Below are 54,354 nucleotides of genomic sequence, written 5' to 3'. Positions count from 1 at the left end.
GAACTTCTCTTCCCACACCGTGGCGCGGAACCGCCATGAGTCGTCCCGCAGCACGTTGCGCAGGACGAGCACCCCATCGTCGGCCAGGTGGTCGACGGCATAAGCCAGGACCTGGGCCTGGCGCTCCCTGGGCAGGTAGTGGAGGACATCAAGCAACGCCACGTGCCCGCGCATGGGTTGGGGCGTGGTGACGTCGGCATGGTGCAAGGCGAGTGCCTGACCCAGGCCGGCGCGACCGGCAGCCTCGCGGCCCATGGCGATCTTGCGCGCGTCGCTGTCCAGGCCGACGTAGCCGTCGAGTGCGCTGCACGCGTGCAGATAGTGCCCGAGCAGTCCCAGGCCGCAGCCGATATCGAGAAGCGGAAGGTGCCGGCCAGCGATCGCTGCGGCGCAGGCGCCATAGACCGGGTCGCTGGCGAGCTTCCCGTGGACGTAGAAACGGTCGCCGCGCGTGCTGAAGTGGGATGCGATGCGTTGCCGCGCGTGGCGGTTGAGGCTCATAAGGGGGCTACCGTCCGTGGAAAGGACCGGGCGTCTATGCGCCCGGTCCGCGAGTTTACTGCTGTTGCGTGGCACTGCCTTTGTTGACGTAGGCGTTGTATTCGGCAGCATCGATGCGGCCGTTGTGGTCCTTGTCCGCTTCGCTGAAGTGCGCGCGCATTTCTTTCAATGCGGGGTTGTCCTTCGGTATGTCGCTGCGCGTAATGCCCTTGCCGTCCTTGCTGAGATCGGAGAAGGCAGGCGCACCACTGCTCTGGCTGGAGGCATCGGGCGCCGATGTCGGCAGGCTCTGCTGGGGTTGCGGCGGCGCGGGTTGCGGCTGCGGTGTCGATGATTGCGCCAGCGAGGCGCCGCTGGCCAGGCAGCCAGCAAGGGCGAGCGAAACGATCAAGCGCGGATACTTCATAGTGTCCTCCGTCGGTCGTGATGTCGTGGGCCAGTGTAACGGCCCCTCGTCGTCGGGCTGTGAGCCCGATGTTGGCATTTTGCGCTGTGCTAGCCTCTGGCGCGACCTGCCTTTGAGGAATTTCTGATGCCGTTGCCCGCTGCGCTGCGCGAACTCGACCACACCCAGCGGCATACGGTCATCGCCAGCTTTCTCGGCTGGACCCTCGATGCGTTCGACTACTTCCTGCTCACCTTCGTGATCCTGGCCGTGGCGCACGAGTTCAACGTGCCCAAGACCGAGGTCACGTACGGCTTGTTCCTTACCCTGGCAGCGCGGCCGCTGGGTGCCCTGATCTTCGGCCGCCTTGCTGATCGCTACGGGCGCCGCCCCGTCCTGATGTTCGACATCGTGCTGTTTTCCATCCTCGAGGTCGCGTGTGCGTTCGCGCCGAGCCTTGCCGTGCTGCTCGGCCTGCGGTTCCTGTTCGGCATCGCCATGGGCGGGGAGTGGGGCATCGGTGCGTCGCTGGCCATGGAATCGATCCCGACGAAGTCGCGTGGGTTCGTCTCGGGCCTGCTGCAGAGTGGTTACCCCTGCGGCTTCTTCCTGGCGGCGCTGGTGAACTGGCTGCTGGTGGACCACATCGGCTGGCGTGGCCTTTTCATCGTCGGCGCGATGCCGGCCCTGCTTGTGCTCTACATCCGCCGCAAGGTCCCGGAATCCCCGGTGTGGGAGCAGCGCCAGAAGGAGCCGCGCCAGGGCGTCATGGAATCCATGCGTGGCCACTGGAAGCTCTTCATCTACCTGATGCTGCTGATGGCGGCGTTCAACATGTTCAGCCACGGGTCCCAGGACATGTACCCGACCTTCGTGCAGGAGACCCTGAAAATCCCGGCCGGCTCGAGCACGGCCTTCCTGCTTACCGCCTTGCTCAACCTGGGGGCGCTCGTGGGCGGCCTGACCTTCGGCTCGCTCTCGGAGAAGATCGGCCGGCGCAAGGCCATCATCATCGCCGCGCTGCTGGCGATCCCGGTGATTCCCCTGTGGACCTATGGCGGGTCTCTGCTCCTGCTGGGCGTCGGTGCCTTCTTCATCCAGGTGATGGTGCAGGGCGCCTGGGGCGTGGTGCCCACCCACCTCAACGAGCTCTCGCCGGATGCCGTTCGCGGCACTTTGCCCGGCTTCGCTTACCAGATGGGCAACCTGCTGGCGGCTATCACGGCCACGGCCCAGACCTGGCTGGCGGACTGGCGTGGCGGCGATTTCGCCTTCGCCATGTCGGCCTGGATCGCCACGGTCGCCATCCTCCTGGCGCTGCTGACCTGGCTCGGCCCCGAGGCCCGGGGCAGGGGCTTCGGCCGGGATAACGGCGCGGCGTGACGCCGGGCCCGCACCCCGGTAAAATGCCCCGTTTTCATCCGGTAGAAACCATCATGCAGGCTGGCAAGGACAAGGTCATCTCGTTCCACTACACCCTCAGCGTCGACGGCAACCAGGTCGAGACCTCGACCGACGGTGGCGAACCGCTGTGGATCCTGCTCGGCCACGGCCAGCTGATCCCGGGCATGGAAGCGGGCCTCGAAGGCAAGTCGGAAGGTGACAAGTTCGACCTGGTGATCACCCCGGACCAGGGCTACGGCGAGCGTCGCGAAGGCGCCACCCAGCGCGTGCCGAAGAAGTACTTCCCGAACCAGGGCAAGGGCCTCAAGGCCGGCGACACCACCATCCTCTCGCTGAAGGAAGGCGGCCAGCAGGCGGTCGTCGTGCAGAAGGTGGGTTCCAGCGTCGTCGATATCGACACCAACCACCCGATGGCCGGCAAGACCCTCACGTTCAACATCGACGTGCAGTCGGTGCGCGATGCCTCGGACGAAGAGAAGGCCCACGGCCACGCTCACCCGAACGGCGACGGCGCACACTGATTTTCCCGGTGTTGCACGCATAAAAAAGGCGGCCTGGTGGCCGCCTTTTTTTATGCCTTGCGCCTGGTGATCAGACGACGGCCTTGCCGTTCACGCTCACGTCCACGTCGATGTTGCCGCGGGTGGCGTGCGAGTACGGGCAGACGTCTTCGTGCGCGGTCTTGACGATTTCCTGGGCGGTCGCGTCATCGACGCCCGGCAGGCTGACGGCCAGCTTCACGTTGATCGCAAAGCCCGACCCCTGGCGCGGACCGATACCGACTTCGCTCTTCACCGAAGCGCCGTCGACCTTGACCTTCTTCTGGCCGGCGACGAAGCGCACGGCGCCCTCGAAGCATGCGGCGTAACCGGCAGCGAACAGCTGTTCCGGGTTGCTGCCGCCGCCATTGCCGCCCATTTCCTTCGGCAGGCGCAGCTGCAGGTCGATCAGGCCATCGTCGGTCTTGGCGTGGCCTTCGCGGCCGCCGGCGACTTCAGCGTGGGCGGTATAGAGGACCTTTTCGATTTTCGACACGTTGCTCATGAGGGCTTTCCTTTCTGGCTGACAGGGGAGGAAGCGCCGGGGATGTCCCGGGCCGTGAAGAGAGTAAAGCACGCAATTAAATAGCGCGCAATCTAATTCATGCGACGCGAAAGTCTATGTTGCCGTTCGTTCAGTTTAGAACGCGTCGACCATAGACGAAGTTTTCCTTCCAGTAAGCCCCATCGAGCTCATCCAGGCGGACCGTACCACCGGAGTTCGGAGCGTGGACGAAGCGGCCTTTGCCCACGTAGACACCAACATGGCTGACATGGCCGCGGCCGAAGAACACGAGGTCGCCGCTTTCCAGATCGGATTCACCAATCTTGGGCTTGTCGAGGTCGGCCATCTCGGACGAGGTGCGCGGCAGGCGCACGCCGGTCGAGGTCAGGTAGATGTAATTCACCAGGCCGCTGCAATCGAAGCCGCCCGCAGGGGTATTGCCACCCCACCGGTACGGCGTGCCCACCAGGCCAATGGCACGGAAAAGGACGTCGTTCGCCGCATCCGGCGGCGGGGCTGCCGCGGGCTTGGTCGACCAGTTGAGGTTCTTCGCCAACGGCACCGCGGAGGCGGGGTTGTTGCGCTGGGACGACGAGGAACGCTTATGTGGCGTGCTCCCGCAGGCGGCGAGCAGGGCCAGGGCGGCCGCCATCGTCACCCAGCCAAGGGCGCGCAGCGGGCGAAATGAGGGCGGAGCGGGATGCATCGGGCGTTTCCCCTGTCAGGATCGGCACGGGGAGGTTATCAAATCAACAAGTTGCGTGGAATACCTCTCACTTCGCACGAATTCATCCCCCGGACAGGCCGCCGGGCGCCGTTTGGCCCGTTAGACTCGTCCCATGGAAAGATCCCGAAGCGATGTGCTGATCATGGGGGGCGGCGTGATCGGCCTGGCGTGCGCGCTCTACCTGCTGAAGGCGGGGGCGAGCGTGCGGGTGCTCGAGCAGCACACGCCAGGCAGCGGCAGCTCCCATGGCAATTGCGGCACCATCACGCCCAGCCATGCCGGGCCACTGACCATGCCGGGCATGGTCGGCACGGCCCTGCGTTCCATGCTCCGCAAGGACGCGCCCCTATACGTGAACCCGATGCCCGATCCGGAACGGGCCCGCTGGCTATTGGGGTTCGCCCGACGTTGCACGTGGCGGGATTACCAGCAGGCGGGCGAGGCGCGTGGCGCCATCCTCGCGCGGTCGCGTGCATTGATCGGCGACCTCGTCGCCAGCGATGAGCTGGCTTGCGAGTTCGAAGATGTCGGCGAGCTCTATGTCTATCGCGACGAGCGCGCGCTGCAGCACGATCGCGCGCACGTCGAGTTGCTACGCCGCCTCGGTATGGACGTGCGCGTCCTGCTGGGCGATGACGTGCTGGCGCTGGAGCCTTCGTTGCGTGAGGGTGTCGTCGGCGGCTTGTTGCACCCGGGCGATGCGCGCCTGCGGCCTGATCTCTACGTGGCGGAGCTGGCGCGGCGCGTTCGCGAACTCGGCGGCGCCATCGAAACCGGTGCGCGCATCGATTCGTTCGTTACCGATGCCGGGCGCATCACCCACGTGCGCACGACCGGCGGCGTATTCAGCGGCGAGCGCATTGTCATGGCGCTCGGTGCGTGGTCGCCGTTGCTCGGGCGTTTGCTGGATATTCGCCTGCCGATGCAGCCTGGCAAAGGTTACTCATTGACCTGGGATCAGCCGCCGGTCAACGCGCCGACGCACTCGCTGGTGCTGCGCGAGGCGGCGGTGTGCGTCACGCCGTGGAGCTCGGGCTATCGGCTTGGCAGCACCATGGAGTTCTCGGGATTCAACGAGGGGCTGAACGAGGTACGCCTGGAAGCGCTGCGTCGTGGTGCGGCGGCTTACCTGCATGAGCCCGAAGGGCAGGGCGAGGTCACGCCCTGGTGGGGCTGGCGCCCGATGAGCGTGGATGAGGTGCCGATCATCGGGCCGAGCACGCGCTGGTCGAACCTGGTCTATGCGACCGCGCATGGCATGCTGGGTATCAGCATGTCGGCCGCCACCGGTGAACTCGTGGCCAACCTGCTCGCCGGGCCCGCACCCGCGCTCGACGCGGCGCCGTATTCGCCCGCGCGTTTCGGCCTCTAGCCGGTCTTTTTTCACACGCTTGCGCCAGGCCGATTTGTTACGGTGCGAGTTTTCCCCCCTTTCCCCTGGAGCCGCACATGTCCGATGAAGCCTTCGACCTGATCGTGATAGGTGGTGGCTCGGGCGGCCTGGCATCGGCGATACGCGCAGCCAAACACGGGGCGAAGGTGGCGCTGGTGGAACCGCGTGAACTGGGCGGCACCTGCGTGAACGTCGGTTGCGTGCCGAAGAAGGCGATGTGGTACGCCGCGCAGATGGCGGAGGCGCAATACATCGCCGCCGATTACGGATTCACCGACAAGCCGGGGCAACTCGACTGGCCCGGCTTCATTGATCGCCGCAACGCCTACATCGACCGGATCCACGGCAGCTACCAGCAGCAGCTCGACAAATGGAAGGTGACGCTGGTTCGCGAAACGGCGCGCTTCATCGAACCGCACCGCATTGCGGCCGGCGAGCGAACGCTGGCGGCGCCGCATGTGATCATCGCGACGGGTTCCTCGGCGAAGACCCTGGACAAGCCCGGCTTCGAACACAGCGTCACCTCGGATGGTTTCTTCGACCTGCGCGCCTGCCCGAAGCGCACGGCGATCATCGGTGGCGGCTACATCGCGGTGGAGCTGGCCGGCGTGTTGCGCGCCCTCGGTAGCGAGGTGGATCTCTACGTGCGTGATCGCCTGATGGGCAGCTTCGATGAAGAGATGGCCTACCAGCTTGGCGAAGAGATGACCAAGCACGGCATCAACATCAACTACACCTGCCAGATCGATGCGGCCCACAAGGTGGATGGCTTGCTGATGCTCGATTGCGACAAGGGCACGAAGCCCGGGCCGTACGACCTGCTTATCCAGGCGGTGGGCCGCCACGGCAACGCGGCGACACTGGGCCTCGATGCGATCGGGCTGGCGACGAATGGCGAAGGACAGATCGAGGTCGATGATTTCCAGGAAACCGGTATCCCCGGGGTCTACGCCGTGGGCGATATCACCCAGCGTCTCGCGCTGACGCCCGTCGCAGTAAACGCGGGGCGCAAGCTTGCCGATCGCCTGTTCGGTAATACCCCCGGTGCGAAACTGGATTACCAGAACATCCCCAGTGTCGTCTTTTCACACCCGCCGTTGGGCACCGTGGGCCTGAGTGAACAGCAGGCGCGCGAGGCCTATGGGGCTGACGTCCACCTCTACAAGCAAACCTTCGTACCGATGCAGCTGGCCCTGGCGCATCGCCCGATGTACGTGCGTTTCAAGCTGATCTGCGTCGGCGAGGATTCGCGCATCGTCGGCATGCAGATGCTGGGCCCCGGGGTGGACGAGATCCTCCAGGGCTTTGCGGTGGCGATCAAGATGGGGGCGACCAAGGCCGACCTGGACGCCACCATGGCCATCCACCCCACATCGGCCGAGGAAATGGTCACCATGGGTGATCGCGTCCCCGGCTGAGCGGTACACTCACGCCATGACCCCGTACTCCCTGCATCGCGGCAACGCGCCGCTCCTGATCAGCCTGCCGCATAACGGCAGCGTCATCCCCGATGAGATCGCCGCGCGCATGAAGCGGCCGGCACGCCGCTCGCCCGATACGGACTGGCACGTGGCCGAGTTGTACGATTTTGCGAAGGGCATGGGTGCCAGCATCATCCGCCCGGTGGTCTCGCGCTACGTCGTCGACCTGAACCGTCCGGCGGACGGCCATGCGCTGTATCCGGGCAAGAAGGAAACAGGGCTCGTTCCCACCATCATGTTCGACGGCCACGATATCTACCGTGGCGGCGCCGAGCCGGAAGGCAAGGAGGTCGCCGACCGGGTGAAGCACTGGTGGAAGCCGTACCACAAGGCCCTGGCCGATGAACTCGCGCGCCTGAAGGCACAGTTCGGCCACGTGGTGCTGTGGGATGGCCATTCCATTCGCAGCCACGTGCCCATGCTGTTCGACGGCCGGTTGCCTGATTTCAACCTCGGCACGGCCGATGGCATCAGCTGTGCGGGCGAACTGCAGGCAAAGGTGGCGGCGATTCTCGAGGCGCAGAGCGATTATTCGTTCGTGGTGAACGGGCGCTTCAAAGGCGGCTACATCACGCGCAATTACGGTCGTCCCGAAGAAGGCGTGAGCGCCATCCAGCTCGAGCTGTCGCAAATCACCTACATGGACGAAGACAGCTTCGAATACCTGCCGAAGCACGCCGCGCGCGTGCAGGTGCTGATCGGCGAGATGCTAAAGGCCTGCCTCGAAGGCACCCAGCAGCTCACGCCCTGATCAAGGCATCCGCCACGCCCCGTAGGAGCCCACCCTGTGGGCGACATCTTTCGCCTCACCGCCCAGGCCCTGTGGCGTTATCGCGAAAGGCGTCGCCCACAGGGTGGGCTCCTACGGTCATAGCGACGGTGACGGTCATGGCGACGGCCACGGTCATAGCGAAGGCGATGGTCAGGGTTGCGACGGCGACGGTAGTGCTGCCACGCATTTCAACTCAATCGCGATGGGCGTGGGTAGGGAGGTAATGCCCACCGTGGTACGGCACGCATCCACACCGGCAAACGCTTCGGCATAGAGCTTGTTATACGTCGCGAAGTCGCGCGCCATGTGCGTGAGGAAAACGGTGACGTCCACCAGATCCTCCCAGCGCGCACCGCTAGCTTCCAGTACGGCCCGCACATTGGCGAATACCTGCCGGCACTGGGCCTCGATGTCGTACGACAAGAGCATGCCGTGCGCATCCATCACATTGCCTGGCACAGCGTTGCTGCCGGGCACGCGTGGCCCGACGCCGGAAAGGAAAAGCAGGTTGCCCACGCGACGGGCGTGGGGATAGGCACCGACGGGCGCGGGCGCGCTTTCGGTGCGGACGGTGTCAGAGCCCGTGGTCGATGCAGACATTTCTGGCCTCCGTAAAGAAACGCATGGCATCGAAGCCACCTTCGCGACCCACGCCGGATTGCTTGCTGCCGCCGAACGGCGTGCGCAGGTCGCGCAGCATCCAGCAGTTGATCCAGACGATACCGAAATCGAGCTTCGCCGCCATGCGATGGGCTCGCGAAATATCGTGGGTCCACAGCGATGCGGCGAGGCCGTAAGGCGTGCCGTTGGCGATCGCGAGTGCTTCGTCTTCGGTGTCGAAGGGGATGAGCGTGACCACCGGGCCGAAGATTTCGTCCTGGTTGGTGGCCGAATCCACGGGCAGGCCTTCGATTACTGTAGGCGCTACAAACCACCCATCGGCACAGCGGCCATCGACGTGGACCTGTTCGCCGCCGACGAGTACCGTGCCACCTTCGGCGCGTGCCCGCGCGATGCAATCCATGACCTTGTCGAAATGCGGTTTGGAGACGAGGGCGCCGAGGTCGCTGCTGGCCTCGAGCGGATCGCCGACGCGCAAGGCACGCACGCGTTCCAGATAGGCGGCGCGGAAGCGTTCGTAGATGCCGCGCTGGACGAGCAGGCGTGAACCACACAGGCAGATCTCGCCCTGGTTGGCGAAGCCCGAGCGCACGATCGTCGCCATGGTCTTGTCGTTCAACTCGACATCGTCGAACACGATGGCCGGATTCTTGCCGCCCAGCTCGAGCGATACCTTCTTGAGGCGTGGCGCGGCGGCCGATGCGATCGCGATGCCCGTACGCGTGCTACCCGTGAAGGAGATGGCTTTCACGGCATCGTGGACGACGATCGCCTCGCCCACGGCGGGGCCGCTGCCGTGCACGATGTTGAAAATGCCATCGGGGAATCCGGCCTCCTGTACCAGGGTTCCCAGTAGCCATGCGGTGTGCGGCGTGACCTCAGAAGGCTTGGCCACCACGGCATTGCCGGCGGCGAGCGCGGGCGCGATTTTCCAGGTGAACAGGTAGAGCGGCAGGTTCCAGGGGCTGATGCAGCCCACCACGCCGAGCGGCAGGCGCAAGGTGTAGTTGATCGCACCATGCTCCATCGCGTGCGCTTCGCCAGCGAACTGCGTGGCCGCCGCGGCGAAGAAGCGCAGGTTGGCGATGGCGCGTGGGATATCCAGGCTGCGGGCTAGCGCCAGTGGCTTGCCGCTGTCGCGCGACTCGGCCGCGGCGAACTCATCGATGCGTGCTTCGATCAGGTCGGCCAGACGCGAGAGGCAACGGGCGCGCGCATCGGCAGGCGTCGTCGACCAGCGGAGCAGGGCGTGGGCTGCCGCATCGACGGCATCCGCGACATCCTCGGCCGAGGAATCCGGGCACTGCGCATACGCCTGGCCGGTCGCCGGGTCGGTTACCTCAAGGTAGCGCCCGCCTCTCGGTGCGCGGGGTTCGCCGTTGATCAGGTTGCTGAGCGTCAGCATGGGTGGCCGCCTTAGTTCAGGCTGCGCGTGCGGCCGCCATCCACCGCGAGGCTCACACCGTTGATATAGCCCGCTGCCGGGCTGGCCAGGAAGGCGATGACGCCACCGACTTCGGCCGGGTCGCCAAAACGCGCCGCAGGCACGCTCGCCAGCAGCCCGCGCTCGACTTCGTCACGGCCACGCCCGGCTTTCACGCTGGATTCGACCAGTGCGTCCAGCCGCGGCGTCCGGGTGTAACCCGGCAGCACGTTATTCACCGTGATGCCTTCATGGGCGACCTCGACCGACAGGGTCTTGGCCCAGCCGGCCATGGCCGCGCGCACGGTGTTGGAGACGCCCAGGTTCGGGATGGGCTCCTTCACCGAGGTGGAAATCACGTTGATGATCCGGCCGTAGCGCGCGGCGCGCATGCCTGGCAGGCAGGCCTGGCTCAGCACCTGGGCGCTGATGACATGCTGGCGGTAAGCGGTGAGGAACGCCTCGGTGTCGGCCGCGTGGATCGCGCCCGGCGGCGGGCCGCCGCTGTTGTTGAGCAGGATGTGGACCGCGTGGTCCTTCACCACCCCGTGCACGGCGGCGGCCAGGGCGTCGGTGTCGAGCATGTCGACGGCAAGGTAGTGGTGCTTCTGGCCAGCCTGGGTGGCCGGCAGTTCGGCGGCGAGCGCCTTCAGGGTATCCGCGGAGCGGGCGAGCAGGGTGACGCTGGCTCCCAGTTCGGCCAGTTCGAACGCCGTGGCCCGGCCTATCCCTTGGGAGGCGCCGCAGACCAGGGCGTGACGTCCGGTGAGGCGAAGATCCATGCGGCGCTCCTTGGTAGGTGGTGGGCGATCAGCCCTGTTTCATCGCCCACCACTGTATCGCCATCGCGGCAAACCAGCACGGCCAGGCCAGCCACGGCGTGCGTCGCCACCAGGCCTGCCAGCGGTTCAGGTCGTTGTCGTTGAACAGCGCCGGGGCGTCGGAACGCAGCACCCGGCGCATGCGCAGCCAGTTGGCCATGCCGTTCGGGCGGCCGGTATCGGCCTCGGTGATCGTTTTCCACTGATCGGGGTAGCGCTGCTTCAGCAGGCGGGTGAAACGCCACTGCGCTGCGAAATGCAGCAGGAAGAACACGACAGCCCCGATCAGGAGCAGGAGGTAGGCATAAACCGCGGTAACCATGGCGCTTAGCTGCCCTTTTCCTTCTTCTGCGCATCGTTCCTGAGCAGATCGGTGCTGACCACATCCTTCAGCGTGTTGATGACGCCGTTGCCGGGCGCCGCCTTGCCGCACACCGCATTCTTCAGTGCGCTGCGGTAGGTATCGTTCTCGATGCCCACGTACACCACGCCATCCGGGCCGTGCTGGATCTTGAAGTTACCCGCCGAGTTCATCTTGATCGGCGCCTCGGCCGAGAACGTGGTGGGCGACTGCTCCCAGTACGTCTGCGCCTTCTGCTGCTTGGCCGAGGAGTACACGACCAGATAGCGGGCGCGGTCGTCTTCCACCTTGAACTTACCGAAGGCGCCCGTCGTCTCGCTGGTCCAGCCGATGTATTCGCACAGCTGGATATCTTCAGCGTGTAGCGGCTGGAACGCGTCGTCCAGGATCACCACCGTCGGCGCGAACAGGTAGCTGGAGCTCAGCCAGCGGCCATTGAGTTCCGACTTGAGGGCGATCGTGTACGGCGTCTGCGCGCCCTGCGGCAGGCGGAAGGCCAGGAAATAGCTGCGATCGCCATTGAGGTTGGCGACCGGCGTGTCCTTGGTGAGCGCAAAGCGCTTCGGCTGCCACGGCAACATGTCCTGGTAGGACAGATCGGCGAAGCTGCCGCAGCACGGGTCGGCGCCATCGAGGGCCTTGCGGGCAAGGTCCACCGTGATCGACGGATTCTCCGGCGGGCGGAAGTTCGGCGGAACGATGGTCTTGCAGCCGCCCAGCACGGTGAGGGCGGTTGCCAGGGGGAGCAGGCGGTTAAGTATGCGGGGCATGATCGATTCGTTGGCTTAAAACTCGGCGCTCCCTGCCGCACGGGGATACGGAATGGCGTCGCGGATGTTGCCCAGGCCGCAGACGTACACCAGCAGGCGCTCGAAGCCCAGGCCGAAGCCGGCGTGGGGCACGGTGCCGTAGCGGCGCAGGTCGCGATACCAGTTGTACGTTTCCAGGTCGAGGCCGAACTTCTGCATGCGGGCATCGAGGTGGTCCAGGCGCTCTTCGCGCTGGGCACCACCGATGATCTCGCCAATGCCCGGGGCCAGCACGTCCATGGCGGCCACGGTCTTGCCGTCGTCGTTCAGGCGCATGTAGAAGGCCTTGATCTCTTCCGGGTAGTTCATGACGACCACGGGACGGCCCACATGTTCCTCGGCGAGGAAGCGTTCGTGCTCGGTCTGGAGATCCACACCCCAGGCCACCGGGTGTTCGAACTTCTTGCCGGACTTCTGCAGGATGGTGATGGCATCGGTGTAGTCGATGCGCTCAAAGGGCTTGGCGATGAAATCTTCGAGGCGTTTCACGGCGCCCGGCATCACGCGTTCGTCGAAGAAGGCCATATCGTCGGCGCGCTCATCGAGCACCGCCTTGAAGATGCCCTTCAGGAACACTTCGGCCAGGGTGGCGATATCGTTCAGGTCGGCGAAGGCCACTTCGGGCTCTACCATCCAGAACTCGGCCAGGTGGCGGGTGGTGTTGGAGTTTTCGGCGCGGAAGGTGGGGCCGAAGGTGTACACCTTGCTCATCGACAGGGCGTAGGCCTCGACATTGAGCTGGCCCGACACGGTGAGGAAGGCTTCGCGGCCGAAGAAATCCTTCTTCCAGTCGATGCCGCCCTTGTCGTCGCGGGGCAGGTTGGCCAGGTCCAGCGTGGACAGGCGGAACATGTCGCCGGCGCCTTCGGCGTCGGAGGTGGTGATGATCGGGGTGTTGATCCAGAAGAAGCCCTGCTCCGTGAGGATGCGGTGGATCGCCATCATCATGGTGTGGCGCACGCGTGTGACAGCGCCGAACAGGTTGGTGCGCGGGCGCAGGTGCGCCACTTCGCGCAGGAACTCCATGGAGTGCTGCTTGGGCTGGATCGGGTAGGTGAGCGGGTTCTCGACGAAACCGGTGACCTCGATCTTCGTGGCCTGGATCTCATAGGCCTGGCCCTTGCCCTGCGAGGGCACCAGCTTGCCGGTGGCGATGACGCCGGCGCCGGCCGAAAGGTTCTTCACGTCGGTCTCGTAGTTGGCGAGATCGGCCGTGGCCACCACCTGGATGGGGGCGAAGCAGGAGCCATCGCTCACATTAACGAAGGAAAGGCCGCCCTTGGATTCGCGCAGGGTACGTACCCAGCCGCGGACCGTGACTTCATGTTCCGCCGCGGCCGTGCCGCCAGCGAGGGCCTGCTTGACGCTTACCACCGTCATATCGATTGAAACTCCAGAAAGGGCGCCGCATATCGGGCGGATAGGAACATGACCCTGTATAATAAAGTAACGGTCGCGTGAACGGCACCGTCCCCCGGGTATACCACGGCAAGAAAGCGTTTTGATGAGCATCCAGATCACTCCCGCCGCCTCCGACCGCATGCGCGCCTTCCTGGCGAAAGCGCCTGACGCTGCGGGTGTGCGCTTTTCGGTCAAGCGCATGGGCTGCTCGGGCTTTGGCTATGTCGTGGACCTGGCCGGGGCCATTGCCCCCGAGGACCAGGTCCTCGATATCGATGGCATCCGCGTCGTGGTCGATCCCAAGAGCCTCCCCCTGGTGGACGGCACCCTGATCGATTTCCAGCGCCAGGGGCTGAATGCCTCGTTCGTGTTCCACAACCCCAACGCCACCGGGGAATGTGGGTGCGGCGAGTCGTTTACCGTCTCTTGAGGCCAGCCCCGGGGCGCGCACAAGCGCGCTCCTGCAGGGGTGTTTGCTCCCTCTGTTGACCTAACTCCCGGTTTCTCCTTAAAATGCGCGGCTACCTCTCCGTCCGGAGGGGTTTCTTGCCTCACCGGTACGCCCGGGAGGCTGCCATCCCCGTAAGGGGTGCATCCACAAGGAGCCACCATGCGTCATTATGAAGTTGTGTTCCTGGTCCACCCGGATCAGAGCGAACAGGTGCCCGCCATGATCGAGCGTTACAAGACGCTGATCGAAGGCGACAACGGCAAGATCCACCGTCTGGAAGATTGGGGCCGCCGCCAGCTGGCTTACCCGATCGAAAACCTCGCCAAGGCTCACTACGTGATGCTGAACATCGAGGTTTCCCAGAACGCGCTGAACGAGCTTGAGACGGGCTTCCGTTTCAACGACGCCGTCCTGCGTCATCTGGTCATCCGCCGTGACGAAGCCGACACCGAACAGTCGTTCATCCTGAAGAGCAAGGAAAAGGATGAGCAGAAGGGTTCGCGTCGCCGTGACGACGACAATGACGACCGTGGCGCTGGCGACAGCGACCGCGACAGCGACGATTAATCGGGGAATATAGCCATGTCCAAGTTCTTCCGCCGCCGTAAGTTCTGCCGTTTCACCGCTGAAGGCGTGAAAGAGATCGATTACAAGGATCTCAACACCCTCCGTCAGTACATCACCGAGAACGGCAAGATCGTCCCGAGCCGCATCACCGGCACGAAGGCCCGTTACCAGCGTCAGCTGGCGACCGCTATCAAGCGCGCCCGCTTCCTGTCGCTGCTGCCGTACACCGACAACCACGACGTCTGATCGTCCTGGCGCCTTGCTCCTTTAAAGAGCGGGGCGCCTGGTTCAGGCAAACATTTCGGACAACCGTCCTGGCTGCATGGGCCACACCCGTGCTAACGAAAAGGAACATCCCATGGAACTCATCCTCCTCGCGAAGGTGAAGAACCTCGGTAATCTCGGTGACAAGGTCGACGTCAAGCCGGGTTACGGTCGTAACTTCCTCCTCCCGACCGGCAAGGCCGTTCGCGCCAACGCCGATAACATCGCTGCGTTCGAAGCCCGCCGCGCTGAGTACGAAGCCAAGGCCAAGGACGAACTGTCCGGCGCCGAAGGCCGTGCCGCCAAGCTCGACGGCGTCGAAGTCACGATCGAAGTGAACGCTTCGCCGGAAGGCAAGCTGTTCGGCTCGGTCAGCACCCGCGACATCGCCGAAGCGCTGGTCGCCAAGGGCTATGACGTCGACAAGAGCGAAGTCATCCAGTCGGAAGGTCCGTTCCGCAACACCGGCGAGTTCGAGGTTGTCATCAACCTGCACGCCGATGTCACGCAGACGGTCAAGGTCAAGGTCGTCGGCGCGTAAGCTCCGCACTACCGTTGGTCTACGAAGCGGGCGCCCTTGTGGCGCCCGTTTTCGTTGGTGGCCTGGCCAACGCGATAACGCTCTGTAGGAGCGCGCTTGCGCGCGATCGCGCGCAAGCGCGCTCCTACATTTCTCATGTGTGTATCGGCGGTTCAAATCTCGGTTGTGCCGAGACAGCCATGTAAAACAACGTGTTGCATGGCACGCGTTGGCATCCCTGCACCCGCCTGCCTACATTCGACGGTCAGGCAGAACGGCAGGGTCGGTAGGTAATGAAGCAATGGTGGTGGCGGTCGTGCATGGGCATGGCCGGGAGTTCGATGGCAGGGATGTCGGCGTTTGCCGCCGAAGCACCCACGGAAAGCGCGCCGTATATCGAGACGCGCTACCGCTATAGCAACCTGCATTCCGATGGAAAGCCCAAGCGCGGCAACGCCAACACGGCGCGCCTTCAGTTGGGTTACCTGTGGGCGATCGGCGATGGCTGGAGCGCGTACGGCGAAGGCATCCGCACATGGTCGCTCTTCGGTCGCCAGTACGATGATGGCTCTGCGCGCATCACGCCGTATCCCGCCGAAGCCGATCCCATTTCCACGGGCATCACCAATGCCTGGGTGGATTACACCAAGGGCGATATCGCGGTGCGAGCTGGTCGCCAGTATGTGCGCCTCGATAACGGCCGCTTCTTCAGCAATAACCCCTGGAGGCAGAACCTGCAGTCATACGACGGTGCGCGTGTGGCCTGGAATGCGTGGCAGGGTGCCGAACTCAGTTACTACTGGCTGGGCCGGGTCAATCGCACGGTGGGTGCGGATTTCCATGATCGCGACCAGCGCCGCTGGAAGCTCAATGCCCACCTCCTGCATGCGGATCAGGCGCTCCCCGTGGGCAAGGTCACGGCGTATGGCTACTTCGTGCGTAATCACACGATGGCCAGCAACTCGGTGAAGACTCTGGGCCTTCGCTACACAGGAACGCAGGCGTTCGGAGAAGGCGGGCTATCGCTCAACTGGACGGCCGAGATGGCGCGCCAGTACGACTACGCCAATAACCCCGCCGATTTCAGCCTCGGCTACCACCTGTTCGATGCCACGTTCGGCTACAAGCCTCTGTCAGCGCGTGTCGGCGAGGAGAAGCTCGATGGCAACGGCCGCCAGGCGGTCAACGTCGCCTATGGCGCGGCCCGCGCCTTCAACGGCTGGGTGGTGGCTTTCCGCATTCCGCCCAGCGGTCTGCGCGAGCGCTATGTCGGCCTGCTGGGCAGCGTGGATGTAGGGCGCCCGGCCACCTGGCAGGTCACCTATCGGCATTTCCGCCCGGTGCAGGGCAGGGCGGCCATGCTGGGTGACGAGGTCGACGTCGGCCTGCTGGTGGATCTGGGCAAGGGCTTTTCGGTGGATATGCAGTACGGCGATTACCGGGCCCACCGCCACGGGGTCGACGAGCGGAAATTCTGGCTTATCGGCGAATATCGCTATGGCAAGGCGCCGAAATAGCCCGGCTTGCGGCTTTCCCACAAGTTATCCACAGACTTATCCTCTCAACGCGTGAGACCCCTGCGCGTATCATGCCCCCTACGGCAACCCGGGCCCGGGTCAGTGCCGCCTGCATGACGAGGTAATCCATGTCCTTCAATCCCGAGCGCGGTAACCGCGGTGAACGCGGTGAGCGCGGCGAACGTCGCCGCCGTGAGCCTTCCGCTATCGATGCCCTTCGCGTACCGCCTAATTCCATCGAGGCGGAACAGGCGGTGCTGGGTGGCCTGATGCTCTCGCCGGATTCGCTGGACAAGGTGGCCGACAAGCTCACCGACGAGGACTTTTACCGCAAGGATCACCGGATGATCTGGCGCGCCATCAATGAGCTGGCGGGCAAGGGCATGCCTTGCGACGCGATTACGCTCGGCGAGTGGTTCCAGTCGAATGATATGGACGAAATGATGGGCGGGCCCGCCTATCTGCTCGAGCTCGCGAATTCGACGCCAAGTGCGGCGAACATCGCGGCCTATGGCGATATCGTTCGCGAGAAGTCGGTGCTGCGCAAGCTGATCGATGCCGGTACGGCGATCACCGAAGACGGCTTCCGTCCCGAAGGCAAGAGCGTCCAGGAAGTGATGGAGCTGGCCGAGCAGCGCGTGTTCCGCATCGCGGAATCCGGTGCGCGCGGCAAGAAAGATATCGTTTCGATGCGCGAGGCCGTGAGCGATGCGTTCCGCCAGCTCACCGAGCGCTATGAGAATCGTGGCCAGCTCACCGGTTTGTCGACGGGCTTTACCGATCTCGATGAGCTCACCGCAGGCCTGCAGCCGTCCGACCTGATCATCGTCGCCGCGCGCCCCTCGATGGGTAAAACGGCGTTCGCGCTGAACCTGGCCGAAGCCGCGGCGATGCGCTCGAAGAAGGCGGTGGCGGTGTTCTCGATGGAAATGTCCGCGTCGCAGCTGGCGTTCCGTCTGATTTCTTCGCTGGGCCGCATCCATGCGCAGCATCTGCGCAACGGCGACCTCGCCGAAGAAGACTGGCCGCGTGTGACGTCGGCCATCACCATGCTTTCCGACGCCAAGATCTTCATCGACGACACGCCCGCCATGTCGCCGGTGGAAATGCGCTCGCGCTCGCGTCGCCTGCAGCGTGAACACGGCCTGGGCCTGATCGTGATCGACTACCTCCAGCTCATGCAGATCCCGGGTCACAGCGAAAACCGCGCCACGGAAATCTCGGAAATCTCGCGTGGCCTGAAGGCACTCGCGAAAGAACTGAACGTGCCCGTGATTGCGCTTTCCCAGCTCAACCGCTCGCTGGAACAGCGTGCCGACAAGCGCCCGATGATGTCCGACCTTCGCGAATCCGGCGCTATCGAGCAGGATGCCGACGTCATCATGTTCATCTACCGCGATGACTACTACAACAAGGAATCGCCGGATAAGGGCCTGGCCGAAATCATCATCGGCAAGCAGCGTAACGGCCCCACCGATACGGTGAAGCTGGCCTTCCTGGGCCACTACACCAAGTTCGAGAACTGGGCTCCGGATTCCTACGTAGGCACCTTCGACTGATCGGCGTACCCTCGTCGTATCGACGGGGGTGCGCATGGCCAGCGACCACTACGATGTACTGATCATCGGCGCCGGGCTCTCCGGCGTGGGTATGGCCTGCCGGCTCGCCATGGCTTGCCCGGGCAAGCGCGTGGGTATTCTCGAGCGACGCCAGGCCATGGGTGGCACCTGGGATCTCTTCCGCTACCCGGGCGTCCGCTCCGATTCCGATATGTTCACGTTCGGGTTCGGCTTCCGGCCGTGGAACGAGCTCAAAGTGCTGGCGGATGGCGAGGCGATCCTCCAGTACATCCGCGACACCGCGGCAGTCCATGGCATTGAGCGACTCATTCGATACGGCCTGCGTACGACGCACGCTTCGTGGTCGAGCGTGGCGGCGCGTTGGACGGTAACAGCGGTCGATGAGCTTGGGGGCGAACATACGTTTACGGCCGCGTTCCTCGTCGGCTGCACCGGCTACTACGCCTACGAGCAAGGCTATCTTCCTGAATTCCCCGGTATGGCGAATTTCCAGGGGCGCCTCGTCCATCCCCAGCAATGGCCGGTGGATCTCGCATGGGAAGGAAAGCAGATCGTTGTGATTGGCAGTGGGGCGACGGCTATCACCCTCGTGCCCGCGCTGGCTGCGAAGGCGGCGCATGTCACCATGCTCCAGCGGTCGCCGGGCTACGTGCTTTCGGTGCCGTCGCATGACGCGATTTCCGCGGTGCTGCTGCATATGTTGCCGGCGCGTTGGGTTTATCGATTGGCCCGACGCAGGAACATTGCCTTGCAACGTTTGCTCTACCGCGCCGCGCTGCGCTGGCCAAAGCGGATGCAGTCACTGTTGCTCGCGGATGTTCGCCGCCGACTCGCGGGTTCGGCCTCAATCACTGATTTCACCCCGTCGTATGATCCGTGGCGGCAGCGTCTCTGCGTGGTGCCTGATCAAGATCTCTTCGATACCCTTCGCGCGGGCAGGGCGTCGGTGCGGACCGATACCATCGCGACGTTTACGCCTACGGGTGTGCGGCTGGCCTCGGGCGCATCGATCGACGCCGATATCGTGATCTGCGCCACCGGCTTCGAACTTCAGGTGCTTGGCGGAATGTCCCTCGATGTGGACGGTGAAGTGCGGGAACCAGGCAAGTTAATGACGTACAAGGGGGTGCTGCTCGAAGGCATTCCGAACGTGGCCGTGTTGTTCGGCTACATCAATGCCTCATGGACCCTGAAGGTAGATCTCGCGGCGCAGTATGTGTGCCGCCTTGTCGCGTGGATGGATGCGCGGGGCACTCGCGTCGTCGTTCCGCGTGCCCCGCCGGGCGAAGCGACCGACGCCAGCATCATGGATGCGCTTCGTGCCGGCTACGTCTCGCGTGGCGCGGCGACATTGCCGCGCCAGGGTCGTAGCGGCCCCTGGCGCGTCAGCCACCGATACGAACAGGATTGCCGCGTTCTCCTGCGCGACCCGATCGACGATCCCTGCCTGACCACGCCCCCGCTGCCACAGATCCAACCTCCAACCAGCGCACCGCCCCTGTAGGAGCGCGCTTGCGCGCGATCCCCGCGAAGCGAGCAGCTACACCTTTCTCCGCAAATACGGCCCCACGCGTTTCTCAAGCAGCGCGATCAGTTCCGGCTGCATGTACTCATAGTCGTCTGCAATGTCGACACACACGACTTTCGCCGTGCCAAGCCCCGCACGAAAACCCCTCCGCAGTTTGGCCAGGTGCGCCTTCTCCATCACCACGATGAGCTCCGCCCAGCACACGTGCTCCATGGTGACCGGGCAATCCGCATCATGGTTTACACCGGCCGAGTCCGTCTCCACGCCCGGCCACGCTGCGAATACCTGTTCAGCCGTCGGGCTGCGCAGGCGGTTCTTGCCACAGAGGAAGAGGACACGGGTCATGGGCCTATCCTAGCCGAGGTGTGACGTACGGCCGTTGCATGGCCTCCCTTCCTGATCCAGTATCCGACGACGGCCCAGCCGGGCTGAGGGAGGAGGGGATTCATGCTGCGTCACGCATTGCTCGCACTGGCTCTGGTCGCGGCGTCGTCCGCCTGCCTTGCCACCAACACCGATCGTCAGGTGCTCCCCGAGCACCCCACGGCCGACCAGAAGGCTGATATCGAGCAGCGGCTGAACGACTGGCCTCTCCTGGCCCGATACGCCAAGGACAATGCGACGTACCCCCCGCTCAAGCCGGGCGAGAAACGTGTCGTCTTCATGGGGGATTCGATCACCGATGCCTGGGGCCGGCCGATTGGCGAGTTCTTTCCGGGAAAGGGTTACATCAACCGTGGCATCAGCGGGCAGACCACGCCGCAGATGCTGGTGCGCTTTCGTGCCGATGTGATCGCGCTCAAGCCGACGGTGGTGGTGATCCTCGCGGGCACGAATGATATCGCCGGCAACACCGGGCCATCCTCGTTGCAGATGATTGAGGACAACCTCATGTCGATGGCCGAGTTGGCTCGGGCTCATGGCATTCACGTGGTGATCGCGAGCCTGCTGCCGATCAGCAACTACAACGATCCGACCTCGAGCCACCGCCGCCCGCCCGCCGACATCCTCCAGCTCAATGCCTGGATTCGCGACTACACCAAACGCGAACATCTCGGCTTCGTCGACTACTTCGACGCTACGGTCGACAAGAGCGGCCAGCTCCGCGCCGACCTGAGCGACGACGGACTGCACCCGAACGCCGCCGGCTACAAACTCATGGCCCCGCTGGCACAGAAAGCCATCGACGTCGCGCTAACCACGCCGTTGTAGGGGCGTGCTTGCGCGCGATCCCCGTTCGAAGCAGCGGCCAACGCCTACAGAACACTTCGCGTTGTCAGCGATCACTGACAACGCAGAGTGGGTAATTCGCACGCGCTTTTAGGAGTTGTCCTAGATCCATCCCTGCGCACTGACCGATAGCATTTCCCGGTCTCGCGACAGCCTGTCCGTCCACGCGCCCGAAGCCCGGGCAGGTTTCTTCTTCCGGGCGCGCAAGGACAGGGACCCCTCATGGAACTCCTCAAAAAGCGTGTTGCCATCGTCGTGGCAGCCATGGGCACGACGTTCGCGCTCTCCGCGTGCAGTGCCACCAATCCGCTCGTTACCAAATCGCAGCGCGAGCACGAAGCGAAAGTGCAGGCCATTCCGAAGTGTGCCCGGAAGCTGGGCAGCATCTCGGTGATCGAACCCGATGGCGGTACGCACTGGTGGACGCAGCAGCAACTGCCGTCGCCGACCAAGCTCATCAAGGTGTTTGTCCAGAAGTCGGGTTGCTTCACGCTGGTCGATCGCAGCATGGGCATGGGCGCCGCGATGCGCGAGCGCGAGCTTGCCGCAGGCGGTGAACTTCGTGGTGGCTCCAACGTGGGCAAGGGTCAGGTCAAGGCAGCGGATTACGTGATGGTGCCCGACCTCGTATCGAGCAACCGCGATGCAGGCGGTGCGTCCCTGAGTGGCTTTGTGGGTGGCCTTATCGGCGGCACGGCAGGGCGGCTGGCCAGTGGTGTTTCGCTCAACTCCAAAACCGCCGATGTGGTGCTCACCGTGACTGACGTCCGCTCCTCCGAGCAGGTCGCGCTGGCCGAGGGCCACGGTGAGAAGAACGACCTCGGCTTTGGCGCGTCGGGTGGCCTGTGGGGCTCCGAGACGAGTGGCAAGGCGGCCGTGGGAGCCTATGCGAATACCGCCCAGGGGCAGGTCATCACCGCGGCTTACCTCGATGCGTACACCAAGCTCGTCGATGAGCTTGGCGGGCTGCCCGGTAACGCGTCTGCCGCAAACAGCCGTCAGTCCGGCACGGTCAACAAGCCGAGTACGCTGCGCGCGAGCGCCGACGCGAAGTCGAAGGCCGTGCGCAAGCTCGACCCCGGCATGGCGGTGTACCCCACGGGTGACAAGATGGGCGTGAACTGGGAGGTGGAGGACGAGCACGGCAACCGTGGCTGGTTGTCGTCGGAGAACTTCGACCTGGCTAAATAGCCGCTGTGGCAGGAGCACGCTTGCGCGCGGTAGGGGCTGGCGGCAAGCCCCATCGCGTGCAAGCGCGCTCCTACAGAAGCTTTTACGCCCTGGGTCGCCACACCCCTGCCACACGGTTGCCCGGTGGATGCGGCTAGACTGGGTGGTCTTCTCCGCTAGCGTGGCCCCTTTCGATCCATGAGCCGTACCACCGTCGCCACCATCCATCTCGGTGCCTTGCGCCATAACCTGGCTCGCGTCCGCGCGCTGGCCACCGGCGCGCGCGTCATGGCCGTGGTGAAGGCCGATGCCTATGGCCACGGCCTCGAGCGCGTGGCCCGGGCACTGGATGCGGAGGCCGAAGCCTTTGCCGTTGCCGCCATTGCCGATGGCCTGCGTTTGCGTGCGGCGGGGCACAAGCAGCGGATCGTCGTGCTTTCCGGCCCGGATACGCCGGCCGATATCGCGGAAATGCAGCGCCTGAAACTGGAGGCGTTGATCCACCATGACGCCCAACTGCCATGGCTGGCGAAAGCGGATCCGTCGCGCGGGCCGCTCACCGCATGGATCAAGGTCGATACCGGCATGCATCGACTGGGATTCGCTCCGGATCGTGCCCGTGAGGTGCACGCGCTACTGAAGGCCATGCCGGCGATAGCGCCTGAAGTCGGCCTCATGACTCATTTCGCGTCATCCGAAGAGTTCGAAGGGCACGACACCGCTGCCCAGATCCAGCGCTTCCGCGACGCCACTGCGGGCCTGGACGGCCCGCGCGCGCTTTCCAACTCCGCTGCCGTACTTGGCTGGCCCGATGCGCGCGGCGATTGGGTTCGCACCGGTGGCCTGCTGTATGGCCTGTCGGTCGTGGAAGGCCGTAGCGGCGCCGACTTCGGCTTCCACCCTGCGATGACGCTGGCGACCCGCCTGGTGGCGATCAATCACCTCGCGAAGGGCGAACGCGTCGGTTACAACGGCACCTACGCCTGCCCCGAAGACATGGCGGTGGGCGTCGCGGCGATCGGTTATGGCGACGGCTACCCGCGCAGTGCGGCGCAGGGCACGCCGGTGCTGGTCAATGGCAAGCTCGCGCCGCTGGTCGGCCGTGTCTCGATGGACCTGATCACGCTCGATCTGCGCGGCGTCCCGGATGCCCGTGTCGGCGACCGCGTCACCCTGTGGGGCGAAGGCCTGCCCGTGGAAACGGTGGCGGCCGCCGCGGGGACGATCTCGTACGACCTCACCTGTGGCATGACTCGTCGCGTACTCTTCGTGGAAGACGAGGGCTGACGCCCGGTATCGCCCCGTGCGACGCGGGTGCGTTATATAGCCCGCCTGCTTTTGAGGAATACCGAACACCATGGCCAAGGCCAAGACCGCCTACGTCTGCACCCAGTGCGGCGCCGAACACAGCAAATGGCAGGGCCAGTGCGCCGAATGCGGCGAATGGAACGTGCTCTCCGAATTCGTGGTCCAGCCGGCCAAGCCCAATGCCGTGGCCACCGCGGGTGCGCGGCGTGGCGGCTATGCCGGTGGGGCGGCAGGCGCGCCGCAGATCACACCGCTCACCGAAGTCCTGCTGACGGCCGAAGCGCGCACGAACACCGGCATCAGTGAGCTGGATCGCGTGCTAGGCGGTGGTCTCGTCGATGGGTCCGTGGTGCTGATCGGTGGCGACCCCGGCATCGGCAAATCCACGCTGCTGCTGCAAATGCTTGGGACGCTCGGCGTCACGCTGCCGAGCCTGTATGTCACGGGCGAAGAATCGCTGGCCCAGGTGGCTGGCCGTGCGCAGCGCTTGGACCTGCCGCTGGCGCCGCTGCATGCGCTCGCGGAGACCTGTATCGAGCGCATCCTGGAGCAGGCCGCCGCGGCGCGTCCGCGTGTCCTCGTCATCGATTCCATCCAGACGATCTGGACCGAGATGCTTACGGCGGCACCAGGCTCGGTGAGCCAGGTGCGCGAATCGGCCGCCAAGCTGACCCGCTTCGCCAAGGAAACCGGTACCTCCGTATTCCTCGTGGGTCACGTGACCAAGGAGGGCGGTATCGCTGGCCCGCGCGTGCTCGAGCACATGGTCGATGCCGTGCTGTATTTCGAAGGCGAATCCGGCAGTCGTTTCCGCGTACTGCGTGCTTTCAAGAACCGCTTCGGCGCGGTGAACGAGCTGGGCGTGTTCGCCATGTCGGAGAAGGGCCTGCGTGAAGTGCCCAACCCGTCGGCGATCTTCCTCTCCGCCCATGCCGGTCCGACCCCGGGCAGTGCGGTGATGGTCACGCGCGAAGGTACGCGCCCGCTGCTGGTGGAAGTGCAGGCGCTGGTCGATCAGTCGTCGCTGGGCAATCCGCGCCGCGTGGTGCTGGGCCTGGAGCAGAACCGTCTCGCCATGCTGCTGGCAGTACTGCACCGGCATGGCGGCGTGGCCGCTTACGATCAGGACGTCTTCGTCAACGTGGTGGGCGGTATTCGCGTGCAGGAAACCGCTTCCGACGTGCCGGTGCTGATGGCCGTGCTATCGAGCCTGCGTGATCGCCCGCTGCCCGAGAAGACCATCGCCTTCGGCGAAGTCGGCCTCTCCGGTGAGATCCGCCCCGTGCCGAATGGCGAAGAGCGCCTTAAGGAAGCGGCTACGCACGGTTTCCGGCGTGCCGTGGTTCCGGCGGCCAACGCGCCGAAGCGTGGCCGTGTCGGCGATATGGAAGTCATTCCCGTGGAACGCCTTTCGCAAGCGATCGACGCATCGCGGGAGTGAATCGCGCGCTTGCGCGCGATAAGCCAACGAAGCGGTGACGCCGTAACGTCAGGCCGTGCGATGCAGGATCAGCTCGAGCACCAGCTTGGTGCCGAAGAATGCCAGCAGCAGGATCGCCATGGCGGCGAGCGTCAGGTTCACCGCACGGATCCCGCGCCACCCGTAACGCCAGCGGCCCCACAGCAGCACACCGAACATCACCCAGGCCACGATCGACAGCACCGTCTTGTGGACGAGATGCTGGCTGAACAGATCACCCACGAACAGGGCGCCGGTGATCAGGGTGAGCGTCAGCAAGACGAAGCCCACGGCGATCAGGCGGAACAGCAGCACTTCGGTGAGCGTGAGCGGGGGCAGGGCGCGAACCCAGTGGCCGAAGCGGCTGCGCCGCAGGGCGCGTTCCTGGATGGCCAGCAGGATGGAAAGTGCCGCGGCCAGCGAGAGGAAGCCAAACGCGAACACCGCGATGGTTACGTGCATCTCGATCTGCCAGCTCATCGCCATGGGCGCGGTGCGCGGGGCGAGGAAGGCGTCGATGGCCAGGAATGCCGCCGAGAGCGGGAAGATAAGGATGCCCAGGCCCGCGACCGGCCGTGAGACGTTCACCGCCAGGGTAAGCGCCGAGGCGATCCATGCCACCAGGGAGAGGGCGGCGAAGAAGTGCAGGTCCAGCGTGCCGCGGTGCGCGCCGAGCAGGGCGCCGGCGTGCGTGGCAGCGGCCACCAGGGCGAGGGCCATGCCCCAGCGCGCCAACGGTTGCCCACCCGTGACCAGCGGCCGGGCGAGCACGCCGGCAGCAGACAGGTAGAAGAAGATAGCGACCAGCGAAAGGGTGACGATCATGGAGGCGCAGTGTGGCATAGGGGGCAGGGGAGCGGAATGCGACACAGTGGCATTTGTGGGCGGCCACGGGGGTGCCTTTCGGGTTGATGCCACGCGTCCTGCGACGGTGTCGCGAAAGATGTCGCCCACAGGGTGGGCTCCTACGGGGTGGTAAACGGCTATAATCGGGTGTTCACGTATCCCCCGACGGCTCCCGCCATGTTTGAATCGCTCAGCCAACGCCTCTCCGATACCGTTAACCGCCTGCGTGGTCGCGGCCGGCTGACCGAGGAAAACATCCGCGAGACCCTCCGCGAAGTGCGCATCGCCCTGCTCGAGGCCGATGTGGCCTTGCCGGTGGTGAAGGCGCTGGTCGAGCGCGTGAAGGTCCGTGCCGTCGGCCAGGACGTGCTGAAGAGCCTTTCTCCGGGCCAGGCTCTGGTCAAGGTCGTCAGCGACGAGCTCACCGCCGTCATGGGTGCCGCCAACAGCGAGCTGAACCTCGCCACCCAGCCGCCAGCCGTCGTGCTCATGGCGGGCCTCCAGGGCGCTGGTAAGACCACCACCGTCGGCAAGCTCGCCCGCTTCCTCAAGGAGCGGAAGAAGAAGCGCGTCATGGTGGTCAGCTGCGACGTGTACCGTCCGGCCGCTATCGAACAGCTGCGCACGCTGGCCTCGCAGGTCGACGTGTCCTTCTTCCCGTCCGAAGCCGGCCAGAACCCGGTCGATATCGCGAAGGCCGCCGTTGCCGCCGCCCGCCGCGAAGTCATCGACGTGCTGCTGGTGGATACCGCCGGCCGCCTGCACGTCGACGAAGCGATGATGGAGGAGATCAAGTCCCTCCACGGCGCCATCAACCCGATCGAAACCCTGTTCGTCGTCGATTCGATGACCGGCCAGGATGCGGCCAACGTCGCCAAGGCGTTCGCTGACGCGCTGCCGCTCACCGGCGTGGTGCTCACCAAGACCGACGGCGATGCCCGCGGCGGTGCGGCCCTGTCGGTGCGCTACATCACCGGTCGCCCCATCAAGTTCCTCGGCGCCGGTGAAAAGACCGATGCCCTCGAGCCGTTCCACCCGGATCGCGTCGCCCAGCGCATCCTCGGCATGGGCGACGTGCTGTCGCTCGTGGAAGAGGTAGAGCGCAAGGTCGACCACGAGAAAGCCCAGAAGCTGGCCGAGAAGGTCATGAAGGGCAAGCGCTTCGATCTCAACGATATGCGCGATCAGCTCGAACAGATGAACAACATGGGCGGGCTCGCCGGCCTCATGGACAAACTGCCGGGCGTCTCCGCCCTGCCTGAGAACGTGAAGTCGAAGGTCAACGACGGCGAACTGAAGAAGATGGTCGCCATCATTGGCTCGATGACGAAGAAGGAGCGCCGCCACCCGGATCTCCTGAACGGCTCGCGCAAGGCCCGCGTTGCACGCGGTTCCGGCACCCAGCCGGCGGATGTGAACCGCCTGCTGAAGCAATTCATGCAGATGGAAAAGATGATGTCCAAGCTGTCGAAGGGTGGCAGCAAGGGCCTCATGCGCCAGATGCGTGGCGCCCTGAAGGGCATGGGCGGCATGGGTGGGATGATGCCGCCGCGTTAAACCGGCCGTAAGGCCACGGAAGTGCCCGCAGGTACTTCCATTTCTGAAAACTTTGGCTAAAATGTCCGGCTTTACCGCGCCCGCTTCTCGCGCGCGCTTTGCCGGCATCCGGCACTCTGGAGCACGTAACTTATGGTTAAGATTCGTCTTTCGCGCGGTGGCGCCAAGGGCCGTCCGTTTTATCACATCGTTGTGACCGACCAGCGCAGCCCGCGCGATGGCCGTAACATCGAGCGTGTTGGCTACTACAACCCGGTCGCTTCGGGCGCTGACAAGCGTCTCGAGCTCGACGTCGCCAAGGTCAACGCCTGGGTGGCCAAGGGTGCGCAGCTGACCGATAAGGTCCGCGCCCTCGTCAAGGAAGCCGGCAAGCTGGCAGCTTGATGTCGACGGAGCCTGGCCGGCGCGTCCGCGTAGGGCGCATCGTTGGGCTCCATGGTGTGCAGGGCCAGGTCAAGCTTGAAAGCTGGACCGAGCCCCGCCTCCAGATCTTCCGGTACCAGCCCTGGCTGCTGACCGCGCCGGGCGTGGAACGGGAGATGAGCGGGATCCGCGGTAACGCGCAGGGCAAGGGCATCGTCGCCTCCCTGCCGGACATCACGGATCGTGACCAGGCGGCAACGCTGGTCGGTTGCGAGATCACGGTCTCGCGCGACTCGTTTCCGCCGCCCGCCCCGGGCGAGTTCTACTGGTTCGATCTCGAAAGCCTCGAGGTCGTCACCACGGAGAACGTTTCGCTCGGCCGGGTCAGCCACCTTTTTTCCACCGGCGCCAACGATGTCATGGTGGTCAAGGATGGTGAAAAGGAGCGTCTGGTCCCGTTCGTCCAGGGCCCCTACGTGCAGTCCGTCGATTTCGACGCCGGCCGCATCGTAGTGGACTGGGACCCCGAGTTCTGAGCAGCGGTACCTGAAGTCATGCGCATCGACGTGGTAACGCTGTTTCCCGATTTTGTCCGCCAGTCGGCCGGTATCGGGGTGGTAGGAAGGGCGCAGCAGCGCGAGCTGCTCCAGGTGGAAGCCTGGAACCCGCGTGATTTCGCCACCGATAATTACCGCACCGTGGATGGCCGCCCCTTTGGCGGTGGACCAGGCATGGTGATGCTGATCGAGCCCTTGCGAGCCACGCTCGCGGCGATTCGTGAGGCGGCACCGGAACCGGTGCACGTGATCTACCTCAGCCCGCAAGGCGCGCGGCTGACGCAGAAGCGGGTGGAAGCGCTGGCAAATATGCCGCGAATTGCCCTGATCTGCGGACGTTATGAAGGTGTGGACGAACGCTTTGTCCAGCACGAGGTCGACGAAGAGCTCTCAATCGGCGATTATGTGCTGTCTGGCGGTGAGCTCGGCGCAGCGGTGGTTATCGATGCGGTGGGTCGTCTTCAGGAAGGTGCATTGAACGATGCGCAGTCCCACCAGCAGGATTCGTTCTCGGACGGCTTGCTGGATTGCCCGCACTACACCCGTCCCGTGCAGCACGACGCATGGGGTGGCGTGCCGGAGGTGCTGCTGTCCGGCGACCACGCGGCTATTGCCCGTTGGCGTCGTAAGCAGTCGCTAGGTCGAACCTGGCTGCGCCGGCCGGATCTGCTAACGCAGCTGGTCCTGGATGATCAATCCCGGGCTTTGCTGGATGAATTCCGCCGTGAATATTCGCGGCCAAACGGTGCGGCCGGCGACGACCGCCGTAACAAATATTGACAGGTGTGTGCCATGAACAAACTTCTCCAACAGTTCGAAGCCGAGCAGATCACCCGCCAGCTGCCGGATTTCGGCCCTGGCGACACCGTGGTCGTTAACGTCAAGGTCAAGGAAGGCAACCGCGAGCGCGTCCAGGCGTTCGAAGGTATCTGCATTGCCAAGCGTAGCCGCGGCCTGCACTCCGCCTTCACCGTGCGCAAGATCTCGCACGGCACCGGCGTTGAGCGCGTGTTCCAGACCCACAGCGCCGCTATCGACTCGGTCGAAGTGAAGCGTAAGGGTAAGGTCCGCGGCGCCAAGCTGTACTTCCTGCGTGGTCTGGAAGGCAAGGCTGCTCGCATCAAGGAAGACGTGGCCGCCGCCGCCGCCGCCAAGGCTGCGAAGAAGGCTGCCGCTGCTGCCGCTGCCGAGTAATCGGTTGCAGCAAGCGTCAAGAAAAAGCCCGCGAGCGATCGCGGGCTTTTTTCGTTGTGCGTGTTGGGTTGTACGTGTTGGGTTTTCGCGAGAGGCGTCTTGTTGGGTCTTCGCGAAAGGCGTCGCCCACAGGGTGGGCTCCTACGGTAGGAGCCCACCCTGTGGGCGACGCCTTTCGCCTCAGACCGGCAGGTACTCTTCAGCCAACACCTTCGCCGGCTCCTGCAGGAAGTTGCCCTGCACGAAATCGACGCCGCAGGCGAAGAGCAGCGAGGTGCTCACAGCATCCTCCACCCATTCGGCGACGGTCTGCTTGCCAGTGGCGTGGCCTTCCTTGCAGATGTCGGAAATGCGCTTCTGGTTTTCCGGGTGCTGCGGCAGGTCGGTCATGAAGCTGCGGTCGATCTTCAGGAAGTCGGCCTCGACGTGGGTCAGCATCTGGAACGAGTTCAGGCCTGAGCCGAACTGCTCGATCGCAAACCGCCCGCCCGACTGGCGCCAGCCGGCCGAGAACTCCTGGGCCTTGCGCAGCATCGTCAGCACCTTCGATTCCGGCATGGCGATAACGAGCTGGCTGCGGCGCAGCTTGGCCGTTTCCAGGCGCCGCTTGAGCCACGGCAGCAGGTCGGGGTCTTCCAGCGACTGTGCGGTGATCTTCACGAAATAGGTGGTGGTCAGGCCATCGTTCTCGCGGTGGGCGAGGGCGTCGATAGCGTGGCCCAGCACCCAGCGGTCGATCGCCGGAAGCAGGCCGTTGCGTTCCGCCACGGGGAAGAAGTACGAGGGCAGCACATCGCCCTTCGGGCCGCGCATGCGGACCAGGATGTCGTAGAACTCGCCGGCGGCATCCTGCAGGCTGATGATCTGCTGGTGGTACAGGCGCAGGCCATCCTGCGCGAGCGCCTCGCGAACCAGGTCCAGCCAGTACTGCTCGCGCTCGGCATCGGCCTTTTCGCGCGCGGCCGGGTCGTGCAGCTCCACGCGATTACCGCCCTGGTTCTGGGCGTTGCGCAGCGCGGCCTGGGCCTGGTCGAGCACGGTTTCGGCGTTGGCGTTCTTTTCGGCGAGCAGGGTGCCGCCCACGGTCACGGTGACCGTCAGTGAGCGCGTGCCCGCGTCGATGATGGCTTCGGCGATGCTGGCGCGCAGGCGCTCGGTCAGCGCGGCGTGTTCCAGGTCGCCCCGCGGAGCGAGCACGATGCCGAAGGTGTGGTCGCCGAGTACGCCCGGGACGTCTTCCTCGTCGAGTGCTTCCTTGATGCGCACGGCAAGGTTCGCCAGCACCTGGTCGGCGTTGGCGATGCCAGCGCTGGCCACCAGTTCCTTCCAGTTGTCCGGCTCGATCAGCAGCACGGCCTGGCCAGCACGGCCCGCTGCGGCGGCGGCCACAGCCTCATCAATGTGCTCAAGCGTGCGCGCGCGATTGAACAGGCCGGTGACCGGATCCTGATAGAGCTGCGCCACCAGCGCGGGGTCCACCGTCTGCTGGCGGAACACGATCTGCAGGCAGGCCTCGCCTTCGAAGGTGGCCTGGGCGAATTCGACGGCCGCCTTGAACGTGGTGCCGTCGTCGCGACGGGCCAGGAGGTCCATCGGCGGTGGGGTCTTTTCGCCCTTTGACACCCCGCGCAGGGCGTTCTTGAAGTCGTCGGCGTGCGTGCCCGAGATCAGATCGAGGATCGGCAGGCCGATGATGTCGTCGTATTCGTTGAAGCCAAAGGCCTCTAGGTAAGCCTGGTTCACGCGGACATGCATGCCCTCGTGCACATAGGCGATCGCATCGCGCGACGAATCCAGCAGCGAGTCACAGCGGCGCTCGGTTTCGCGCAGGGCCGTCTCGAGACGGCGCACCTGGCGGCGCATGGAGAGCGACTGGAACTCGCGGCGGACCGTGGCGAGGATCTGGTCGTGGCGCTTGCGCAGGGCCACGCCGCGGGCACCGCCCGCGAGCAGGTCGGCCACCTGGTCGTCATCGAGGTGCTCCAGCACCGCGATCGCCGCAAGGTCGCGCCCGCTGGCGTCAAGCTGGCGCAGGACCTGGTTCGGATCGACCCCGGGCACCGTCGGATTCAGCAGCACGAGGTCCGGCGCCTGGTCGGCCAGGCAGGCCTGGATCTCGTCGGCCGTGGTGGCACGCGACGGGCGCACGGCGATGCCGCCATTGCGCAGCACATTGATCAATAGTTCCGCCTCTTCCACCGACGATTCGATGAAGAGGACGCGGATAACGTTGTCGTGTTTCATGCTTGTTCTTGGCTACCGCAGTTCCACCCCGGCACACCGGTTCCCCAGTGTGCACCCCCTGTCTCGCGGTCCTGCCGGATCTACGGCAGGATGGGCCCATACTAGCGCGCGAAATCGGCAATGGGACGCTTTGAGGGGTCGCCGGGCAATTCCCGAACCAGTTTTGGGACAAGGTACCCAGGTAAACGTGCCCGGAGTGTCTCCACCAGGGCCAGTGCTTGCTCATCGGCCACCTCGAAATGGGCGGCGCCGGTGACTTTGTCGAGCTGGTGCAGGTAGTAGGGCAGCACCCCCGCGGCAAACGATCGCTCGCAGAGGTCGGCCAGGGCATCGGCGTCATCGTTCACGCCGCGCAGCAGCACCGACTGGTTGAGCAGGGTGGCCCCGGCCTCGCGCAAGCGGGCGCAGGCGGCGTCCACGCTGGCATCGAACTCGTTGGCGTGGTTGGCGTGCAGCACCACCACCTTCTGCAAGGGCAGGGCGGCCAGCCACGCGGTGAACGCGTCATCCACGCGCTCGGGCAGCACCACGGGCAGGCGGGTGTGGATGCGCAGGCGGATCACGTGGGGCATGGCCGCCAGGCCGCGCGTCAGCTCCTCGAGCTTGTGGGTGGCCAGGGAAAGCGGATCCCCGCCAGAGAGGATGAGCTCGCGGATCGAGGTGTCGGCGGCCACGTGGGCCAGCGCCTCGCGCCATTGAGCGGCGGCGGCAATCTCTTCGCCGTAGGGGAAGTGCCGGCGGAAGCAGTACCGGCAGTTCACGGCGCACGAGCCGCTGGCGATCAGCAGGGCGCGGCCATCGTATTTGTGGAGCAGGCCATGGCCCGCCTTGGCGGCCATATCGCCCACGGCGTCCACGCTGAACCCCGGTGCCTCCACGTGCTCGGCCTGGCGGGGCAGCACCTGCAGGAGGAGGGGGTCGGACGGGTCGCCCTGGCGCATGCGCGCCACGAAGCCACGCGGCACCCTCAGCGGGAAGCCGGCGTCGTCGGGCGGCAGCAGGTCCGCGCGGTGGCCGAGGCCGACGGCCTGCAGGAGCTCGCTGGCATCGGTGATGGCATCTCGCCAGGCCTCGCGCCACCCCTGAACGGGCGTCGGTAGGCGGGGAGTGGGGCTTGCGGTTATCATGGTGGGCCTTGGGGCGGGCCACGAGGCCCGTAACAGACCCCTATTTTAGCCGCCCGGCGGGCGGATTCACCTCTGGAGCATGCAACACATGGCGAGCCTTGGCCTCAATGACGTCAAAACGGGCAAGAAGATCCTCCACAACGGCGATCCCTGGGTGATCACCGAGGCGGACTTCATCAAGCCGGGCAAGGGCCAGGCGTTCACCCGCATCCGTGTGCGTAACCTCAAGGACGGCCGCACCACCGAGCTGACCCTGAAGTCGAGCGATTCGTACGAAGAAGCCAACGCGACTGATACGGACGCCAGCTTCTCGTACATCGAAGGCACCGGCGACGACCGCGAGTGGATCTTCATGCACTCGGAGACCTTCGAGCAGTACCGCGCCAACCTGGCCGCCATGGGCGATGCCTGGAAGTGGCTGAAGGGCGACGAGCAGTGCGTCATCACCATCTTCAACGAAACCCAGATCATCGCGGTGCAGGCGCCGAAGTTCGTTGAGCTGAAGATCGTCGAAACCGATCCGGGCGTCCGTGGCGATACCTCGGGCGGCGGCGGCAAGCCGGCGACGCTCGAAACCGGCGCCGTGGTCCGCGTGCCGCTGTTCGTCAACCAGGATGAAATGATCAAGGTCGATACCCGCACCGGCGAGTACGACAGCCGCGTCAAGTAAGACGCACGATCGACGTACACCGACGGCACGGCCGCCCCCTGGGCGCCGTGCCGTTCGCTTATCAGGCGCAAGGAAACAGTCTCCATGAGCTCCAACGACATCCGCGATATCGACCTCCTCATCGAAGCCCGCTGGGTCGTCCCGGTGGAACCGCATGGCGTCGTACTCGACGACCACGCCGTTGCCATCGACAAGGGTGAGATCCTCGCCATCCTTCCCGCCGATGAAGCGCGCCAGCACTACGCGCCGCGCGAACGCGTGTCGCTCAGCGAACATGCCCTGATTCCCGGCCTGGTGAACTCGCACACGCACAACCCCATGACCCTGCTGCGCGGCCTGGCCGACGACCTGCCACTCATGGTCTGGTTGCAGGAGCACATCTGGCCGGCCGAAGGCCGCGTGATGGGTCCGGATTTCATTCGCGATGGCGTGGAACTCGCCGTGGCCGAGATGATCCGCGGCGGCACCACCTGCGCCAACGAAAACTATTTCTTCCCGGACGTCATCGCCGCCACTTATCGGCAGATGGGCTTCCGCGCGGTGATCGGCCTGCCGGTCATCGACTTCCCCACGCCGTGGGCGAAGACCTCGGATGAATACTTCCAGCGCGCCGAGGAAGTGCACGACAGCCTGCGCGGCGAGCCGCTGCTCACGACCGCGTTCGCGCCGCATGCGCCGTACACCGTTTCGGATGAGAACTTCGAGCGGATTCGCGTGCTCTCCGAGCAGCTCGATATTCCCGTGCACCTGCACACCCATGAGACCGCGCAGGAAGTGGAAGAGGGCAAGGCGCGCGATGGCGTCCGTCCTTTCGAGCGCCTGCAGAAGCTGGGCCTGGTCAACGAGCGCCTTATCGCCGTGCACATGACCCAACTCACCGACGGCGAAATCGCCGCGTGTGCCGCCGCGGGCGTGTCGGTCGTGCACTGCCCGGAATCGAACCTCAAGCTCGCGTCGGGCTTCTGCCCGGCGGAGAAACTGCGTACGGCCGGCGTGAATGTGTGCATCGGTACCGATGGCTGCGCGTCGAATAACGACCTCGACATGTTTGGCGAGATGCGTACCGCTGCGATGCTGGCGAAGGCCGTGGCAGGCGATGCGGCGGCGTTCGATGCCGCCAGCGCACTGCGTGCCGCCACGCTCAATGGTGCGAAGGCCATTGGCCTCGGCGAAAAGATCGGCTCGATCGAGCCGGGCAAGCGCGCCGACCTGGCTGCTGTGCGTCTGGATGATCTGGAAACCCAGCCGCTGTACCACGTGGCCTCGCAGCTCGTGTACGCCACGGGCCGCCACCAGGTGAGCGATGTGTGGATCGACGGCAAGCGCAAGCTGGCCGATAAGACCCTGATCGGCATTGATGTCGAAGCCATCCGCGACAAGGCTCGCGGCTGGCGTGAGCAGATCGCCGCGGAGGATGCGCCGGAATGAACGACACGATTCACCTCTACCTGGTGATGGCCATGCGTAACGAGGCCTTCCAGGCCTCGGCCGGCGCCGAGCACCAGGTGTTCCTGCAAGGCCTGATCGAGCGTGGCCTGCTCGACATGACGGGCCCATTCACCGATGGCACCGGCGGTGCCTACCTGTTGCGCGCGGCCGATCTGGATACCGCCACGCAGATCGCCCATGGCGATCCGCTGCATACGTCCGGGTCGTCCACGCTTACCGTCCACGAGTGGCGCGTGCGCCGTTTTCCCTGAGGCAACCACGATGCAAACCAACGCCAATGTGAGCGCGGAAGAAATCGCGCGTTTTGAAAAGCTCGCCGCGCGCTGGTGGGATCCGGATGGCGAATCCCGCCCGCTGCACGACCTGAACCCGGTGCGCTCGGCCTACGTCGCTGGCCGCGCCAACCTGCGCGGTGCCAAAGTGGTCGATGTCGGCTGCGGTGGTGGCCTGCTCAGCGAAGCGTTGGCCCGCGCCGGCGCGAACGTGACGGCCATCGACCTCGGCGCCAAGCTCATCGAGATCGCGAAGCTGCACCTGTTCGAATCGAACCTGCAGGTGGATTACCGCGTGCAGTCGTCGGACGAACTGGCCGCGGCCGAACCGGAATCGTTCGACGTCGTGTGCTGCATGGAAATGATCGAGCACGTGCCCGATCCCTTCGTGCTGATCCGCGACCTGGCCGCCATGCTCAAGCCGGGCGGCCAGCTGTTCCTGTCCACGCTCAACCGCACACCGGCCGCGTTCGGCGCGGCGATCCTGGGCGCGGAGTACGTCATGCGCCTGCTGCCGCGTGGCACGCACCACTACGCACAGTTCCTGAAGCCGTCCGAGGTTTCGGGCATGCTGCGCCGCGTTGGACTCGAACTGGAAGACATCTCTGGGCTGGCCTATAACCCGCTCACGCGCAACGCGAGCCTCACCCGTAATACCGCGGTGAACTACGTGCTGGCCGCAAGGAAACCGGCGTGAGCAAGCTGCCGTTCAAGCCCGAGGGTGTGTTCTTCGACCTCGATGGCACCTTGCTCGATAGCGGGCTGGATCTGCATCACGCACTGATGTTGCTGTGCGCGGAGCAGGGCGTAGCACCGCCTGCGTACGACGATGTGCGTCCCGTGGTGTCGCGCGGTTCGCGCGCGATCATCAGCGTGGGTTTCCCGCAGCTCGATGAAGCGGGTGTGCTGGCGCTGGTACCGCGTTATCTCGCGCTGTACGAGGCCAACATGGCGGCGCACACCGTGCCGTTCGCCGGCGTGGAGCCGATGCTCGCGGGTCTCGTGGCCGCTGGCATCCGTTGGGGCATCGTCACCAATAAGCCAGGTTTCCTGACCGATGCGCTGCTGCCCGCGGCTGTGCCGCATTGGCAGCCGGCTGCCGTGGTGTCGGGCGATACGTTGCCGGTGAAAAAGCCGGACCCGGCACCGGTGTTACTGGCCTGCGAAACCGCCGGCTGCGCGCCTGCGCGTTCGGTGTTCGTTGGTGATGACCGTCGCGACATCGTTGCCGGCAAGGCCGCGGGGTTGTTCAGCGTAGCCGTGCGCTGGGGCTACCTCGATGGCGGCGATCCGGACAGTTGGGGTGCAGACGCCGTCGTCGACCACCCGGATGACCTGGCCACGCTGCTGGGCGTGCGTGAGGTGGCGGCATGACCGACGGTGCGATCCAGAGCTACGTCGACAAATGGCTGGCGATCCAGCCGCAGCAGCGTGTCGCGCTGGGGTTTGTCGACCCGGCCGTGCGCGATGAGCGCATGGCCCTCGCTGCCTTCGAGCAGGAACTGATTTCATCGGCCTACGGCGTGCGCGAGCCGACCGTGGCGGCTGCCAAGCTGCAGTGGTGGGCGGAGGAACTCTCTGGCGCTGCCGCCAGCGGCGGCCGCCACCCGTTGACCAAGGCCTTGTTCGCCAGCGAGCGGGCCCGGGCGATCCCTGCACAGATGTGGCTGGCGCCCGTGCTCGCGGCCATGGCCCAGCTGGAGCAGGGCACCTCGTCCGACTTCGCCGGCCAGGTGGCCGCCGCGCGCAATATGCATGGCGCGTTGGCTACGCTTGAGAACGCGTGGTGGTTCGGTCCGGAAGCTGCCACCGACGCAGCTGCCGAGATCGCGACGCTCTCACACCTGGTATTTGCCCTCTCGCGCCTGGAGTTCGATGTGGACCGCGAGCGTCTGCCCCTGCCCATGTCGCGCCTCGCAAGGCACGGCCTGAGCCGCAGCCAGCTCAAGGACGACTCCCCGGCCCGCCGGGAGGCCCTCAAGGCGCAACTCAACGAGCTGGCAGCCGGCCTGGCGGCCGCGCTAGGCCGGGGGCAGCCTCTGTCCACCTTCCGTGGCCTGGAGGGCCGTACGGCGCTGGCCACGGCCCGTGGCGCCGCCCGCGCCGCCGAACCCTTTGCTGAATTGCACAAGCGCCAGGCCCGTACCGGCCCCGCCACCGCCCTTCGCGCCTGGCGCGCGGCACGGCAGGCGGCCCGGTTGGGCTGAACGCAGCGTTTCCCGGCACACACCATTGAGCCTCAAGCCATGGCCCCCATCTCGGGGCAAACGGCCGGAAACGACCTACGTCCCAAGGAAACCCTGATGTACATCCAAGATTCCCCGACCCGCCTGCTCCCCGATGTCGCTTCGCAGGAGCACGCACTGGTACACGGCGCGCTCGACTGGGTCGGCATGGATGGCATGGAAATGCCGGTAGCGTTCGATGCCGGTGACGGCGACGTCCGTTCAACGGGCGCGCGCGTCGGTGCTTTCGTGAACCTCACCAAGCCGGAGAAGCGTGGCATCCACATGTCACGCCTGTACCTGCTGGTCTCGGAGGCGCTTTCCGCAGGCCCCCTCACCGTGTCCGGTATCCGTGCGTTGCTGGGTGAATTCCTTTCCTCGCACGAAGGGCTTTCGGACCACGCGCGCATCACCATCGGTTTCGAGCACCTCGTGCGTCGCCGTGCGCTGCGCAGCGACAACAGCGGCTGGCGCGCTTACCCGATCACCATTGATGCGACGCTGCGTGGCGAGCAGTTCCATCTCGAGGTCACGACCGATGTGGTCTATTCCTCCACGTGCCCGGCGTCGGCCGCGCTGTCGCGCCAGCTGATCCAGGACAACTTCGCCAAGTCGTTCCCGGCGGACCTGGCATTGGATCGTGAAACGATCCTCGCGTGGCTTGGCACGGAGCAGGGCGTTATCGCGACCCCGCACGCTCAGCGTAGTACCGCGACGATCCGCGTGGCGCCGAAGGGCGAGGGCGTGTTCAACCTGATCGGCATGATCGACAACGTGGAAACCGCGCTCGGCACCCCGGTGCAGACCGCGGTGAAGCGCGCCGACGAGCAGGCCTTCGCGCTGGCCAACGGCAGCAACCTGATGTTCTGCGAGGATGCCGCCCGCCGCATCCAGAAGACGCTGGAAGCCGACGCCGGCATCGCCGACTTCCACGTTCGCGTTGCCCACCACGAAAGCCTGCACCCGCATGACGCGGTGGCGTTTGCCAGCAAGGCACGCTAAAGCGCCACCAAACCGGTAGGAGCCCACCCTGTGGGCGACATCTTTCGCAGCAGCGCCACAGGTAATTGTGGCTCTTTCGCGAACGGCGTCGCCCACAGGGTGGGCTCCTACGTGGTCGGTAAGCCCTCAGGGCGCCTGGATTCCCGGCAACAACAACGGATCCAGCCTTACCCCAAACCAGTTGAACCCCCAGTGCACATGCGGCCCGGTGGCCCGCCCGGTTTTGCCGGCCGCGCCGATCACCTGACCCTGCTGCACATGCTGGCCCACCTTCACGTCGATACGCGACAGGTGCAGGAAGTTGGATGACAGGCCAAAGCCGTGATCCAGCAGTACCGTGCCGCCGGTGAGATAAAGATCCGGCTGGGCAAAGGTGATCACTCCCGCCGCCGGTGCCTTCACCGGCGTGCCTTCCGGCACCGCGATATCCATGCCGGAATGCGGTGCTTTCGGATCCCCGTTGTAGATGCGCTGATTGCCGAAGCGTCCACTGATGCGGCCGGTCACCGGCCAGATGAAGCCGTGGTCGAAATCCTCGCGGGTGTCGTCTCGGTTGCGTGCGGCCACCACCAGCGCTTGTTCACGCTCGATCCGCGCGGCGATTTCCGGCGGCGGATTCACCGTCTTCGGTGGCACGCCCTCCACGCGTTCAATCGGCCAATCGCGCGGTGTGACCGCCACGCGGGTGCTATGCCCGCCCACGTCGACGACCAATGGGCCCTTTTCATCACGACTCGCACCGAACACGAAGACGCCATCAGCGCCTACGTGGACGGCCTTGCCGTTGACCCGCACCGGCGTACCGGGCGGGGCGTGGGCGATGACCAGGGCGCCCTGGGACATCGTGGTGGGAACGTCGGACGTCGCAGCGGTCGCGGTGCCGGCGAGTAGCAGCGGCGCGGCCAGGAGCATCGCGCGCAAGCGCGCTCCCACACGAGCCCCGGCCGCCTCATAGGAGCGTGCTTGCACGCGATCAAGGCTAGCGACCACCCCGCATTCCCTTGCGATTTTTCTCATCGATCAAAGGCCAACCGCTGCCCGCGCACGTTTTCGTCCACGGTCTTGCCATCAAACACACGCTGCCCGTTAACAAAGGTCGAGGCGATGCTGCTGCTGAACGTATAGCCCTCGAACGGCGACCAGCCGCATTTCGAAAGCACTTCCTCGCGAGTGACGGTGTGCGGCTTGTTCGGATCCACGAGGACCAGGTCGGCCGCGTAGCCTTCGCGCAGGAAGCCGCGATTGGCCACGTTGAACAACTTCGCCGGGTTGTGGCACACGGTTTCGATCACGCGCTCGAGCGTGAGCTTGCCTTCCGTTACCCGCTGCAGCGCGGCCTGCAGGGCGAACTGCACCAGCGGCAGGCCGGACGGCGCCTTGTCGTACTTCTGCTCCTTTTCTTCCAGCAGGTGCGGGGCATGGTCCGTGGCCAGTACGTCCAGGCGGCCTTCGGCCAGGGCCTTGGTGATCGCCTCGCGATCGCTTTCTTCCTTGATCGCCGGGTTGCACTTGATGAAGGAGCCCTTTTCCTCGTAATCGGCCTTGCCGCCGAAATGCAGGAAGTGCACGCAGGTCTCAGCGGTGATCCGCTTGCCTTCGATCGGGCCCGGCTCGAACAGCGCCAGCTCATCGGCGGTGGAGATGTGCAGCACGTGCAGGCGCGTGTTGTGCTTCTTCGCCAGCGAGATCGCCAGGCGCGTCGATTTGATGCAGGCTTCGCGCGAGCGGATATGCGGGTGTTCCCACACGGGGATGTCCTCGCCGTATTTTTCGTGCGCCTTCGCAAGGTTCGCATCGATCATCGGCGTATCTTCGCAGTGCGTGATGATGGGCACCGGCGTGTCGCGGAAGATGCCATCGAGCGTCTCGGGATTATCGACCAGCATGTTGCCGGTGGAAGCGCCCATGAAGACCTTGACGCCCGGCGCGGCCTTGGGGTCGAGCTTGCGGATGTGCTCGAGGTTGTCGTTGCTGGCGCCCATGTAGAACGCGTAGTTCACCACCGATTTATCGGCGGCCAGGGTGTACTTGTATTCCAGGCTGTCACGATCGAGCGCGGGCGGCTTCGTATTCGGCATTTCCATGAAGCTGGTGATGCCGCCTGCCGCGCAGGCGCGCGATTCCGTCGCGAGATCAGCCTTCTGGGTGAGGCCTGGCTCACGGAAATGCACCTGGTCATCGATCATGCCGGGGAACAGCCACAGGCCGCTGGCATCGATCACTTCTTCATCACGCTCTTTTTCCAGTCCCTGCGCGATGGTCGCGATTTTTCCGTCGCGGATACGGACGTCGGCTTTGAACCGCTTGTTTTCATTGACGAGTTCGGCGTTTTTGATCAGCCAGGCATCAGTCATGGGTATGAGCTCCTTGGGCGCCGCAGCGGCGCAGGACGAAACGGTCGGGAACGGGATCGTGGCCACCCTCGCAGAGGGGCTGGCAACGGAGGATGCGCCAGCCGCCCAGCAGCGAGCCCCGCATGGGGCCGAACCGGGCTATGGCAATCCGCGTGTAATCGGAACAGGATGGATGGAACCGGCAATTGGCCCCTAGCAGGGGACTAAGCCACCGCTTGTAGAGGGACAACAGGAAGAGGAGGAGGCGGGTCACTGTCTCTTAGCCAGGTGGGGTGCCTGCGTTGGGCACCCAACAGTATCCCAGAAGATAGGTTGCTGGGGTAACGCATCTGGGCTATAACACCCCGCCGCCACGGCCACCGAGGTGAAGGAAATGGCGAAAGACGCTCGTAGCTCCACCGTTGCCAAGGCAGCCGCCAAGAAGGGCGGGGCAGGTGACGCGACGAAGACCAGGACGGTTGTGGCCGGGGGCAAGGCACCGGCGAAGAAAACGGTGGGCGCGGCGGCCAAGCCCGCGGCGAAAACCGCGAAGGCCGTGACCAAGGCGGCCCCGAAGAAGGCTGCGGCGCCCGCGAAGAAGGCGCCTGCGAAGACGGCGGCGAAACCTGCAGCCGCCAAAACGGCGCCTGCCAAGGCGGCGCCGGTGAAGAAGACGGCGGCCGCTAAGGCGCCAGCCAAACCCGCGGCGAAGGCCCCGGCCCCCAAGGCCACGCCCGCTCCCGCAAAGAAATCGGCCCCGGTGGCGGAACATACCGCCGCCAAGGCCACTCCAAAGCAGCAGGTGAAGGCGTCGCCGGCACCCGCACCGGCGCCGGTGGCTCAGGCCGCCGCCAGCCCAGCCTCCGGTCGCAAGGCGTCCGCGGTGGGCAGCGCTACCCCATCCAGAAACGAGAAGTCCGCGCAAGCCAGCATGAACAGCACCACACTTGAAAACGGAATCACGCGCGAAGACGGCCGCTATGCGCTGCCGGCTTCTACTGTCATCGACCTGCCGAAGGGCTACCGGCCGGGCAACGACGAGGAGTACATGAATCCTCGCCACCTGGCCTACTTCCGCAACAAGCTGAAGGAATGGCGGGAGCAGCTCGTCGAAGAGTCGCGCCAGACCATGGACAACCTCCGCGAGGAAGTCCGTGACGTGGGCGACGAAGCCGAACGCGCCACCCGCGAGACCGAGAACTCGCTGGAACTGCGTACCCGCGACCGCTACCGCAAGCTCATCTCCAAGATCGACAAGGCGCTGCGCCGGATCGAGGAAGGCCGCTACGGCTTCTGTGAAGAGACCGATGAGGAAATCGGTGTGGACCGCCTCGATGCGCGTCCCATCGCCACCCTCTCGCTCGATGCGCAGGAGCGCCGCGAGCACCTGCAGAAGCAGATGGGCGACTAAACGCCGCAGGCGTCGTACCCCCTGAAAACCCCGCCATCATGGCGGGGTTTTTTGTTTGACGTTCCAAGGAATCCCGATGTTCCCAGCCCTGCAGAACCTCATCCTCAATACCGACAGCTACAAGGCCAGCCACTGGTTGCAGTACCCGCCGGGTACCGATCGCACGTTCTTCTACGTGGAATCGCGCGGTGGCATGTACGACCGCACGGTGTTCTTCGGGCTGCAGGCCATCCTGAAGGGCTGGCTCAGCACTCCGGTGACTCACGCCGATGTCGACGAGGCGCGCGATTTCTTCGCTGCGCATGGCGAGCCGTTCAATGACGCTGGCTGGCGCCGCATCGTCGATGTGCACGGCGGCCGCATGCCCATGCGCATCCGCGCCGTGCCCGAGGGCAGCGTGGTGCCGACGCACCAGGCGCTGGTCACGATCGAGTCGACGGATCCGGAGGCGTTCTGGCTACCGAGCTACCTGGAGACCCTGCTGCTGCGCCTCTGGTACCCGGTGACGGTGGCGACCTTGAGCTGGCAGGTGAAGCGCACGATCGCCGCCTTCCTCGAGCAGACCAGTGACGACCCGGCAGGGCAGCTGCTGTTCAAGCTGCATGACTTCGGCGCACGCGGCGTATCGAGTGCGGAATCCGCCGCCCTGGGCGGCATGGCCCATCTCGTGAACTTCATGGGCACCGACACCGTGCAGGGCGTGTTGGCCGCACGGGCCTTCTATGGTGAGCCGATGGCGGGCTTCTCGATTCCCGCCGCCGAGCACAGCACCATCACGAGCTGGGGTCGTGAGCGAGAGGTCGATGCGTATCGCAATATGCTCCGCCAGTTCGCGAAACCGGGATCGCTGGTCGCCGTGGTCTCGGACAGCTACGACATCTTCCATGCGATCCGCGAACACTGGGGTAAGGCGCTGCGTGAGGAAGTGATTGCCTCGGGCGGCACCCTGGTCGTGCGCCCCGATTCGGGCGATCCGGTGGAAGTGGTCCACCAGTGCCTGACCCTGCTCGATGAGGCCTTCAGTTGCACGGTGAACGGCAAGGGCTACAAGGTGCTCAACCACGTGCGCGTCATCCAGGGCGATGGGGTGAACCCGCAGAGTATTCGCGCGATCCTGGAACGAATCACCGGCGCGGGTTATTCCGCCGACAACATCGCGTTTGGCATGGGCGGTGCGCTGTTGCAGAAGGTGGACCGCGACACGCAGAAATTCGCGCTGAAGTGCTCAGCCGCCCGGATCGATGGCGTGTGGGTCGATGTGTTCAAGGCGCCCGTTACCGATGCCGGCAAGTTCTCACAGCGCGGTCGCCTCACGCTCATCCGCCATCGCGAGTACGGCACGTGGAAAACCGTGCCGATCCCCGAAGGCGTGGAGCGCGTGGAAGACATGGCGCTCGACCACGGCTGGGAGCACGCGATGGAAACCATCTGGGAAAACGGCGTGCTATTGAAAGACCAGAGCTTCGCTGAAGTCAGGGCCCGCGCAGCCATGTAGGAGCCCACCCTGTGGGCGACATCTTTCGCGATACCGCTTCAGGCCCTGTGGCTCTTTCGCGATACCGCTTCAGGCCCTGTGGCTCTTTCGCGAACGGCGTCGCTCACAGGGTGAGCTCCTACGGCGGATTGCTGTCAGGCCAGGGCGGCAGCGGCGTAGGCCTTCACCTTAGCCAGCATGGCCACCAGGCCATTCGACCGGGTGGGGGAGAGATGCTTCGCCAGGCCGATCTCCTGGATGTAGGTCGGCTCGGTGTCGACGATCTCCTGCGCCGAGCGACCGGAGTACACGCGCAGCAGCAGGGCGATCAGGCCCGATACGATGGCTGAATCGCTGGTCGCTTCGAAATACATTCGCGAGGCATTGCCCGAGGGGATCAGCCACACCATCGACTGACAGCCGTGGATGCGGTTTTCCTCATTCTTCTGTGCGCCCGGGAAGGCAGGCAACTGCTTGCCCAGGTCGATCAGGTACTGGTAACGCTCGGTCCAGTCACCGAAGAACGCGAATTCCTCGGCAATGGCGGCCTGTGCTTCGGCCGCGGTGGATTCCTGCGGTTCAACGACGTTGTTCATGCCTTCACTACGCTCCAGCGCGTGCCCTGCGCACCGTCTTCAATGGTGACGCCCAGCGCCTTCAACTGGTCGCGGATGGCGTCGGACCGGGCAAAGTCCTTGGCCGCACGGGCGGCGCGGCGCTCTTCGAGCAATGCTTCGACCATCGCGGCATCGACGGCATCGCCCGGGTTGCCCTGCTGGAACCAGGCTTCCGGATCCTGCTGGAGCAGGCCCAGCAGGGCGCCGCCACCAAGCAGGGCGGCCTTGGCCGCGATGCGCTCATCGCCCGTGGCGCGCCGTGCGGCGTCGGCGAGCTGGGAGAGCTCCGCCAGCGCCTGAGGCGTGTTCAGGTCGTCGCACAAGGCCGCTTCCACCGCCTCGGGCACCACGAAGGCGCCCGGGGGCACGTCGGCCAGGTCGCGCAGGACACCGTACCAGCCATCCAGCGTGCGTACCGACTGGGTAAGGGCGGCATCCGACCAATCAAGGGGCTGGCGGTAGTGCCCACGCAGCAGCAGCAGGCGCAGGGCCTCGCCCGAGTGCTTGGTGAGCAACTCATGGAGCTGGAGCACGTTACCCAGCGACTTCGACATCTTCTTGCCGTCGAAGGTCAGCATGCCGTTGTGCAGCCAGAACCGGGCGAACGGCTTGCCGCCGTGGGCGCAGACGCTCTGGGCGATCTCGTTCTCGTGGTGCGGGAAGGTGAGATCGACGCCGCCGGCGTGGATATCGATGGTCTCGCCCAGGTGGGCCTCGCTCATGGCCGAGCACTCGATGTGCCAGCCCGGGCGGCCACGGCCCCAGGGGCTGTCCCAGCCGGGGAGGGTCTCGTCGGAGGGCTTCCACAGGACGAAATCGCCGGCGTCCTTCTTGTACGGGGCTACCTCGACGCGGGCACCGGCGATCAGCTCATCCGGGTCGCGACCGGAGAGGGCGCCATAAGCGGGATAGGAGGCCACGTGGAACAGCACATGGCCCTCGGCCTCATAGGCGTGCTTCGAGGCAATCAGGCGCTGGATCATGGTGATGATCTCGGCGATGTGTGCCGTGGCGTGCGGCTCCACGTCGGGCGGAGCCACGCCCAGCTTCGCGATGTCATCGCGGTAAGCCTGGGCGAAGCGGCCGGTGATTTCGGTGATCGGTACCCCGGCGGCGGCCGCGGCGTTGTTGATCTTGTCGTCGACGTCGGTGATGTTCCGGGCGTAGACGAGCTTGGGAAAATGGCGGCGCAGCAGGCTCGCCAGCACGTCGAACACGACGGGCGGGCGGGCGTTCCCGATATGGATGTAGTTGTAGACGGTGGGCCCGCAGACGTACATGGTCACCCGGTTCGGATCGAGCGGGGCGAACGCCTCCGTGCGGCGCGTCAGGGTGTTGTAGAGCGAGATCGTCATCAGGTGTCCATGCGGGGCGGGCCGGCGGCCTGGGCCGGCCTGAAATAGTAGCAAGGCCGGGGCCTTGCCGTGCACGCGCGACGCGGGATTCGGTTGACAGGAGATCTTCGCGCCCGGCCCGGGAGACCTAAGCGTGGATTCAGCGTGATCTTGATGAAATATCACCCAGTAGGCGCTCTCTCGCGCCTGGCTGGAGGTTTTCCTACATGTCTCGCCTGCTTATCCCCGCGCTGATCCTCGCGGTTTTCGCTTCCGGTGCCAGTGCCCAGGATCGTTACGGGCCGCCTCCGCCGCCGCCCCAGCAGGGCGGGGATGACAACACCCACTTTGGCTGGGCCGATGTGCTGCGCGTCGATCCGGTGTACGGCGTGGCCCGCGTGGAGACCCCGCGTCAGGAGTGCTACGACCAGCAGGTGACGACCCGGCAGCAGGGTAGCGGCAGCGCCGCTGGCACCATCCTTGGTGCCGTCGTGGGCGGTGTCCTCGGCAATACGGTCGGCAAGGGCGATGGCCGCCGTGCCGCGACCGTGGCGGGTGCCGTGGCCGGTGGCGTGGTCGGCAATAACGTGTCGCGTAGTGGCGATACGGTGTACCAGGGCACGGAGACCCGCTGCCGCGACGTGAGCTCGGTGACCGAGCAGCGCCGCATCGCGGGCTATGACGTGGAGTACCGCTACCGCGGTGAGGTCTACGTCTCGCGCCTGAACTACGACCCGGGCGAGCGCCTCCGCGTCCGCGTGAGCGTCTCGCCGGCCGACTGACGGTTCCGGCAAGGCAGACGAAAAAGGCCGCGAGCGATCGCGGCCTTTTTTGTGGCTGTTCGAGTGGGCTCGTCTTTGGCATCGCGTTGCTGAAGCGGTTCATTCGCTGGCGCGAATGCATGTGACCAGCGGCTCGCGCCGCCTCGCGCTCGGGCGCCTCTGGGAAGAGGCCTTGGGGCCCACCCTCGCTGCTCAGACAGGTCCTCCGCGTTCGTACCGGAGTGCGCCTCCGGCGCATGTGTATCTATTTGGCCTACGGCCGCTCTCTTGTGCGGAACTCGCCTCGAGGGTGGGCCCCAAGGCCTCCCGGACACACCGAGGTGGCAGGGCGGGAAAGCGCGTGCCGTACCTCAAGGCGAACACCCCCGTTGTAGGAGCCCACCCTGTGGGCGACATCTTTCGCCTCGACGCCGAGGCCCTGGCTCGGATCACGATCGATCAAAGGCGGGACAACGCAAGATCGGTAGGGTGTCGCGAACGGCGTCGCCCACAGGGTGGGCTCCTACAGCGGGCGGACGCATTCGGGCGGACAACTGGCTGTCCGCGGACATCGATAGGCGCGGTGTGAGATCCGGCGGAAAAGGCGCTGTGGCGCGGGTTTTTGGGCCGATCGGCGGTTGGCACGGCCAATGCAATCTCTCTGGCGAAGGGCGCCAACGCCCACCTGCCAAACCACGGAGACTGGCCATGAAAACCGAAACCTTCCTGCTGAAGACCTTCTTTGCCGTTGCCGTCCTGCTGAGCGTGCTGACGATGGGGGCGATGGTAACGACTAGCGTGTCGACCATGCCGGCCACGGCGCTTGCCTCGGCGCAGTGAGGCGAGCGGGTTTACTTGCGGTGTCTTGCTTTTGATTGGTTGGGATGGGCGCAGGGCCTGAGCGTTGACGCGAAAGATGTCGCCCACGGGGTGGGCTCCTACAGCGAACGCGGAGGACCTGTCTGAGCAGCGAGGGTGGGCCCCAAGGCCTCTTTCCGGAGACGCCCGAGCGCTAGCGCGATGGCCGCAGGCCGAGACCCGCGAAGCCGAAGGCGAGCCATTTCGGGGCATTTGGACGGCCAAGTGCCCCAGGCAGTTGCGCACCGCACCAATCCACGGCATTATCGAGGCTTCACCTATTTGAAACCCAGCCGTGTCCCACGCCGACTACACCTCGAACGTCTATACCAGCGCCCGCATGGCCGCAGGGATGACGTCCCGTGCTCGTCGACCGTACATCGGACACTCGGCCGGGTAGGCTGTCGCACGCATTTCATTCGCATCGACTAAAAAACCCGGCCCCGTGCCGGGTTTTTTCGTTTCGGATTCACCATTCTTCCCACGGCCCCACCAGGCCACCGACCGATCTGGATAGCCATGACCGTTCGCCACTTCCTCAACACCACGGACTACAGCCGCGCCGAAATCGACGCCCTGCTCGCGCAGGCCGCCGAATTCAAGCGCTCGCCCCAGGGCAAACAGCTGGCTGGCAAGGCCATCGCGCTGCTGTTCTTCAACCCCAGCATGCGCACTCGCACGAGCTTTGAGATCGGCGCGTTCCAGCTGGGCGGCCACGCCGTGGTGCTCGCCCCGGGCAAGGACGCATGGCCCATCGAGTTCGAGGTGGGCACGGTCATGGATGGCGACACCGAGGAGCACATCGCCGAGGTGGCCCGCGTGCTCTCGCGCTATGTCGACCTGATCGCCGTCCGCGCCTTCCCCAAGTTCCAGGACTGGCAGGTCGATCGCCAGGACAAAGTGCTCAAGGCCTTCGCCCAGTACGCGACGGTGCCGGTCATCAACATGGAAACCATCACCCACCCCTGCCAGGAGCTGGCCCACGCGCTGGCCATGAAGGAGCACCTGGGTGACTTGCAGAACAAGAAGTACGTCCTGACATGGACCTACCACCCGAAGCCGCTGAACACCGCCGTGGCCAACTCGGCCCTGCTCATCGCGACCAAGATGGGCATGGACGTGACCCTGTTGTGCCCGACCCCGGAATACATCCTGGACCAGCGCTACATGGATTTCGCCGCGCAGAACGCGAAGGAAAACGGCGGTTCGCTGCAGGTCTCGCACGATATCGAGGCCGCCTACAGTGGCGCGCACGTGATCTACGCCAAGAGCTGGGGTGCGCTCCCATACTTCGGCCGCTGGGATGAAGAGAAGGCGATTCGCGATGCGAACAAGCACTTCATCGTCGACGAGGCCAAGATGGCCCTCACCAACAACGGCCTCTTCAGCCACTGCCTCCCGCTGCGCCGGAATATCAAGGCGACGGATGCGGTGATGGATTCGCCGGCCTGCATCGCCGTGGACGAGGCGGAAAACCGCCTGCATGTCCAGAAGGCCGTCATGGCCTCGCTCATGTCGCAGCCGGGCGTGAAGTCCGGCCTCGGTTTTTGATTCGTCCCGCCTTTTGTCCCTTCTTTTAAGCCTTCTCTTCTAAACATTCTCCGGAGCCAGCATGTCCAGCAAAGATATCGTCCTCGCCTTCTCGGGCGGCCTCGACACCAGCTTCTGCGTCCCCTACCTGATGGAGCGCGGCTACGCCGTGCACACCGTGTTCGTCGATACCGGCGGCGTCTCTGCCGAAGAGCGTGAGTACATCGAACAGCGTGCGCACGAACTGGGCGCTGCCTCGCACCGCACGGTCGATGCCTCGCAGGCGATCTGGGATAGCTTCGTCACCCCGCTGATCTGGGCCGGTGAGTTCTACCAGGGCCAGTACCCGCTGCTGGTCTCCGATCGCTACCTCATCGTGAAGGCCTCGCTGGAGCGTTGCGACGAGCTGGGCACCAAGCTGTTCGCCCACGGCTGCACCGGCATGGGCAACGACCAGGTCCGTTTCGACCTGACCGTGAAGGCGCTCGGCGATTACACGATCATCGCCCCGATCCGCGAGATCCAGCGCGAGCACACCCAGGTCCGCGCCTACGAGCAGAAGTACCTCGAAGACAAGGGCTTCGAAGTCCGCGCCAAGACCAAGCACTACACCATCAACGAGAACGTGCTGGGTGTGACCATCTCCGGCGGCGAGATCGATGCATGGGAAATCCCGGAAGAGGGCGCCGTGGCCTGGTGCGCACCGCGCGCCGAATGGCCGTCCGAACCGCTGCGCATCGAGCTCGGCTTCGACAAGGGCGTGGCCACCACGCTCAACGGCAAGGCGGCGACCGGTCCGGAGATCCTCGGCTTCCTCAACCGCGAGCTGGCCAAGTACGGCGTGGGTCGTAGCCTGTACACCGGCGACACCAACATCGGCCTGAAGGGCCGCATCGTGTTCGAAGCACCGGCACTCACCGCGCTGCTCACCGCGCACCGTGCGCTGGAAGAGACCGTGCTGTCGAAGCAGCAGAACCGCTTCAAGCCGGAGATCGGCCGCAAGTGGACCGAAGTGGCTTACGAAGGCTTCTTCAACGACCCGATCAAGGCCGACCTGGAAGCCTACCTGGTCAGCACCCAGCGCAAGGTCGATGGCAAGGTCATCATCGAAACCCGTGGCGGCACCGTGTACGCCGTGAAGGTGGAATCGAAGAACCTGCTGCACTCGAAGAAGGCGACCTATGCGCAGGCTGCCGACTGGGGCGTCGCCGAGGCCGAGGGCTTCATCAAGCTCTACGGCATGAGCTCGACGATCTGGGCGGAAGTCGATCGCGCCAACGGCGGCAAGTGATCGAGGCCCATGGATAAGCTCCTGAAGGAAACCCTCGACCACCTGCGCGCGCTCGTATCGTTCGATACGCGCAACCCGCCGCGTGAGATCGGCACGGGCGGCATCTTCGACTACCTGCGCGCGAACCTTCCGGGGTTCGACGTGCAGGTGACCGATTTCGGCGCGGGCGCGGTGAATCTTTACGCCGTGCGCGGCAAGCCGAAAGTGCTGTTCAACGTGCATCTGGACACGGTGCCGGATAGCCCGCACTGGTCCGCTAACCCGCACGAACTGCGCGTGACGGAAGACCGGGCCATCGGCCTCGGCGCGTGCGATATCAAGGGCGCCGCCGCGGCGCTCGTGGCCGTTGCGAACGCCTCGAACGGCGACATGGCGCTGCTGCTCTCCACCGACGAAGAAGCCAACGACGCACGCTGCATCGCCGGCTTCCTCAAGGACAAGCCGGCTTACGATGCGATCATCGTTGCCGAGCCGACCAAGGGTGAGGCGGTGCTGGCGCATCGCGGCATCCACTCGGTGCAGATGCAGTTCAAGGGCCGCGCGGCGCATGCCTCCGGCGAGCAGACCCCGTCGGATAGCGCGCTGCACCAGGCGATCCGCTGGGGTGCTGCTGCGCTCGATCACGTGCAGGCCCTGTCGCACGAGCGTTTTGGCGGCCTGACCGGTCTGCGCTTTAACGTCGGCAAGATCGAAGGCGGGATCAAGGCGAACATGATCGCCCCGACCGCCGATGTGCGTTTCGGCTTCCGCCCGCTGCCGTCGATGGACGCGGACAAGCTGCTCGAGACCTTCCGCACGCTGGTCGAGCCGCACCCGGTCGAGTTCGGTGAAACCTTCCGCGGCGATTCGCTGCCGGCAGGCGACACCGCAACGGCCGAGGCTCGCCGCCTCGCTGCGCGAGATCTCGCCGATGAGCTGGAGATCCCGGTCGGCAACGCCGTGGACTTCTGGACCGAATCCGCATTGTTCTCCAAGGCGGGCTACATCTCGTTCGTGTACGGTCCGGGGGATATCGCCCAGGCCCACACCGCCGACGAGTGGGTAGCCCTCGACCAGCTCGCCCACTACGCCCAGACCATCCACCGGATCGTTGATCGTGGAATCTAACAAGCACACCCGTAAAACCATCGTCCGCCTGCTCGGTGCCATGGGCAGCGCGCGCGAGATCCAGCAGTACCTCAAGCGCTTCTCCCAGCTTGACGCCAAGCGCTTCGCGGTGGTGAAGGTGGGCGGCGCCGTGCTGCGTGATGAACTGGCCGACCTCACCTCGTCGCTCTCGTTCCTGCAGCAGGTGGGCCTGACGCCGATCGTGCTGCACGGTGCGGGCCCGCAGCTGGATGAGGAGCTCTCGGCTGCCGGCATCGTCAAAAAGACCGTGAACGGCCTGCGCGTGACCTCGCCGGAAGCCCTCGCCATCGTGCGCAAGGTGTTTCAGTCGCAGAACCTGCGCCTGGTCGAAGCCCTGCAGGAAGTCGATACGCGCGCCACGTCGGTGCCCTCCGGCGTGTTCACCGCCGATTTTCTCGATCCCGACCAGCTTGGCCTGGTCGGCAAGGTGCGTTCGATCAACCTGGCGCCGATCGAAGCCAGCCTGCGCGCCGGGTCCATCCCGGTGATCGCGAGCCTGGGCGAGACCGACTCCGGTCAGATCCTCAACATCAACGCCGATTTCGCCGCGAACGAACTGGTCCGCGTGCTTCAGCCGTACAAGATCGTGTTCCTGACCGGCACGGGCGGCCTGCTCGACGGCGACGGCAACATCATCGATTCGATCAACCTCTCCACCGAGTTCGAACAGCTGCTGGAACAGCCGTGGCTGCACTCGGGCATGCGCCTGAAGATCGAACAGATCAAGGACCTGCTGGATGATCTGCCGCTGACGTCGTCGGTGTCGATCACGCGCCCGGCCGATCTGGCGAAGGAACTGTTCACCCACAAGGGCTCGGGCACGCTTGTGCGCCGTGGCGAGCGCGTGCTGCGCTTCGATTCGTGGGAGGGCGTGGACCTTGAGCGGATGACCTCGTTGATCGAGTCCAGCTTCGGCCGCACCCTGGTGCCGGACTACTTCGAGCGCACGAATCTCTATCGCCTGTATGTGTCGGAGAACTACCGCGCAGCGATGGTGCTCACGCAGGAAGATGGCTTCGCCTACCTCGACAAGTTCGCCGTGCTGGACGACGCCCAGGGCGAAGGCCTTGGCCGCGCCGTGTGGCAGGTGATGCGCGACGAGAACCCGACGCTGTTCTGGCGCTCGCGCCATGGCAACGCCATCAATCATTTCTACTACGCGGAATCCGACGGCTGCTTCAAGCAGGCCCGCTGGAAGGTGTTCTGGTACGGCCTGGATAACTTCGCCGATATCGAACGCTGCGTGGCGCATTGCGCTACCCGCATTCCCACTTTGCAGGATTGACCCAAGCCATGGCCACCAAGACCATCGGTATTGTCGGCGCGCGCGGCCACACGGGCGCCGAGCTGATCCGCCTGATTGCCCGGCATCCGTCGCTCGAGCTGGCGTTCGTTTCGTCGCGTGAGCTGGATGGCCAGCGCCTCGCCGAGCACAACGACGTGTACAAGGGCGAACTCGCCTACACGAACCTCGATCCGGCCGCCGTGGCGGAGCAGGGCGTGGACGTCGTGATCCTCGCGCTGCCCAATGGCAAGGCCGCCCCGTACGTGGAAGCGATCGACAAGGCCGGTGGCGACACCGTCATCGTCGATCTCTCCGCGGATTACCGCTTCGACGAGCGCTGGTACTACGGCTTGCCCGAGCTGTACCGCGATCGCTGGCGTGGCGAGAAGCGCATCAGCAACCCAGGTTGCTACGCCACCGCCATCCAGTGCTCGATTGCGCCGATCAAGGACCTGCTCGCGGCACCGCCTGTTTCGTTTGGCGTCTCGGGTTATTCCGGTGCGGGCACCACGCCTTCCGATCGCAACGACCCGGACAAGCTGCGCGACAACCTCATGCCGTACTCGCTCACCGGGCACATGCATGAGAAGGAAGCCAGCCGCCATCTCGGCCTGCCGGTGGAGTTCATGCCGCACGTGGCGCCGCATTTCCGTGGCCTCACCGTGACGACCAACCTCTACCTGGCGAAGCAGTCGAAGCGCGAAGACATCGTCGCGCGCTTCGAAGCCCGCTTCGCGAACGAGAAGCTGATCCACGTCGTGGATGAGGCACCGTGGGTGAGCCAGATCGCGCACAAGCACTATCTCGAGGTAGGCGGCTTTGCGCTGTCCGTGGATGGCCGCCGTGTCGTGGTGGTCGCCACGCTCGACAACCTGCTGAAGGGTGCCGCCACGCAGGCCATGCAGAACGTTAACCGTGCGCTCGGTTTCGACGAGCTCACCGCTATCCCGCTTTAAGGACCGACGATGACCCAGCCGCTCTGGCAGAAATCCGATACGCAGGTCGATGCGAAGATCATGCGTTTCCTCGCCGGCAACGACGTGGTGCTGGATCGCGAGTTTTTCCTGCACGACATCACCGCCAGCAAGGCGCATGTGGAAGGCCTGGCCAATATCGGCGTGGTTTCCGCCGAGGAGCGCGATGCGCTGAAGCGTGAGCTCGATGCGCTGGCCGCCGATTTCTCGGGCGGCGCCTTTGTGCTCGATGAGCGCTTCGAAGACGGGCATTCGGCCATCGAGGCACGCCTTACCGAGCGCCTGGGCGACGCAGGCCGTCGTGTGCATACCGGCCGCAGCCGTAACGACCAGATCCTGGTCGCGACGCGTCTGTGGCTGAAGGAAAAGCTGTCGACGCTCGAGGCCGTGTGCCGGCGCATCGCCGAGGTGTGCCTGGAGCGCGCCGCTGGCGAAGCCATTCCGATGCCAGGTTATACGCACATCCAGCGCGCCGTCGTGTCGTCGACGGGCATGTGGTTTGCGGCGTTCGCGGAGGCCTTCATCGACAACACGCTGCGCGCACGCCAGGCGCTCGAACTGATCGACGCCAACCCGCTGGGTACGGCGGCCGGCTACGGCGTGAACGTGGGCTTGGATCGCGCGCACACCACGCAGGCGCTGGGCTTCGCGCGTATGCAGGTCTCGCCGATCTATGCCCAGCTCTCGCGCGGCAAGTTCGAGATGGCGGCGCTCGATGCCGTAGGTACCGCGCTGCTCGATACGCGCCGTCTCGCCTGGGACCTGTCGCTGTTCACCACGGCGGAGTTCGATTTCGTGAAGCTGCCGGCGGAATACACCACCGGTTCGTCGATCATGCCGAACAAGCGGAACCCGGATGTGGTTGAGCTCTTGCGTGCCAGCTACGCCAGCGTCGCCGCTGCACGCACGGAGATCGAGCAGCTGCTCTCGCTGCCCTCGGGCTACCAGCGCGACCTGCAGTTCTCCAAGGGCTCGCTGTTCCATGGCTTCTCCATGGGCCTTGGCGCGCTGGAACTGTTGCCGGACATGCTCGCTCGCTTCGAGTGGAAGGCCGACAAGATGCGGGCCGCGATCGAACCGGCGATGTACGCGACCGACGTGGCGATCGAGCAGGC

General features: G+C 65.1%; 57 protein-coding genes (2 of these 57 running past the window's edge). 38 read left to right on the top strand and 19 right to left on the bottom strand.

What is annotated here, in order from left to right:
* Positions 1-501: the 5' portion of a class I SAM-dependent methyltransferase gene (locus tag L2Y96_RS15530; protein WP_247328006.1), read on the bottom strand. It extends 165 nt beyond the left edge of the window; 501 of the gene's 666 nt are visible here — the first part of the coding sequence; it begins with the start codon at positions 499-501; its stop codon lies beyond the left edge, outside the window.
* A 55-nt stretch (positions 502-556) separates the two neighbouring features.
* Complete coding sequence (locus L2Y96_RS15525) at positions 557-907, bottom strand: EF-hand domain-containing protein (RefSeq protein ID WP_247328005.1); 351 nt, start codon at positions 905-907, stop codon at positions 557-559.
* Positions 908-1,033: 126 nt separating this feature from the next.
* Between L2Y96_RS15525 and L2Y96_RS15520 the strand changes: the two genes are divergently transcribed.
* Positions 1,034-2,269, top strand: coding sequence for an MFS transporter (locus L2Y96_RS15520; protein ID WP_247328004.1), 1,236 nt, complete (start codon positions 1,034-1,036; stop codon positions 2,267-2,269).
* 53 nt (positions 2,270-2,322) lie between these two features.
* Positions 2,323-2,811 carry an FKBP-type peptidyl-prolyl cis-trans isomerase gene (locus L2Y96_RS15515; protein WP_247337067.1) on the top strand — a complete coding sequence of 163 codons (489 nt, stop codon included), beginning with the start codon at positions 2,323-2,325 and terminating at the stop codon, positions 2,809-2,811.
* Between the two features lie 70 nt (positions 2,812-2,881).
* Here L2Y96_RS15515 and L2Y96_RS15510 read toward each other — a convergent pair whose 3' ends face one another.
* Positions 2,882-3,334, bottom strand: a complete 453-nt coding sequence (locus tag L2Y96_RS15510) for an organic hydroperoxide resistance protein (RefSeq protein WP_247328003.1) — start codon at positions 3,332-3,334, stop codon at positions 2,882-2,884.
* A 130-nt stretch (positions 3,335-3,464) separates the two neighbouring features.
* Positions 3,465-4,040: a C40 family peptidase gene (locus L2Y96_RS15505; RefSeq protein ID WP_247328002.1), complete on the bottom strand. Its 576-nt coding sequence runs from the start codon at positions 4,038-4,040 to the stop codon at positions 3,465-3,467.
* Between the two features lie 133 nt (positions 4,041-4,173).
* Between L2Y96_RS15505 and L2Y96_RS15500 the strand changes: the two genes are divergently transcribed.
* The 3 genes from L2Y96_RS15500 to hutG all read left to right on the top strand — a co-directional run bounded on the left by L2Y96_RS15500 (position 4,174) and on the right by hutG (position 7,686).
* Positions 4,174-5,433, top strand: coding sequence for an NAD(P)/FAD-dependent oxidoreductase (locus tag L2Y96_RS15500; protein WP_247328001.1), 1,260 nt, complete (start codon positions 4,174-4,176; stop codon positions 5,431-5,433).
* Positions 5,434-5,510: 77 nt separating this feature from the next.
* The gene (gorA, locus tag L2Y96_RS15495) at positions 5,511-6,872 is read left to right on the top strand and encodes a glutathione-disulfide reductase (RefSeq protein ID WP_247328000.1); all 1,362 of its coding nucleotides are present in this window, start codon (positions 5,511-5,513) and stop codon (positions 6,870-6,872) included.
* A 16-nt stretch (positions 6,873-6,888) separates the two neighbouring features.
* A complete protein-coding gene (gene hutG / locus L2Y96_RS15490) occupies positions 6,889-7,686 on the top strand; it encodes an N-formylglutamate deformylase (RefSeq protein ID WP_247327999.1) in 798 nt (265 codons plus the stop codon).
* A gap of 171 nt (positions 7,687-7,857) precedes the next feature.
* On the opposite strand, the gene L2Y96_RS15485 is transcribed toward hutG, so the two are convergent.
* Genes L2Y96_RS15485 through asnS form a run of 6 tightly spaced genes read right to left on the bottom strand, consistent with a single transcriptional unit; the run spans position 7,858 to position 13,122 of the window.
* Positions 7,858-8,307 carry a RidA family protein gene (locus L2Y96_RS15485; protein WP_247327998.1) on the bottom strand — a complete coding sequence of 150 codons (450 nt, stop codon included), beginning with the start codon at positions 8,305-8,307 and terminating at the stop codon, positions 7,858-7,860.
* Complete coding sequence (locus L2Y96_RS15480) at positions 8,282-9,733, bottom strand: aldehyde dehydrogenase (RefSeq protein ID WP_247327997.1); 1,452 nt, start codon at positions 9,731-9,733, stop codon at positions 8,282-8,284. The genes L2Y96_RS15485 and L2Y96_RS15480 overlap by 26 nt, the downstream gene beginning before the upstream one ends.
* 11 nt (positions 9,734-9,744) lie before the next feature.
* Positions 9,745-10,533: an SDR family oxidoreductase gene (locus tag L2Y96_RS15475; RefSeq protein ID WP_247327996.1), complete on the bottom strand. Its 789-nt coding sequence runs from the start codon at positions 10,531-10,533 to the stop codon at positions 9,745-9,747.
* A 28-nt stretch (positions 10,534-10,561) separates the two neighbouring features.
* Positions 10,562-10,894 (bottom strand): hypothetical protein, encoded by a 333-nt coding sequence (locus L2Y96_RS15470; RefSeq protein ID WP_247327995.1) that lies wholly within the window; start codon positions 10,892-10,894, stop codon positions 10,562-10,564.
* A 5-nt stretch (positions 10,895-10,899) separates the two neighbouring features.
* Positions 10,900-11,703 carry a MalM family protein gene (locus tag L2Y96_RS15465; protein WP_247327994.1) on the bottom strand — a complete coding sequence of 268 codons (804 nt, stop codon included), beginning with the start codon at positions 11,701-11,703 and terminating at the stop codon, positions 10,900-10,902.
* A 15-nt stretch (positions 11,704-11,718) separates the two neighbouring features.
* Positions 11,719-13,122, bottom strand: coding sequence for an asparagine--tRNA ligase (asnS, locus tag L2Y96_RS15460; RefSeq protein ID WP_247327993.1), 1,404 nt, complete (start codon positions 13,120-13,122; stop codon positions 11,719-11,721).
* A 124-nt stretch (positions 13,123-13,246) separates the two neighbouring features.
* Here asnS and L2Y96_RS15455 point away from each other — a divergent pair, with 124 nt between their 5' ends.
* The 7 genes from L2Y96_RS15455 to L2Y96_RS15425 all read left to right on the top strand — a co-directional run bounded on the left by L2Y96_RS15455 (position 13,247) and on the right by L2Y96_RS15425 (position 19,546).
* Positions 13,247-13,573 (top strand): HesB/IscA family protein, encoded by a 327-nt coding sequence (locus tag L2Y96_RS15455; protein WP_247327992.1) that lies wholly within the window; start codon positions 13,247-13,249, stop codon positions 13,571-13,573.
* 180 nt (positions 13,574-13,753) lie between these two features.
* A complete protein-coding gene (rpsF, locus tag L2Y96_RS15450; protein WP_247327991.1) occupies positions 13,754-14,161 on the top strand; it encodes a 30S ribosomal protein S6 in 408 nt (135 codons plus the stop codon).
* A 15-nt stretch (positions 14,162-14,176) separates the two neighbouring features.
* Positions 14,177-14,407: a 30S ribosomal protein S18 gene (rpsR, locus tag L2Y96_RS15445; protein WP_045830959.1), complete on the top strand. Its 231-nt coding sequence runs from the start codon at positions 14,177-14,179 to the stop codon at positions 14,405-14,407.
* 112 nt (positions 14,408-14,519) lie between these two features.
* The gene (gene rplI, locus L2Y96_RS15440; protein ID WP_247327990.1) at positions 14,520-14,966 is read left to right on the top strand and encodes a 50S ribosomal protein L9; all 447 of its coding nucleotides are present in this window, start codon (positions 14,520-14,522) and stop codon (positions 14,964-14,966) included.
* Positions 14,967-15,286: 320 nt separating this feature from the next.
* A complete protein-coding gene (locus L2Y96_RS15435; protein WP_247327989.1) occupies positions 15,287-16,462 on the top strand; it encodes an alginate export family protein in 1,176 nt (391 codons plus the stop codon).
* A 128-nt stretch (positions 16,463-16,590) separates the two neighbouring features.
* Positions 16,591-18,021, top strand: coding sequence for a replicative DNA helicase (locus L2Y96_RS15430; protein ID WP_247327988.1), 1,431 nt, complete (start codon positions 16,591-16,593; stop codon positions 18,019-18,021).
* 34 nt (positions 18,022-18,055) lie between these two features.
* Complete coding sequence (locus L2Y96_RS15425) at positions 18,056-19,546, top strand: flavin-containing monooxygenase (protein WP_247327987.1); 1,491 nt, start codon at positions 18,056-18,058, stop codon at positions 19,544-19,546.
* 36 nt (positions 19,547-19,582) lie between these two features.
* Here L2Y96_RS15425 and L2Y96_RS15420 read toward each other — a convergent pair whose 3' ends face one another.
* The gene (locus tag L2Y96_RS15420; RefSeq protein WP_247327986.1) at positions 19,583-19,915 is read right to left on the bottom strand and encodes a low molecular weight protein tyrosine phosphatase family protein; all 333 of its coding nucleotides are present in this window, start codon (positions 19,913-19,915) and stop codon (positions 19,583-19,585) included.
* Between the two features lie 102 nt (positions 19,916-20,017).
* Between L2Y96_RS15420 and L2Y96_RS15415 the strand changes: the two genes are divergently transcribed.
* The 4 genes from L2Y96_RS15415 to radA all read left to right on the top strand — a co-directional run bounded on the left by L2Y96_RS15415 (position 20,018) and on the right by radA (position 24,719).
* Positions 20,018-20,782, top strand: a complete 765-nt coding sequence (locus L2Y96_RS15415; RefSeq protein WP_247327985.1) for an SGNH/GDSL hydrolase family protein — start codon at positions 20,018-20,020, stop codon at positions 20,780-20,782.
* Positions 20,783-21,022: 240 nt separating this feature from the next.
* Positions 21,023-21,991 carry a CsgG/HfaB family protein gene (locus tag L2Y96_RS15410; RefSeq protein ID WP_247327984.1) on the top strand — a complete coding sequence of 323 codons (969 nt, stop codon included), beginning with the start codon at positions 21,023-21,025 and terminating at the stop codon, positions 21,989-21,991.
* Between the two features lie 177 nt (positions 21,992-22,168).
* Positions 22,169-23,257, top strand: a complete 1,089-nt coding sequence (gene alr, locus L2Y96_RS15405) for an alanine racemase (RefSeq protein ID WP_247327983.1) — start codon at positions 22,169-22,171, stop codon at positions 23,255-23,257.
* Between the two features lie 70 nt (positions 23,258-23,327).
* Positions 23,328-24,719, top strand: a complete 1,392-nt coding sequence (gene radA, locus L2Y96_RS15400) for a DNA repair protein RadA (RefSeq protein ID WP_247327982.1) — start codon at positions 23,328-23,330, stop codon at positions 24,717-24,719.
* Positions 24,720-24,767: 48 nt separating this feature from the next.
* Here the strand turns inward: radA and L2Y96_RS15395 are convergent, their stop codons facing one another.
* Positions 24,768-25,562, bottom strand: a complete 795-nt coding sequence (locus L2Y96_RS15395) for a cytochrome C assembly family protein (protein ID WP_247327981.1) — start codon at positions 25,560-25,562, stop codon at positions 24,768-24,770.
* Between the two features lie 198 nt (positions 25,563-25,760).
* Here L2Y96_RS15395 and ffh point away from each other — a divergent pair, with 198 nt between their 5' ends.
* The 5 genes from ffh to rplS all read left to right on the top strand — a co-directional run bounded on the left by ffh (position 25,761) and on the right by rplS (position 29,254).
* Entirely contained in the window at positions 25,761-27,140 is a 1,380-nt protein-coding gene (gene ffh / locus L2Y96_RS15390) for a signal recognition particle protein (protein ID WP_247327980.1), read from the top strand.
* A gap of 132 nt (positions 27,141-27,272) precedes the next feature.
* Positions 27,273-27,524, top strand: a complete 252-nt coding sequence (rpsP, locus tag L2Y96_RS15385) for a 30S ribosomal protein S16 (RefSeq protein ID WP_139983897.1) — start codon at positions 27,273-27,275, stop codon at positions 27,522-27,524.
* Positions 27,524-28,039, top strand: a complete 516-nt coding sequence (gene rimM / locus L2Y96_RS15380; protein WP_247327979.1) for a ribosome maturation factor RimM — start codon at positions 27,524-27,526, stop codon at positions 28,037-28,039. The genes rpsP and rimM overlap by 1 nt, the downstream gene beginning before the upstream one ends.
* Before the next feature lie 18 nt (positions 28,040-28,057).
* Entirely contained in the window at positions 28,058-28,840 is a 783-nt protein-coding gene (gene trmD / locus L2Y96_RS15375) for a tRNA (guanosine(37)-N1)-methyltransferase TrmD (RefSeq protein WP_247327978.1), read from the top strand.
* Positions 28,841-28,852: 12 nt separating this feature from the next.
* Positions 28,853-29,254, top strand: coding sequence for a 50S ribosomal protein L19 (gene rplS, locus L2Y96_RS15370; RefSeq protein ID WP_247327977.1), 402 nt, complete (start codon positions 28,853-28,855; stop codon positions 29,252-29,254).
* Between the two features lie 180 nt (positions 29,255-29,434).
* Here the strand turns inward: rplS and L2Y96_RS15365 are convergent, their stop codons facing one another.
* Entirely contained in the window at positions 29,435-31,498 is a 2,064-nt protein-coding gene (locus L2Y96_RS15365; RefSeq protein WP_247327976.1) for an EAL domain-containing response regulator, read from the bottom strand.
* A gap of 101 nt (positions 31,499-31,599) precedes the next feature.
* Positions 31,600-32,625 carry an EF-P beta-lysylation protein EpmB gene (gene epmB / locus L2Y96_RS15360; protein ID WP_247327975.1) on the bottom strand — a complete coding sequence of 342 codons (1,026 nt, stop codon included), beginning with the start codon at positions 32,623-32,625 and terminating at the stop codon, positions 31,600-31,602.
* 88 nt (positions 32,626-32,713) lie between these two features.
* Here epmB and efp point away from each other — a divergent pair, with 88 nt between their 5' ends.
* The 7 genes from efp (at position 32,714) to folE2 (ending at position 38,243) form a co-directional block, all read left to right on the top strand.
* Positions 32,714-33,295 (top strand): elongation factor P, encoded by a 582-nt coding sequence (gene efp, locus L2Y96_RS15355; RefSeq protein ID WP_247327974.1) that lies wholly within the window; start codon positions 32,714-32,716, stop codon positions 33,293-33,295.
* Between the two features lie 84 nt (positions 33,296-33,379).
* Positions 33,380-34,723, top strand: a complete 1,344-nt coding sequence (locus L2Y96_RS15350; RefSeq protein WP_247327973.1) for a TRZ/ATZ family hydrolase — start codon at positions 33,380-33,382, stop codon at positions 34,721-34,723.
* Entirely contained in the window at positions 34,720-34,995 is a 276-nt protein-coding gene (locus L2Y96_RS15345; RefSeq protein WP_247327972.1) for a YciI family protein, read from the top strand. The genes L2Y96_RS15350 and L2Y96_RS15345 overlap by 4 nt, the downstream gene beginning before the upstream one ends.
* 10 nt (positions 34,996-35,005) lie before the next feature.
* On the top strand, positions 35,006-35,713 hold the full coding sequence (ubiG, locus tag L2Y96_RS15340) for a bifunctional 2-polyprenyl-6-hydroxyphenol methylase/3-demethylubiquinol 3-O-methyltransferase UbiG (protein ID WP_247327971.1): 708 nt from the start codon (positions 35,006-35,008) through the stop codon (positions 35,711-35,713).
* A complete protein-coding gene (locus L2Y96_RS15335) occupies positions 35,710-36,390 on the top strand; it encodes an HAD family hydrolase (RefSeq protein ID WP_247327970.1) in 681 nt (226 codons plus the stop codon). Before ubiG ends, L2Y96_RS15335 begins: the two co-directional genes overlap by 4 nt.
* Entirely contained in the window at positions 36,387-37,223 is an 837-nt protein-coding gene (locus L2Y96_RS15330) for a squalene/phytoene synthase family protein (RefSeq protein ID WP_247327969.1), read from the top strand. The genes L2Y96_RS15335 and L2Y96_RS15330 overlap by 4 nt, the downstream gene beginning before the upstream one ends.
* Before the next feature lie 96 nt (positions 37,224-37,319).
* Positions 37,320-38,243 carry a GTP cyclohydrolase FolE2 gene (gene folE2, locus L2Y96_RS15325; protein WP_247327968.1) on the top strand — a complete coding sequence of 308 codons (924 nt, stop codon included), beginning with the start codon at positions 37,320-37,322 and terminating at the stop codon, positions 38,241-38,243.
* Positions 38,244-38,369: 126 nt separating this feature from the next.
* On the opposite strand, the gene L2Y96_RS15320 is transcribed toward folE2, so the two are convergent.
* From L2Y96_RS15320 to yidD, 3 genes are all read right to left on the bottom strand, one after another.
* Entirely contained in the window at positions 38,370-39,155 is a 786-nt protein-coding gene (locus L2Y96_RS15320; RefSeq protein WP_247337065.1) for a M23 family metallopeptidase, read from the bottom strand.
* A 101-nt stretch (positions 39,156-39,256) separates the two neighbouring features.
* Complete coding sequence (locus L2Y96_RS15315; RefSeq protein WP_247327967.1) at positions 39,257-40,597, bottom strand: dihydroorotase; 1,341 nt, start codon at positions 40,595-40,597, stop codon at positions 39,257-39,259.
* On the bottom strand, positions 40,590-40,850 hold the full coding sequence (yidD, locus tag L2Y96_RS15310) for a membrane protein insertion efficiency factor YidD (protein ID WP_247327966.1): 261 nt from the start codon (positions 40,848-40,850) through the stop codon (positions 40,590-40,592). Before yidD ends, L2Y96_RS15315 begins: the two co-directional genes overlap by 8 nt.
* A 120-nt stretch (positions 40,851-40,970) precedes the next feature.
* On the opposite strand from yidD, the gene dksA reads away from it, so the two are divergent.
* Positions 40,971-41,987, top strand: coding sequence for an RNA polymerase-binding protein DksA (dksA, locus tag L2Y96_RS15305; RefSeq protein WP_247327965.1), 1,017 nt, complete (start codon positions 40,971-40,973; stop codon positions 41,985-41,987).
* Positions 41,988-42,063: 76 nt separating this feature from the next.
* The gene (locus L2Y96_RS15300; protein ID WP_247327964.1) at positions 42,064-43,482 is read left to right on the top strand and encodes a nicotinate phosphoribosyltransferase; all 1,419 of its coding nucleotides are present in this window, start codon (positions 42,064-42,066) and stop codon (positions 43,480-43,482) included.
* A 134-nt stretch (positions 43,483-43,616) separates the two neighbouring features.
* On the opposite strand, the gene L2Y96_RS15295 is transcribed toward L2Y96_RS15300, so the two are convergent.
* Together L2Y96_RS15295 and cysS are read right to left on the bottom strand one after the other, a co-directional pair.
* Positions 43,617-44,057 carry a SufE family protein gene (locus tag L2Y96_RS15295; RefSeq protein WP_247327963.1) on the bottom strand — a complete coding sequence of 147 codons (441 nt, stop codon included), beginning with the start codon at positions 44,055-44,057 and terminating at the stop codon, positions 43,617-43,619.
* A complete protein-coding gene (cysS, locus tag L2Y96_RS15290) occupies positions 44,054-45,433 on the bottom strand; it encodes a cysteine--tRNA ligase (RefSeq protein ID WP_247327962.1) in 1,380 nt (459 codons plus the stop codon). The genes L2Y96_RS15295 and cysS overlap by 4 nt, the downstream gene beginning before the upstream one ends.
* A gap of 206 nt (positions 45,434-45,639) precedes the next feature.
* On the opposite strand from cysS, the gene L2Y96_RS15285 reads away from it, so the two are divergent.
* From L2Y96_RS15285 to L2Y96_RS15255, 8 genes are all read left to right on the top strand, one after another.
* The gene (locus L2Y96_RS15285; protein ID WP_247327961.1) at positions 45,640-46,194 is read left to right on the top strand and encodes a glycine zipper 2TM domain-containing protein; all 555 of its coding nucleotides are present in this window, start codon (positions 45,640-45,642) and stop codon (positions 46,192-46,194) included.
* Positions 46,195-46,881: 687 nt separating this feature from the next.
* Entirely contained in the window at positions 46,882-47,013 is a 132-nt protein-coding gene (locus L2Y96_RS22925; RefSeq protein ID WP_256452191.1) for a hypothetical protein, read from the top strand.
* A gap of 537 nt (positions 47,014-47,550) precedes the next feature.
* Positions 47,551-48,582, top strand: a complete 1,032-nt coding sequence (locus L2Y96_RS15280; protein WP_247327960.1) for an N-acetylornithine carbamoyltransferase — start codon at positions 47,551-47,553, stop codon at positions 48,580-48,582.
* Positions 48,583-48,643: 61 nt separating this feature from the next.
* Positions 48,644-49,852: an argininosuccinate synthase gene (locus L2Y96_RS15275; RefSeq protein ID WP_247327959.1), complete on the top strand. Its 1,209-nt coding sequence runs from the start codon at positions 48,644-48,646 to the stop codon at positions 49,850-49,852.
* 9 nt (positions 49,853-49,861) lie between these two features.
* Positions 49,862-50,959, top strand: a complete 1,098-nt coding sequence (locus L2Y96_RS15270) for an acetylornithine deacetylase (RefSeq protein WP_247327958.1) — start codon at positions 49,862-49,864, stop codon at positions 50,957-50,959.
* A 40-nt stretch (positions 50,960-50,999) separates the two neighbouring features.
* A complete protein-coding gene (locus tag L2Y96_RS15265) occupies positions 51,000-52,265 on the top strand; it encodes an acetylglutamate kinase (RefSeq protein ID WP_425492626.1) in 1,266 nt (421 codons plus the stop codon).
* A gap of 8 nt (positions 52,266-52,273) precedes the next feature.
* Entirely contained in the window at positions 52,274-53,221 is a 948-nt protein-coding gene (gene argC, locus L2Y96_RS15260) for an N-acetyl-gamma-glutamyl-phosphate reductase (protein WP_247327956.1), read from the top strand.
* 9 nt (positions 53,222-53,230) lie between these two features.
* Positions 53,231-54,354, top strand: partial view of an argininosuccinate lyase gene (locus L2Y96_RS15255; protein ID WP_247327955.1) — the 5' portion only. The gene runs 166 nt beyond the window's last position; 1,124 of the gene's 1,290 nt are visible here — the first part of the coding sequence; the start codon lies at positions 53,231-53,233; the stop codon falls past the right edge of the window.

This window comes from Luteibacter aegosomaticola (assembly GCF_023078475.1).
GTDB lineage: Bacteria > Pseudomonadota > Gammaproteobacteria > Xanthomonadales > Rhodanobacteraceae > Luteibacter > Luteibacter aegosomaticola.
This window is presented reverse-complemented; position numbering and strand designations above follow the sequence as displayed.

Bases quoted from the DNA above. Each gene is read 5' to 3' on its own strand.
- L2Y96_RS15525 (WP_247328005.1), bottom strand. From the start codon at position 907: ATGAAGTATCCGCGCTTGATCGTTTCGCTCGCCCTTGCTGGCTGCCTG.
- L2Y96_RS15520 (WP_247328004.1), top strand. From the start codon at position 1,034: ATGCCGTTGCCCGCTGCGCTGCGCGAACTCGACCACACCCAGCGGCAT.
- L2Y96_RS15515 (WP_247337067.1), top strand. From the start codon at position 2,323: ATGCAGGCTGGCAAGGACAAGGTCATCTCGTTCCACTACACCCTCAGC.
- L2Y96_RS15510 (WP_247328003.1), bottom strand. From the start codon at position 3,334: ATGAGCAACGTGTCGAAAATCGAAAAGGTCCTCTATACCGCCCACGCT.
- L2Y96_RS15505 (WP_247328002.1), bottom strand. From the start codon at position 4,040: ATGCATCCCGCTCCGCCCTCATTTCGCCCGCTGCGCGCCCTTGGCTGG.
- L2Y96_RS15500 (WP_247328001.1), top strand. From the start codon at position 4,174: ATGGAAAGATCCCGAAGCGATGTGCTGATCATGGGGGGCGGCGTGATC.
- gorA (WP_247328000.1), top strand. From the start codon at position 5,511: ATGTCCGATGAAGCCTTCGACCTGATCGTGATAGGTGGTGGCTCGGGC.
- hutG (WP_247327999.1), top strand. From the start codon at position 6,889: ATGACCCCGTACTCCCTGCATCGCGGCAACGCGCCGCTCCTGATCAGC.
- L2Y96_RS15485 (WP_247327998.1), bottom strand. From the start codon at position 8,307: ATGTCTGCATCGACCACGGGCTCTGACACCGTCCGCACCGAAAGCGCG.
- L2Y96_RS15480 (WP_247327997.1), bottom strand. From the start codon at position 9,733: ATGCTGACGCTCAGCAACCTGATCAACGGCGAACCCCGCGCACCGAGA.
- L2Y96_RS15475 (WP_247327996.1), bottom strand. From the start codon at position 10,533: ATGGATCTTCGCCTCACCGGACGTCACGCCCTGGTCTGCGGCGCCTCC.
- L2Y96_RS15470 (WP_247327995.1), bottom strand. From the start codon at position 10,894: ATGGTTACCGCGGTTTATGCCTACCTCCTGCTCCTGATCGGGGCTGTC.
- L2Y96_RS15465 (WP_247327994.1), bottom strand. From the start codon at position 11,703: ATGCCCCGCATACTTAACCGCCTGCTCCCCCTGGCAACCGCCCTCACC.
- asnS (WP_247327993.1), bottom strand. From the start codon at position 13,122: ATGACGGTGGTAAGCGTCAAGCAGGCCCTCGCTGGCGGCACGGCCGCG.
- L2Y96_RS15455 (WP_247327992.1), top strand. From the start codon at position 13,247: ATGAGCATCCAGATCACTCCCGCCGCCTCCGACCGCATGCGCGCCTTC.
- rpsF (WP_247327991.1), top strand. From the start codon at position 13,754: ATGCGTCATTATGAAGTTGTGTTCCTGGTCCACCCGGATCAGAGCGAA.
- rpsR (WP_045830959.1), top strand. From the start codon at position 14,177: ATGTCCAAGTTCTTCCGCCGCCGTAAGTTCTGCCGTTTCACCGCTGAA.
- rplI (WP_247327990.1), top strand. From the start codon at position 14,520: ATGGAACTCATCCTCCTCGCGAAGGTGAAGAACCTCGGTAATCTCGGT.
- L2Y96_RS15435 (WP_247327989.1), top strand. From the start codon at position 15,287: ATGGCAGGGATGTCGGCGTTTGCCGCCGAAGCACCCACGGAAAGCGCG.
- L2Y96_RS15430 (WP_247327988.1), top strand. From the start codon at position 16,591: ATGTCCTTCAATCCCGAGCGCGGTAACCGCGGTGAACGCGGTGAGCGC.
- L2Y96_RS15425 (WP_247327987.1), top strand. From the start codon at position 18,056: ATGGCCAGCGACCACTACGATGTACTGATCATCGGCGCCGGGCTCTCC.
- L2Y96_RS15420 (WP_247327986.1), bottom strand. From the start codon at position 19,915: ATGACCCGTGTCCTCTTCCTCTGTGGCAAGAACCGCCTGCGCAGCCCG.
- L2Y96_RS15415 (WP_247327985.1), top strand. From the start codon at position 20,018: ATGCTGCGTCACGCATTGCTCGCACTGGCTCTGGTCGCGGCGTCGTCC.
- L2Y96_RS15410 (WP_247327984.1), top strand. From the start codon at position 21,023: ATGGAACTCCTCAAAAAGCGTGTTGCCATCGTCGTGGCAGCCATGGGC.
- alr (WP_247327983.1), top strand. From the start codon at position 22,169: ATGAGCCGTACCACCGTCGCCACCATCCATCTCGGTGCCTTGCGCCAT.
- radA (WP_247327982.1), top strand. From the start codon at position 23,328: ATGGCCAAGGCCAAGACCGCCTACGTCTGCACCCAGTGCGGCGCCGAA.
- L2Y96_RS15395 (WP_247327981.1), bottom strand. From the start codon at position 25,562: ATGATCGTCACCCTTTCGCTGGTCGCTATCTTCTTCTACCTGTCTGCT.
- ffh (WP_247327980.1), top strand. From the start codon at position 25,761: ATGTTTGAATCGCTCAGCCAACGCCTCTCCGATACCGTTAACCGCCTG.
- rpsP (WP_139983897.1), top strand. From the start codon at position 27,273: ATGGTTAAGATTCGTCTTTCGCGCGGTGGCGCCAAGGGCCGTCCGTTT.
- rimM (WP_247327979.1), top strand. From the start codon at position 27,524: ATGTCGACGGAGCCTGGCCGGCGCGTCCGCGTAGGGCGCATCGTTGGG.
- trmD (WP_247327978.1), top strand. From the start codon at position 28,058: ATGCGCATCGACGTGGTAACGCTGTTTCCCGATTTTGTCCGCCAGTCG.
- rplS (WP_247327977.1), top strand. From the start codon at position 28,853: ATGAACAAACTTCTCCAACAGTTCGAAGCCGAGCAGATCACCCGCCAG.
- L2Y96_RS15365 (WP_247327976.1), bottom strand. From the start codon at position 31,498: ATGAAACACGACAACGTTATCCGCGTCCTCTTCATCGAATCGTCGGTG.
- epmB (WP_247327975.1), bottom strand. From the start codon at position 32,625: ATGATAACCGCAAGCCCCACTCCCCGCCTACCGACGCCCGTTCAGGGG.
- efp (WP_247327974.1), top strand. From the start codon at position 32,714: ATGGCGAGCCTTGGCCTCAATGACGTCAAAACGGGCAAGAAGATCCTC.
- L2Y96_RS15350 (WP_247327973.1), top strand. From the start codon at position 33,380: ATGAGCTCCAACGACATCCGCGATATCGACCTCCTCATCGAAGCCCGC.
- L2Y96_RS15345 (WP_247327972.1), top strand. From the start codon at position 34,720: ATGAACGACACGATTCACCTCTACCTGGTGATGGCCATGCGTAACGAG.
- ubiG (WP_247327971.1), top strand. From the start codon at position 35,006: ATGCAAACCAACGCCAATGTGAGCGCGGAAGAAATCGCGCGTTTTGAA.
- L2Y96_RS15330 (WP_247327969.1), top strand. From the start codon at position 36,387: ATGACCGACGGTGCGATCCAGAGCTACGTCGACAAATGGCTGGCGATC.
- folE2 (WP_247327968.1), top strand. From the start codon at position 37,320: ATGTACATCCAAGATTCCCCGACCCGCCTGCTCCCCGATGTCGCTTCG.
- L2Y96_RS15320 (WP_247337065.1), bottom strand. From the start codon at position 39,155: ATGCTCCTGGCCGCGCCGCTGCTACTCGCCGGCACCGCGACCGCTGCG.
- L2Y96_RS15315 (WP_247327967.1), bottom strand. From the start codon at position 40,597: ATGACTGATGCCTGGCTGATCAAAAACGCCGAACTCGTCAATGAAAAC.
- dksA (WP_247327965.1), top strand. From the start codon at position 40,971: ATGGCGAAAGACGCTCGTAGCTCCACCGTTGCCAAGGCAGCCGCCAAG.
- L2Y96_RS15300 (WP_247327964.1), top strand. From the start codon at position 42,064: ATGTTCCCAGCCCTGCAGAACCTCATCCTCAATACCGACAGCTACAAG.
- L2Y96_RS15295 (WP_247327963.1), bottom strand. From the start codon at position 44,057: ATGAACAACGTCGTTGAACCGCAGGAATCCACCGCGGCCGAAGCACAG.
- cysS (WP_247327962.1), bottom strand. From the start codon at position 45,433: ATGACGATCTCGCTCTACAACACCCTGACGCGCCGCACGGAGGCGTTC.
- L2Y96_RS15285 (WP_247327961.1), top strand. From the start codon at position 45,640: ATGTCTCGCCTGCTTATCCCCGCGCTGATCCTCGCGGTTTTCGCTTCC.
- L2Y96_RS22925 (WP_256452191.1), top strand. From the start codon at position 46,882: ATGAAAACCGAAACCTTCCTGCTGAAGACCTTCTTTGCCGTTGCCGTC.
- L2Y96_RS15280 (WP_247327960.1), top strand. From the start codon at position 47,551: ATGACCGTTCGCCACTTCCTCAACACCACGGACTACAGCCGCGCCGAA.
- L2Y96_RS15275 (WP_247327959.1), top strand. From the start codon at position 48,644: ATGTCCAGCAAAGATATCGTCCTCGCCTTCTCGGGCGGCCTCGACACC.
- L2Y96_RS15270 (WP_247327958.1), top strand. From the start codon at position 49,862: ATGGATAAGCTCCTGAAGGAAACCCTCGACCACCTGCGCGCGCTCGTA.
- L2Y96_RS15265 (WP_425492626.1), top strand. From the start codon at position 51,000: ATGGGCAGCGCGCGCGAGATCCAGCAGTACCTCAAGCGCTTCTCCCAG.
- argC (WP_247327956.1), top strand. From the start codon at position 52,274: ATGGCCACCAAGACCATCGGTATTGTCGGCGCGCGCGGCCACACGGGC.